Annotated in this window: 64 protein-coding genes, 1 tRNA gene and 1 riboswitch (1 of these 66 only partly in view); of the genes, 32 read left to right on the forward strand and 33 right to left on the reverse strand. The window is 36.6% G+C overall.

Annotated features, from left to right (window positions below):
• Window positions 1–214: 214 nt before the first annotated feature.
• On the forward strand, window positions 215–412 hold the full coding sequence (locus tag ACXYMZ_RS15300; RefSeq protein ID WP_458949277.1) for a DUF4083 family protein: 198 nt from the start codon (window positions 215–217) through the stop codon (window positions 410–412).
• Between the two features lie 75 nt (window positions 413–487).
• Here ACXYMZ_RS15300 and ACXYMZ_RS15305 read toward each other — a convergent pair whose 3' ends face one another.
• Entirely contained in the window at window positions 488–1,327 is an 840-nt protein-coding gene (locus tag ACXYMZ_RS15305; protein ID WP_458949278.1) for a tyrosine-type recombinase/integrase, read from the reverse strand.
• Window positions 1,328–1,594: 267 nt separating this feature from the next.
• Between ACXYMZ_RS15305 and ACXYMZ_RS15310 the strand changes: the two genes are divergently transcribed.
• A complete protein-coding gene (locus ACXYMZ_RS15310) occupies window positions 1,595–1,735 on the forward strand; it encodes a hypothetical protein (RefSeq protein ID WP_458949279.1) in 141 nt (46 codons plus the stop codon).
• Window positions 1,736–1,919: 184 nt separating this feature from the next.
• Here ACXYMZ_RS15310 and ACXYMZ_RS15315 read toward each other — a convergent pair whose 3' ends face one another.
• Window positions 1,920–2,378 carry a DUF2269 domain-containing protein gene (locus ACXYMZ_RS15315; protein ID WP_458949280.1) on the reverse strand — a complete coding sequence of 153 codons (459 nt, stop codon included), beginning with the start codon at window positions 2,376–2,378 and terminating at the stop codon, window positions 1,920–1,922.
• 214 nt (window positions 2,379–2,592) lie between these two features.
• On the opposite strand from ACXYMZ_RS15315, the gene ACXYMZ_RS15320 reads away from it, so the two are divergent.
• Window positions 2,593–3,141 (forward strand): nitroreductase family protein, encoded by a 549-nt coding sequence (locus tag ACXYMZ_RS15320; RefSeq protein ID WP_458949281.1) that lies wholly within the window; start codon window positions 2,593–2,595, stop codon window positions 3,139–3,141.
• A gap of 508 nt (window positions 3,142–3,649) precedes the next feature.
• Here the strand turns inward: ACXYMZ_RS15320 and ACXYMZ_RS15325 are convergent.
• The 5 genes from ACXYMZ_RS15325 to ACXYMZ_RS15345 all read right to left on the reverse strand — a co-directional run bounded on the left by ACXYMZ_RS15325 (window position 3,650) and on the right by ACXYMZ_RS15345 (window position 7,085).
• Window positions 3,650–3,865, reverse strand: a complete 216-nt coding sequence (locus ACXYMZ_RS15325; protein WP_458949282.1) for a hypothetical protein — start codon at window positions 3,863–3,865, stop codon at window positions 3,650–3,652.
• Between the two features lie 67 nt (window positions 3,866–3,932).
• Window positions 3,933–5,168 (reverse strand): hypothetical protein, encoded by a 1,236-nt coding sequence (locus tag ACXYMZ_RS15330; RefSeq protein WP_458949283.1) that lies wholly within the window; start codon window positions 5,166–5,168, stop codon window positions 3,933–3,935.
• Window positions 5,169–5,179: 11 nt separating this feature from the next.
• The gene (locus ACXYMZ_RS15335; RefSeq protein ID WP_458949284.1) at window positions 5,180–6,022 is read right to left on the reverse strand and encodes a hypothetical protein; all 843 of its coding nucleotides are present in this window, start codon (window positions 6,020–6,022) and stop codon (window positions 5,180–5,182) included.
• The gene (locus tag ACXYMZ_RS15340) at window positions 6,019–6,708 is read right to left on the reverse strand and encodes an ABC transporter ATP-binding protein (protein ID WP_458949285.1); all 690 of its coding nucleotides are present in this window, start codon (window positions 6,706–6,708) and stop codon (window positions 6,019–6,021) included. The genes ACXYMZ_RS15335 and ACXYMZ_RS15340 overlap by 4 nt, the downstream gene beginning before the upstream one ends.
• A complete protein-coding gene (locus ACXYMZ_RS15345) occupies window positions 6,705–7,085 on the reverse strand; it encodes a GntR family transcriptional regulator (RefSeq protein WP_458949286.1) in 381 nt (126 codons plus the stop codon). Before ACXYMZ_RS15345 ends, ACXYMZ_RS15340 begins: the two co-directional genes overlap by 4 nt.
• Before the next feature lie 189 nt (window positions 7,086–7,274).
• Between ACXYMZ_RS15345 and ACXYMZ_RS15350 the strand changes: the two genes are divergently transcribed.
• From ACXYMZ_RS15350 to ACXYMZ_RS15380, 7 genes are all read left to right on the forward strand, one after another.
• The gene (locus tag ACXYMZ_RS15350; RefSeq protein ID WP_458949287.1) at window positions 7,275–8,183 is read left to right on the forward strand and encodes an acetamidase/formamidase family protein; all 909 of its coding nucleotides are present in this window, start codon (window positions 7,275–7,277) and stop codon (window positions 8,181–8,183) included.
• Between the two features lie 85 nt (window positions 8,184–8,268).
• A riboswitch (SAM riboswitch) is annotated at window positions 8,269–8,380 on the forward strand.
• 89 nt (window positions 8,381–8,469) lie between these two features.
• Window positions 8,470–9,288 (forward strand): MetQ/NlpA family ABC transporter substrate-binding protein, encoded by an 819-nt coding sequence (locus tag ACXYMZ_RS15355; RefSeq protein WP_458949288.1) that lies wholly within the window; start codon window positions 8,470–8,472, stop codon window positions 9,286–9,288.
• A gap of 198 nt (window positions 9,289–9,486) precedes the next feature.
• Window positions 9,487–10,509 (forward strand): methionine ABC transporter ATP-binding protein, encoded by a 1,023-nt coding sequence (locus ACXYMZ_RS15360; RefSeq protein WP_458949289.1) that lies wholly within the window; start codon window positions 9,487–9,489, stop codon window positions 10,507–10,509.
• Entirely contained in the window at window positions 10,502–11,173 is a 672-nt protein-coding gene (locus tag ACXYMZ_RS15365; protein ID WP_458949374.1) for a methionine ABC transporter permease, read from the forward strand. The genes ACXYMZ_RS15360 and ACXYMZ_RS15365 overlap by 8 nt, the downstream gene beginning before the upstream one ends.
• A 72-nt stretch (window positions 11,174–11,245) precedes the next feature.
• Window positions 11,246–12,010, forward strand: coding sequence for an exodeoxyribonuclease III (locus tag ACXYMZ_RS15370; RefSeq protein WP_458949290.1), 765 nt, complete (start codon window positions 11,246–11,248; stop codon window positions 12,008–12,010).
• 183 nt (window positions 12,011–12,193) lie between these two features.
• Window positions 12,194–12,424, forward strand: coding sequence for a type II toxin-antitoxin system PemI/MazE family antitoxin (gene mazE, locus ACXYMZ_RS15375; protein ID WP_458949291.1), 231 nt, complete (start codon window positions 12,194–12,196; stop codon window positions 12,422–12,424).
• Between the two features lie 54 nt (window positions 12,425–12,478).
• On the forward strand, window positions 12,479–12,637 hold the full coding sequence (locus ACXYMZ_RS15380; protein ID WP_458949375.1) for a type II toxin-antitoxin system PemK/MazF family toxin: 159 nt from the start codon (window positions 12,479–12,481) through the stop codon (window positions 12,635–12,637).
• Window positions 12,638–12,837: 200 nt separating this feature from the next.
• Here the strand turns inward: ACXYMZ_RS15380 and ACXYMZ_RS15385 are convergent, their stop codons facing one another.
• Both ACXYMZ_RS15385 and ACXYMZ_RS15390 read right to left on the reverse strand, forming a co-directional pair.
• On the reverse strand, window positions 12,838–14,868 hold the full coding sequence (locus tag ACXYMZ_RS15385) for a methyl-accepting chemotaxis protein (RefSeq protein ID WP_458949292.1): 2,031 nt from the start codon (window positions 14,866–14,868) through the stop codon (window positions 12,838–12,840).
• A 233-nt stretch (window positions 14,869–15,101) separates the two neighbouring features.
• A complete protein-coding gene (locus tag ACXYMZ_RS15390) occupies window positions 15,102–16,049 on the reverse strand; it encodes an MBL fold metallo-hydrolase (protein WP_458949293.1) in 948 nt (315 codons plus the stop codon).
• A gap of 121 nt (window positions 16,050–16,170) precedes the next feature.
• On the opposite strand from ACXYMZ_RS15390, the gene ACXYMZ_RS15395 reads away from it, so the two are divergent.
• Window positions 16,171–16,782, forward strand: coding sequence for a spore coat protein (locus tag ACXYMZ_RS15395; RefSeq protein WP_458949294.1), 612 nt, complete (start codon window positions 16,171–16,173; stop codon window positions 16,780–16,782).
• A gap of 75 nt (window positions 16,783–16,857) precedes the next feature.
• On the opposite strand, the gene ACXYMZ_RS15400 is transcribed toward ACXYMZ_RS15395, so the two are convergent.
• The 5 genes from ACXYMZ_RS15400 to ACXYMZ_RS15420 form a co-directional block, all read right to left on the reverse strand.
• Entirely contained in the window at window positions 16,858–17,403 is a 546-nt protein-coding gene (locus ACXYMZ_RS15400) for a hypothetical protein (protein WP_458949295.1), read from the reverse strand.
• 47 nt (window positions 17,404–17,450) lie between these two features.
• Window positions 17,451–17,669, reverse strand: a complete 219-nt coding sequence (locus tag ACXYMZ_RS15405; protein ID WP_458949296.1) for a hypothetical protein — start codon at window positions 17,667–17,669, stop codon at window positions 17,451–17,453.
• Window positions 17,662–17,934: an NUDIX domain-containing protein gene (locus ACXYMZ_RS15410; protein ID WP_458949297.1), complete on the reverse strand. Its 273-nt coding sequence runs from the start codon at window positions 17,932–17,934 to the stop codon at window positions 17,662–17,664. The genes ACXYMZ_RS15405 and ACXYMZ_RS15410 overlap by 8 nt, the downstream gene beginning before the upstream one ends.
• Before the next feature lie 35 nt (window positions 17,935–17,969).
• Window positions 17,970–18,533, reverse strand: coding sequence for an ATP-binding protein (locus ACXYMZ_RS15415; protein WP_458949298.1), 564 nt, complete (start codon window positions 18,531–18,533; stop codon window positions 17,970–17,972).
• A 114-nt stretch (window positions 18,534–18,647) separates the two neighbouring features.
• The gene (locus ACXYMZ_RS15420; protein ID WP_458949299.1) at window positions 18,648–19,232 is read right to left on the reverse strand and encodes a GNAT family N-acetyltransferase; all 585 of its coding nucleotides are present in this window, start codon (window positions 19,230–19,232) and stop codon (window positions 18,648–18,650) included.
• Window positions 19,233–19,538: 306 nt separating this feature from the next.
• Between ACXYMZ_RS15420 and ACXYMZ_RS15425 the strand changes: the two genes are divergently transcribed.
• Both ACXYMZ_RS15425 and ACXYMZ_RS15430 read left to right on the forward strand, forming a co-directional pair.
• Window positions 19,539–19,985, forward strand: a complete 447-nt coding sequence (locus ACXYMZ_RS15425) for a YueI family protein (protein ID WP_458949300.1) — start codon at window positions 19,539–19,541, stop codon at window positions 19,983–19,985.
• A gap of 26 nt (window positions 19,986–20,011) precedes the next feature.
• Window positions 20,012–21,151, forward strand: coding sequence for a conserved virulence factor C family protein (locus tag ACXYMZ_RS15430; protein ID WP_458949301.1), 1,140 nt, complete (start codon window positions 20,012–20,014; stop codon window positions 21,149–21,151).
• A 228-nt stretch (window positions 21,152–21,379) separates the two neighbouring features.
• On the opposite strand, the gene ACXYMZ_RS15435 is transcribed toward ACXYMZ_RS15430, so the two are convergent.
• The 5 genes from ACXYMZ_RS15435 to ACXYMZ_RS15455 form a co-directional block, all read right to left on the reverse strand.
• Window positions 21,380–21,523: a hypothetical protein gene (locus ACXYMZ_RS15435; RefSeq protein WP_458949302.1), complete on the reverse strand. Its 144-nt coding sequence runs from the start codon at window positions 21,521–21,523 to the stop codon at window positions 21,380–21,382.
• A gap of 32 nt (window positions 21,524–21,555) precedes the next feature.
• Window positions 21,556–22,371 carry a DUF4097 family beta strand repeat-containing protein gene (locus ACXYMZ_RS15440; protein ID WP_458949303.1) on the reverse strand — a complete coding sequence of 272 codons (816 nt, stop codon included), beginning with the start codon at window positions 22,369–22,371 and terminating at the stop codon, window positions 21,556–21,558.
• Window positions 22,372–22,462: 91 nt separating this feature from the next.
• Window positions 22,463–23,896, reverse strand: a complete 1,434-nt coding sequence (panF, locus tag ACXYMZ_RS15445; RefSeq protein WP_458949304.1) for a sodium/pantothenate symporter — start codon at window positions 23,894–23,896, stop codon at window positions 22,463–22,465.
• On the reverse strand, window positions 23,890–24,168 hold the full coding sequence (locus ACXYMZ_RS15450) for a YhdT family protein (protein WP_458949305.1): 279 nt from the start codon (window positions 24,166–24,168) through the stop codon (window positions 23,890–23,892). The genes panF and ACXYMZ_RS15450 overlap by 7 nt, the downstream gene beginning before the upstream one ends.
• A gap of 139 nt (window positions 24,169–24,307) precedes the next feature.
• The gene (locus ACXYMZ_RS15455; RefSeq protein WP_458949306.1) at window positions 24,308–26,515 is read right to left on the reverse strand and encodes a thermonuclease family protein; all 2,208 of its coding nucleotides are present in this window, start codon (window positions 26,513–26,515) and stop codon (window positions 24,308–24,310) included.
• Between the two features lie 266 nt (window positions 26,516–26,781).
• On the opposite strand from ACXYMZ_RS15455, the gene ACXYMZ_RS15460 reads away from it, so the two are divergent.
• A tRNA-Ala gene (locus ACXYMZ_RS15460) sits at window positions 26,782–26,852 on the forward strand.
• 177 nt (window positions 26,853–27,029) lie between these two features.
• Here ACXYMZ_RS15460 and ACXYMZ_RS15465 read toward each other — a convergent pair.
• On the reverse strand, window positions 27,030–28,223 hold the full coding sequence (locus ACXYMZ_RS15465) for an NAD(P)-dependent alcohol dehydrogenase (protein WP_458949307.1): 1,194 nt from the start codon (window positions 28,221–28,223) through the stop codon (window positions 27,030–27,032).
• A 157-nt stretch (window positions 28,224–28,380) separates the two neighbouring features.
• On the opposite strand from ACXYMZ_RS15465, the gene ACXYMZ_RS15470 reads away from it, so the two are divergent.
• Window positions 28,381–29,064, forward strand: coding sequence for a response regulator transcription factor (locus ACXYMZ_RS15470; protein ID WP_458949308.1), 684 nt, complete (start codon window positions 28,381–28,383; stop codon window positions 29,062–29,064).
• A 650-nt stretch (window positions 29,065–29,714) separates the two neighbouring features.
• Here the strand turns inward: ACXYMZ_RS15470 and ACXYMZ_RS15475 are convergent.
• The 6 genes from ACXYMZ_RS15475 to ACXYMZ_RS15500 all read right to left on the reverse strand — a co-directional run bounded on the left by ACXYMZ_RS15475 (window position 29,715) and on the right by ACXYMZ_RS15500 (window position 32,652).
• Window positions 29,715–29,918 (reverse strand): hypothetical protein, encoded by a 204-nt coding sequence (locus ACXYMZ_RS15475; protein ID WP_458949309.1) that lies wholly within the window; start codon window positions 29,916–29,918, stop codon window positions 29,715–29,717.
• A gap of 9 nt (window positions 29,919–29,927) precedes the next feature.
• The gene (locus ACXYMZ_RS15480) at window positions 29,928–30,449 is read right to left on the reverse strand and encodes a GNAT family N-acetyltransferase (RefSeq protein ID WP_458949310.1); all 522 of its coding nucleotides are present in this window, start codon (window positions 30,447–30,449) and stop codon (window positions 29,928–29,930) included.
• A 67-nt stretch (window positions 30,450–30,516) separates the two neighbouring features.
• Window positions 30,517–30,726 carry a hypothetical protein gene (locus ACXYMZ_RS15485; protein ID WP_458949311.1) on the reverse strand — a complete coding sequence of 70 codons (210 nt, stop codon included), beginning with the start codon at window positions 30,724–30,726 and terminating at the stop codon, window positions 30,517–30,519.
• A 57-nt stretch (window positions 30,727–30,783) separates the two neighbouring features.
• Window positions 30,784–31,233 (reverse strand): hypothetical protein, encoded by a 450-nt coding sequence (locus ACXYMZ_RS15490; protein ID WP_458949312.1) that lies wholly within the window; start codon window positions 31,231–31,233, stop codon window positions 30,784–30,786.
• Between the two features lie 291 nt (window positions 31,234–31,524).
• Window positions 31,525–31,734: a heavy-metal-associated domain-containing protein gene (locus ACXYMZ_RS15495; RefSeq protein WP_458949313.1), complete on the reverse strand. Its 210-nt coding sequence runs from the start codon at window positions 31,732–31,734 to the stop codon at window positions 31,525–31,527.
• Between the two features lie 174 nt (window positions 31,735–31,908).
• Entirely contained in the window at window positions 31,909–32,652 is a 744-nt protein-coding gene (locus ACXYMZ_RS15500) for a MerR family transcriptional regulator (protein WP_458949376.1), read from the reverse strand.
• Between the two features lie 143 nt (window positions 32,653–32,795).
• Between ACXYMZ_RS15500 and ACXYMZ_RS15505 the strand changes: the two genes are divergently transcribed.
• The 3 genes from ACXYMZ_RS15505 to ACXYMZ_RS15515 all read left to right on the forward strand — a co-directional run bounded on the left by ACXYMZ_RS15505 (window position 32,796) and on the right by ACXYMZ_RS15515 (window position 35,261).
• Window positions 32,796–33,341, forward strand: coding sequence for a hypothetical protein (locus tag ACXYMZ_RS15505; protein WP_458949314.1), 546 nt, complete (start codon window positions 32,796–32,798; stop codon window positions 33,339–33,341).
• Window positions 33,342–33,827: 486 nt separating this feature from the next.
• A complete protein-coding gene (locus ACXYMZ_RS15510; protein ID WP_458949315.1) occupies window positions 33,828–34,586 on the forward strand; it encodes a VTC domain-containing protein in 759 nt (252 codons plus the stop codon).
• Window positions 34,587–35,261, forward strand: coding sequence for a DUF4956 domain-containing protein (locus ACXYMZ_RS15515; protein ID WP_458949316.1), 675 nt, complete (start codon window positions 34,587–34,589; stop codon window positions 35,259–35,261).
• Window positions 35,262–35,295: 34 nt separating this feature from the next.
• Here ACXYMZ_RS15515 and ACXYMZ_RS15520 read toward each other — a convergent pair whose 3' ends face one another.
• Window positions 35,296–36,123 carry a squalene/phytoene synthase family protein gene (locus tag ACXYMZ_RS15520; protein ID WP_458949317.1) on the reverse strand — a complete coding sequence of 276 codons (828 nt, stop codon included), beginning with the start codon at window positions 36,121–36,123 and terminating at the stop codon, window positions 35,296–35,298.
• Window positions 36,124–36,407: 284 nt separating this feature from the next.
• Here ACXYMZ_RS15520 and ACXYMZ_RS15525 point away from each other — a divergent pair, with 284 nt between their 5' ends.
• From ACXYMZ_RS15525 to ACXYMZ_RS15535, 3 genes are all read left to right on the forward strand, one after another.
• Window positions 36,408–37,574, forward strand: a complete 1,167-nt coding sequence (locus ACXYMZ_RS15525) for an MFS transporter (protein ID WP_458949318.1) — start codon at window positions 36,408–36,410, stop codon at window positions 37,572–37,574.
• A 173-nt stretch (window positions 37,575–37,747) separates the two neighbouring features.
• Window positions 37,748–38,920 (forward strand): AI-2E family transporter, encoded by a 1,173-nt coding sequence (locus tag ACXYMZ_RS15530; protein ID WP_458949319.1) that lies wholly within the window; start codon window positions 37,748–37,750, stop codon window positions 38,918–38,920.
• 20 nt (window positions 38,921–38,940) lie between these two features.
• Entirely contained in the window at window positions 38,941–39,453 is a 513-nt protein-coding gene (locus tag ACXYMZ_RS15535; protein WP_458949320.1) for a methylated-DNA--[protein]-cysteine S-methyltransferase, read from the forward strand.
• A gap of 23 nt (window positions 39,454–39,476) precedes the next feature.
• Here the strand turns inward: ACXYMZ_RS15535 and ACXYMZ_RS15540 are convergent, their stop codons facing one another.
• Window positions 39,477–39,626 carry a hypothetical protein gene (locus tag ACXYMZ_RS15540; RefSeq protein ID WP_458949321.1) on the reverse strand — a complete coding sequence of 50 codons (150 nt, stop codon included), beginning with the start codon at window positions 39,624–39,626 and terminating at the stop codon, window positions 39,477–39,479.
• A 180-nt stretch (window positions 39,627–39,806) separates the two neighbouring features.
• Here ACXYMZ_RS15540 and ACXYMZ_RS15545 point away from each other — a divergent pair, with 180 nt between their 5' ends.
• From ACXYMZ_RS15545 to ACXYMZ_RS15560, 4 genes are all read left to right on the forward strand, one after another.
• Window positions 39,807–41,108, forward strand: coding sequence for a homoserine dehydrogenase (locus ACXYMZ_RS15545; RefSeq protein WP_458949322.1), 1,302 nt, complete (start codon window positions 39,807–39,809; stop codon window positions 41,106–41,108).
• Window positions 41,105–42,169 (forward strand): threonine synthase, encoded by a 1,065-nt coding sequence (gene thrC, locus ACXYMZ_RS15550; protein WP_458949323.1) that lies wholly within the window; start codon window positions 41,105–41,107, stop codon window positions 42,167–42,169. The genes ACXYMZ_RS15545 and thrC overlap by 4 nt, the downstream gene beginning before the upstream one ends.
• Window positions 42,162–43,049 carry a homoserine kinase gene (gene thrB / locus ACXYMZ_RS15555; protein ID WP_458949324.1) on the forward strand — a complete coding sequence of 296 codons (888 nt, stop codon included), beginning with the start codon at window positions 42,162–42,164 and terminating at the stop codon, window positions 43,047–43,049. The genes thrC and thrB overlap by 8 nt, the downstream gene beginning before the upstream one ends.
• A gap of 224 nt (window positions 43,050–43,273) precedes the next feature.
• On the forward strand, window positions 43,274–44,878 hold the full coding sequence (locus tag ACXYMZ_RS15560; RefSeq protein WP_458949325.1) for an amidohydrolase: 1,605 nt from the start codon (window positions 43,274–43,276) through the stop codon (window positions 44,876–44,878).
• A 134-nt stretch (window positions 44,879–45,012) separates the two neighbouring features.
• Here the strand turns inward: ACXYMZ_RS15560 and ACXYMZ_RS15565 are convergent, their stop codons facing one another.
• The 4 genes from ACXYMZ_RS15565 to ACXYMZ_RS15580 form a co-directional block, all read right to left on the reverse strand.
• Window positions 45,013–45,450: a carboxymuconolactone decarboxylase family protein gene (locus ACXYMZ_RS15565; protein ID WP_458949377.1), complete on the reverse strand. Its 438-nt coding sequence runs from the start codon at window positions 45,448–45,450 to the stop codon at window positions 45,013–45,015.
• Between the two features lie 318 nt (window positions 45,451–45,768).
• Entirely contained in the window at window positions 45,769–46,734 is a 966-nt protein-coding gene (gene argF / locus ACXYMZ_RS15570; protein WP_458949326.1) for an ornithine carbamoyltransferase, read from the reverse strand.
• Window positions 46,735–46,941: 207 nt separating this feature from the next.
• Window positions 46,942–47,247, reverse strand: a complete 306-nt coding sequence (locus tag ACXYMZ_RS15575) for a hypothetical protein (protein ID WP_458949327.1) — start codon at window positions 47,245–47,247, stop codon at window positions 46,942–46,944.
• 136 nt (window positions 47,248–47,383) lie between these two features.
• On the reverse strand, window positions 47,384–48,580 hold the full coding sequence (locus tag ACXYMZ_RS15580) for a class I SAM-dependent rRNA methyltransferase (RefSeq protein WP_458949328.1): 1,197 nt from the start codon (window positions 48,578–48,580) through the stop codon (window positions 47,384–47,386).
• A 243-nt stretch (window positions 48,581–48,823) separates the two neighbouring features.
• On the opposite strand from ACXYMZ_RS15580, the gene ACXYMZ_RS15585 reads away from it, so the two are divergent.
• The 3 genes from ACXYMZ_RS15585 to ACXYMZ_RS15595 all read left to right on the forward strand — a co-directional run bounded on the left by ACXYMZ_RS15585 (window position 48,824) and on the right by ACXYMZ_RS15595 (window position 51,088).
• Window positions 48,824–50,185 (forward strand): FAD-dependent oxidoreductase, encoded by a 1,362-nt coding sequence (locus tag ACXYMZ_RS15585; protein ID WP_458949329.1) that lies wholly within the window; start codon window positions 48,824–48,826, stop codon window positions 50,183–50,185.
• Between the two features lie 362 nt (window positions 50,186–50,547).
• Window positions 50,548–50,745: a DivIVA domain-containing protein gene (locus tag ACXYMZ_RS15590; RefSeq protein ID WP_458949330.1), complete on the forward strand. Its 198-nt coding sequence runs from the start codon at window positions 50,548–50,550 to the stop codon at window positions 50,743–50,745.
• Between the two features lie 157 nt (window positions 50,746–50,902).
• Window positions 50,903–51,088 carry a hypothetical protein gene (locus tag ACXYMZ_RS15595; RefSeq protein ID WP_458949331.1) on the forward strand — a complete coding sequence of 62 codons (186 nt, stop codon included), beginning with the start codon at window positions 50,903–50,905 and terminating at the stop codon, window positions 51,086–51,088.
• A gap of 137 nt (window positions 51,089–51,225) precedes the next feature.
• On the opposite strand, the gene ACXYMZ_RS15600 is transcribed toward ACXYMZ_RS15595, so the two are convergent.
• Complete coding sequence (locus ACXYMZ_RS15600; RefSeq protein WP_458949332.1) at window positions 51,226–52,062, reverse strand: MurR/RpiR family transcriptional regulator; 837 nt, start codon at window positions 52,060–52,062, stop codon at window positions 51,226–51,228.
• A 181-nt stretch (window positions 52,063–52,243) separates the two neighbouring features.
• Here ACXYMZ_RS15600 and ACXYMZ_RS15605 point away from each other — a divergent pair, with 181 nt between their 5' ends.
• The 4 genes in view from ACXYMZ_RS15605 to ACXYMZ_RS15620 are tightly spaced (at most 27 nt apart) and all read left to right on the forward strand, a layout consistent with a single transcriptional unit that may run on beyond the window.
• A complete protein-coding gene (locus ACXYMZ_RS15605; RefSeq protein ID WP_458949333.1) occupies window positions 52,244–53,125 on the forward strand; it encodes a cell division protein FtsQ in 882 nt (293 codons plus the stop codon).
• The gene (locus ACXYMZ_RS15610) at window positions 53,113–54,831 is read left to right on the forward strand and encodes an ABC transporter ATP-binding protein (protein WP_458949334.1); all 1,719 of its coding nucleotides are present in this window, start codon (window positions 53,113–53,115) and stop codon (window positions 54,829–54,831) included. The genes ACXYMZ_RS15605 and ACXYMZ_RS15610 overlap by 13 nt, the downstream gene beginning before the upstream one ends.
• On the forward strand, window positions 54,815–55,642 hold the full coding sequence (locus tag ACXYMZ_RS15615) for an energy-coupling factor transporter transmembrane component T family protein (protein WP_458949335.1): 828 nt from the start codon (window positions 54,815–54,817) through the stop codon (window positions 55,640–55,642). Before ACXYMZ_RS15610 ends, ACXYMZ_RS15615 begins: the two co-directional genes overlap by 17 nt.
• Before the next feature lie 27 nt (window positions 55,643–55,669).
• Window positions 55,670–56,316 carry the 5' portion of a PHP domain-containing protein gene (locus ACXYMZ_RS15620; protein ID WP_458949336.1) on the forward strand. It continues 106 nt past the right edge of the window, so 647 of the gene's 753 nt are visible here — the first part of the coding sequence; it begins with the start codon at window positions 55,670–55,672; its stop codon lies beyond the right edge, outside the window.

The raw sequence follows: 56,316 nt of genomic DNA on the forward strand, positions 1-56,316 counted from the left end.
AAACTTTTTTCAATCCCTGGAAGATAACACACTGGAATCAATTGAATACGGAATGGAACCAATACAAGACGAATGTTTATCGAAAAAAACAGTAAGTATTCTTCAACAAACGGGTGCAATAGTAGAACAAGGAGTTGTCGGTACGGCAAGTCCTATTGTGTTATAGAGGCATATTTGTTAAATAAAGTAATTCTATTGAAAGGTGGTTTTAAAGATGGGATTTGACGCTGTTTACCTAATTATTATTTCTGGACTCATTATATTATTTGTATTATCTTTTACACTTTTTATTAGAAGAATGCTTATAAATTCTTCAATTAAAAACACAGGGTCTAATGAAATTGAAAAAAAGTTCGATACGATAATTGAACAAAACAATAAAATTATATCCCTGTTGGAAAAGAAAGGTTAAGCATTGAACTTTTCAACTATCGGGTGTAATTATTAAACAAGAGCAGTACCAAAAACTGGTGCTGCTCTTCCTTTTTTAAAAATATTTCCTATAGAACTCTTGTCTCAACTTCCCACTAAGTTGGGCATAGATTTTTGTTGTTTCACTTTTCTCATGTCCTAAGAGGCTTTGGATCACTTCGATTGGAGCACCATTATTTAAAAGTTGTGTTGCATAACTGTGCCTTAGCTGATGCGGATGGATTGTCTTATTAATGCCCGCGCGTTTCGATATACGTTTGATGACATACCTCATTTGGGCAATGCTCATTCGGTGTGGTGCTCTTTCAGTTACAAAGATAGCAGGATCTCTATCTCTTCTAGTATCCAAGTATTTCTTTAGCCAAATATCACAGCGGATATTAAAGTAAACTTCCCTTTCTTTATCTCCTTTTCCACGGATGATTATTGACTGGCCTCCCCATTTGATATCATCTCTATCCAATAAAACAATTTCTCCGATCCGACACCCCGTTGAAAACATAAATTCAAATAAAGCCTTTTCCATCGGTGATATGCAAGCATCCCTAAGATATTCTATTTCTCTTTCAGTTAAGAATTTCGGAATACGCTTCCCTAGCTTTGGTTCCTTTATTTTCCTAGCAGGATTTATATCTATTATCCCTTCTTCATGCGCCCAGCGATATAGCGACTTTAAAAATCGAATGCGGTGTGATAGACTCGATGGCTTCAGATTATCGCTTGATGCAGCTAAATAACTTTTCAAACACTTTGTTGTAACATTTTGGATTTCGATATTTCCAATCGAATCAATCAATAATTGAACTTGAGTTTGATAAGCCGTCAATGTGTGTTCTGAATAACCTTCAATTTTCTTATCCGCGACATAAGCATTGAAAGCATGAGATAGTAACATAACATCCCCTCCCAAATTAGTGTTTAACTACTTCATTCCCATTTCGGAGGATATTAAATAAAATACAAAAGGCCAATTCCTGTTTAGTTGATGCTTTATCATCGAAAAATCCTGGCCCTATTATTCAAGTTTTCTCAAATTAAGTGGCGAACGCTAGTTCTTGTATTTGTGTTTAAATCATGGTAAAGTTTATTTACAGCTGAAGTTTTATGGGTGGGTGGTTGTCACTAAACCCTTTCTTTTTCGTAAAGAAGGGAGGTGAAAACCATGGATATTTTCTTGGAGTTTGTAAAAGAAGTTTTTAAAGGGATTGTACGTGCAATTAGTGCGTATCTATTCCAAAAAACCTTTTTAGACAAAGAGAAAACCACCCGTCGCCGTAGAAAGCAGGGTGGTTCTCGAAACTAATAACCTTTGACAACCATCACCTGTTCGGCTAAGGCTGTAAAGAGAGAAGTTAGCGCTTCTCTCTGTTAGTATCTATATACATTTTACATGAAAAATATGCAAATATCAATATTTTAAAATAGGATCACTCCCCCAGTGAAATAATGCTTTAACTTGATGAGGAACTGACCAAATCTTAATTATTTTAAAACGGTTTAAGTATCATTAATGTGATGATCGTCAAAAAGATGATATTGATTAAATGCTCGTATCGAAATAATTTCTTTGATTCAATATGATAATGCTCTGGAATTTCTTCTCCCTCTATCTCAGCAAAAGATTGCTTCAGCGGTTTTGAAATCGGGCTTAATATAAGCGGCCCCATTGCTAAGGCGATCAAGTAAAGAATTAAGCTTGCGATATACCAAACCTGTGTGAATAGATAGGTGTTCAAAAATCCCATCAAGAGACCTGTTACTAATAATAATATCCCGCCAACCATCGTAAATATATGTAAAGAATTTCGCACTTTAAAAGAATGTTTTACTTCGGTCATGTTTTGAGGATTTGATCCTGTAACAACTATAGTCATCACTAGACCAGGCCCCATACCAAGTATAGCTGAAAATATATGAATAAATACGAGTAGTTCATAGAAAGACAAATCGCTTCCCTCCTCATTTACAGTTTACCATATAATCATTCTAATACATTCTATGAAAAGTTCAGTGATATAACTCACAATCTTTAAAAATTTTATGATGAAACCGTATACTTGCTTTTACCCAACTCTTCTACTAGAATTTAATGCAGTCTAACGTTTGCTATCGTTGCTTTAAGAACAACTATTATATAAAGAGAAACAGGGGAGAATGATGATGGAGAAATCTTATTTGGCTTCAATTATTCGCGAGCGGAGAGCAATAAAAAAGGGCTATAATAATAAATCAGTCAGCGAGGAAACTGTTCGTGAACTTCTACAAGATGCATTATGGGCACCTACGCACGCCATGCGTCAGCCTTGGAGGTTCATTTTTGTTGATAAACAGAATCTACCTAGCTTTGCTAAGAAAATAGCTGCAACATATCCTGAAGAAAGACAAGAAAACCGGGAAAATTATTTAAACGAACCAAATGCAATTCTGGTTGCTGTCATGGAAGTACCAGACCTACCAAAACAATACGATGAAAACTTCGGGGCAATCTCTGCGATGCTACAGAATTTTTGGTTGCTATCTTGGGAGAAACAGCTTGGAGTTGTCTGGAAAACAAATCCTCATATCTATGACGAAAAAGTAAAAGAAATTTTAGATGTAAAAGAAAATGAAAAAATCGTTGGCTTCATCCATATGGGCTACTTTGACGAAGCACCAGAACCGAAAGAAAGAATCCCATTAGAAAATAAATTTACTCGTTTTGAAGGATAAAAGCAAAAGTGGAAGCGCCCGTTCAGCAACGTACAAACTGGAGCGCTTCGTAATAAGATAAAGGAAACACGACGAACGAAGAGAGTCGATGTTGACTTATCGTAATGGAGAAGCGTGAAGTTTGATAGTTGCTGGGCGCTGGAACTGGACGTGGATAACCTCTTATAAAAATTATCCATAAGATACTAAATCTATAATTTTATAGTTAATAAATGATACCTCCCAGCCAATACGGGAGGTATCACTTATTTTATGCCTCTTCTTTTCTTCGCTTCTTCATAATCTTCTTTAGAAAACTCGCCCTTCTCCTACCGTTCCTTCATAATTTCAAGAGAGTCACAGGCACTAGTATTCGACTTTCCCTCTCGAAATCTGAGAAAAATAATTAGAAGTACTGTAAGAACAGCAACAGTCAAAATGACACGTATAATTAACTCTACTGGCAAGAAAATCCCTCCATTAATATAGTCGTTCGTTGGAAGAATAACCTTATATTGGGCTTCCTAACTTAATCATCGTCAGAAGAATTCCCTCTATATTTCTTCTCACTCTGTGAGTCATCTTGTGTATGATGCTTATTCTTTTCGCCTTCTTGTTCTATTTTTAGATCTTCTATAGGGATATCATCGACAAATTGCTGTTCACGAAAGTCATCAAGCTTTGTGCGGTCTTCTTCATTCCACTTTGTGCGTTCTTTGCTTTTGTTTTTATCCTTCTCATTCATCGTCTATCACCTCTTGGCTTTTTATTTACTGTTTCCTTTTATCAAGCGTAATAAACGTTTTCTGAATTTATTTTATAGCTACACGATAAAATTCAATGTCATACACATATATTTCTTTCGCAGCATTTTTTATCTTTATCTCACCTTCGTAGATAACCTCATGTGTAACAATATCTAATATCGTTAAATATCGTGAACGTATTCCATTCCCTTTTGAAGTGCTGATAACTGCCACCTTTTGATTGTCTATCGGATGAATACTACTAAGTTCTTGATTCAAGTCTTCATTATATGAAATAGTATCTGATGATGATTCTCCACTTGCCATATTGTATTTTCTAATCATCATTTCCCCTTCTGCAAAGTGAGTTCGATAAATCATTTCATCATGAATCATTGTAGTAGCAGTTGCATGCCATTCCTCTAAAGCATGATTTGAATCTGTGAACCACTCTTCAGGTACATTTATTTTTTCTATCTCACCCGTTTCAACTTGATAAGAAAATAATTCTATACCTGCCGTCTGAGCATAATATCCTTCTTCATCCCACTCAGATATTGTTTTTTCAATCACTAGATAAGGTTTTTTCATAAAATCATACGCGTCATTAATTATTCTAAAATCCACTAGATCATCGCTTTCAAATAAAGCTTCTTGACTGGCTACTACTTTGTTATTTCGATCGACTTTAAAAATACTTAGTGATTCTTGACCTTGATATTGTATATTCGAAAAGATGTGAATTTCGTCATCAACTAATTCCACAGTTTCTATCGAGAGAAAATCATAGGCTGTTTCGTCAGCCAAATCGATTTTAAATGATTGTACATCCTTCGTTGATTTATCTAAAATTGAAATATCGAAGTAAAAGCCTCTATTCGTTCGACTTTGCGAAAATGGTCCGACATATGCGACTTCGGTATCATTTTCATGAAATAGTTCGAGATTATCTTTTCCTCTCATGAACCCTTTGTAATCTTTTCTCAGTTGTTCCATTTTAGAAGGTGAATAATATGCTCCTGTCATTCGCTCGAAATAACCACTTTCACTTTGATAGTGTGTTCCTTCACTACTTAATTTAAAGCTATCATAGCCAGTCCCATAATAAATTTCATTTTGACCACTAGATTCATAAAAATTTCCGTAGATTTCAATATCATCGTGAATTCCTTCAGTATCTACATTAGCTTTAAGGTCTAGTTCTACTTGTACTCCTTTTGCTATGGCGGTTTGGATATAATAAGCTCCAAAGGTTAAGAGAATTACAATAGCTAAGACGAGTAATTTCCAATAGTGTCTCACGTTCATCCCTCCTATACGGTTACTTTCTTATTTATTAAATGTTTACTAATCATAATCGCAGATGCTGTAATGATGGCCCATAAAACCACCTTAACTATAAAAAATTCAATTGGGTACAAATAGTTTTTCTGTGTCCAGATGATAATAAATTCAGGTAAAAATAATAGAAGAACTACTAGTATTGAATAAATAATTCCAATCCCTAGTCCTTTTAATCGGTAACTTCTTTCAAAAAGGATTGCAGTAAATAAAACAAATACAGCCGTAAAACCAACCGCATAATTAATTAAAAACTCTATGAATGTCGGAGGTATAATTAATCCTAGATACATGTTACTGTACGTGCCATACATGGCTTCCATTATTGATTGATCCATTCTTAGATTGGCAGGAACGATCCATTTAATAATGTTGATTGCTGCTAAAAATAAAATAATTTGTAAGGCTACTAATCCTAGTACCATTAGAAAAATGGCTGTAGCTTTAGAGAAGAATATATTCATTCTTGCTGTCGGTAGCATTAGTAAACGATAAATAAAAGTATTTTTGCCAAACCAATCTCTATACCAAATAAAGAGACAATAGATAAGTAAAGTAGCGGCTGAAAACATGACTGGCAAGACATACCATTCCGAGCCCAATAGCCTCGACAAGCCCATCATGCCACTATACTCCATAAACTGTGAAACACTCTCTCCTCGCAAATACACCGCGTTATTATACTCATTCATATAATTATTGGATAGGATAACCGCACCGGCGATCTGAGAGATAATTGTTACTCCTACAAGAACGATATATATTTTTATAAATCTACTAAGTTCAAAATTCACTAACTTAAAATAGTTCTTCATCCGCGGTAGACCTCCCTCATCACATCGACTACTGATTTCCCTTCCACCTCGCGCATTTCTTCTGTGTTAAATTCTTTAAAGACAATACCATCATCAATTAACACAACTTTATCGATGAGATGTTCAATATCATTTATTTCATGAGTTGTAATGATAACGCCACGGTCTTCAACTAAATGGCTTGTGAAAACATCTGCTATTTGCTCACGACTAAATATATCAATCCCAGAAAATGGTTCATCCATTAATAAATAATCTACATCTAATGCCAAGCCCAATAGTAAATTTGCTTTAGCGACATTTCCTTTAGATAAACTTGAGATTCTATCTTCCTTTTTCAACTTAAAAAAATGCAGGAGTTCTTCTGCTCTTTTGTCATTCCAACTCGTGTAATAGTCTTTCATAAAATCAATTGCTTCACTAATTTTCATTTGCGGTAACATCGTTATTGCATCAGGAATAAAAGTTATTTTTTCATATGATTCCTTTGATATTTTTTTACCATCTATTAAAATTTCACCACTAGTCATTGGTGTCAGGTTCATAATTCCATTTAGAATGGTTGTTTTACCAACTCCGTTTATACCGATTAGACAGGTTATTTCCCCACGTTCTGCAGTAAAAGAAACACCCTGAAGCACTTTTTTTCTGCCAAAACTTTTTGTGATATTTTTTACTTCGATCATTTCTGTGCTCCTTTCTCGCTTTCGTATTTTTCTTTGATTAATTCAATGATTTCGTCCACTGGCATATTAATTGGTTTAACCGCTGTTATAAAAGAATGGACAGCCTCTTCAATTAGTTGAGTGCGGAGATTATTTAACACCTTCTCATCCTTCGTGATTCTGCTCGGATTGTTGCCCTCAGTAATAATCAAATTTGCCTCCTCCATTTCCTTATATGCTCTTTGAGCGGTATTTGGATTAATTTTCAACAGACTTGCGAGTTCTCTTCTCGTGGGAATTTCCTCTCCAGCTGCATATTCTCCACTTATTATCTTCTCTTTAAAGTGTTGAACGACTTGAATATAAACGGGGTCTCTTTTATTAAAAGTAATTTTCATACGGTCCTCCTAACGCTCTAAAATAGCATTTCTTGTATTAAGCGTTTAATACATCAACTTTCTTGTATTATATGCTTAATACAAGAAAGAAGTCAATAAGTATTTAATCTATTTCTAAGCGAACTCTCAAAATATTTGATAAAGTATAGATATACATTCAGATAGCTATAATAATTGGAGGGAAGAATATTGGAAAAAGTAGATCGCGAATCAGGTATTATTTATGAATTCAATAAGACGAATCCACACACAAAAGTTGTTGAAGCTGGTACAACACTTGAAATCGAAACGTATGACTGTTTTGAAGACCAAATTCAATCGGAAGATACAGTGATTGATCGAATTGATTGGAATAAAATTAATCCTGCGACAGGGCCAATTTTCGTCGAAGGTGCTAAACCAGGTGATATTTTAAAAGTCAAAATCGAAAAGATTGATATTAGAAATCAAGGTGTAATGGCAGTCGTCCCTGAATTAGGAATTATGGGTCATGTGATCGATAAGATGGAAGCTAAAATCATGCAAATCAAAGACGATAAAGTAATTTTTAATGGCATTGAAGCTCCGATAAATAAAATGATTGGTGTCATTGGTGTCGCTCCAGAAGGTGAAGGCGTAAACTGCGGAACTCCTGGTGCACATGGTGGGAATATGGATACGAAATTAGTTGATGAAGGCGCAACACTGTACTTCCCCGTAGCAGTTGATGGTGCACTATTTGCTCTTGGAGATTTACATGCTGCGATGGGTGACGGTGAAGTAAGTGGTTCAGGAGTGGAAGTTGCGGGAAATGTTGTTGTTACTTTAGATGTTATTAAAGGTGAAAAAATTGAGCATCCGATGCTAGAGAACGATGAAGTTTTTACTCAAATTGCATCTGCTGAGGATTTAGAAACAGCGGCGAAACTCGCAGGAACATTAATGATTGAAAGACTTGTGGAGAAAACAGGAAAGCCGATAAGCGAGGTAACCATGCTAATGAGTATGCTTGCTCAATTAGAAGTTGGACAAGTTGTGAATCCTTGGAAGACGGCGAGACTTTCTGTACCGAAGTGGTTGTTGCGTGACTTGGGTGTTGAATTAATAGAAAATAAATAGTTTTTAAGTTTTCTAGTTGACAGTTAGCAAATAAGCAGATATAGTGATATTTAAATTTATTTTCCATAAAACTTAATAATAACGGAACTTATCAAGAGCGACCGAGGGATTAGGCCCAATGACGTCCGGCAACCTCCAGTATTATACTGGGAAGGTGCCAATTCCTACAGAATGATTCTAATTCTGAAAGATAAGCAAAATATTTTATTTCGCGATGTCTTTCAATTTGAATTGAAAGGCATTTTTTTATGGAAAATATAAAAAAACAAAAAGGGAGTCATACAAAATGAGAAAGAGCTTACTATTTTTAACATCAATTATATTTGTACTAATTTTAGCAGCATGTGGAAGTGGAGATGCAGCTGAGGAAAACTCGGCACTTAGCGAAGAGAAGTTAAAGATTGGTGTGACAGCTGGGCCACATGAAGAAGTATTCAATATTGTAAAAGAAAATGCAGCAAAAGATGGTCTAGAAATTGAACTTGTTGTATTTACAGATTATATTATTCCAAATACTACCCTAGCAGAAGGCGAACTTGATGCAAACAGCTATCAGCATAAGCCATTTATGGATCAATTTAACGCAGACCACGACACAAACCTAGCAGCGGCATTCCCAACAATCATGAGTTTAATTGGTGTTTATTCAGAAACTATCACAGATATTCAAGATACACCTGACGGGGCGAAAATTGGAATTCCTAATGACCCGACAAACGGAGCAAGAGGTCTGATTATCTTTGAAGAAGCTGGTCTAATTGAGTTAGACACTGATTCTAAAGAAACAGCAACACCTCTTGATATTTCGAAAAACGAGAAGAATTTAGAGTTTATTGAATTAGATGCAGCACAGATTCCAAAAATGTTAGATGAAGTTGACTTAGCAGTAATCAACGGTAACTTTGCAACATCTAATGGATTAAATCCAGCAGAAGATTCTATCTTTACAGAATCAACGAACTCACCCTACGTTAACCAATTGGTTATCCGTGAAGAGAACTTGAATGATCCAGTAATTGAAAAACTTAAAAAAGCATATTACTCCGATGAAGTGAAAGATTATATTAACGAGACTTATCCAGGGACATATGAGGCTAGTTGGTAAAAACAAAAGTGAAAGCGCCCGATTAGCGACGTACAAACTGGAGCTTTCTGTAATGAAATAAAGGAAACACGGTGAGGGACGAACCGATGTTGACTTATTGATTGGAAGAAAGCGAAGTTTGATAGTCGCTGGGCGCTGGAACTAGACGATAACAAAAGTGAAAGCGCCCGGTTAGCAGATTTGAAAGGAAGAGATGGAATGATTGTTTTAGAAAATATATCGAAATCGTTTAACACAAAGAATGGCGTTGTGGAGGCCGTAAAGAATGTAGATTTACAAGTGAAGCAAGGTGAAATTCATGGTGTCATTGGTTATAGTGGTGCCGGAAAAAGTACTTTGATTCGCTGTGTTAACCTTCTGGAGCGCCCTTCTGAAGGTAAAGTTTTTATAGACGGTGAAGATATGACATCTTTTCCTTTACCAAAACTGCGAGAAGCAAGACAGAATATCGGGATGATTTTCCAAGGTTTTAATCTATTAAAGACAGCAACAGTTTACGATAATATTGCGATTCCTTTAAAGTTACTTGGACTAAGCAAAAGTGAAGTTAAAGAGCGAGTTGTTAAGTATCTAGATATTGTTGGACTTGCCGACCGTCATCATTCCTACCCAGCTCAATTATCTGGCGGACAAAAACAGCGTGTTGCGATTGCTCGTGCATTAGCACAAGAGCCGACTGTTCTTTTAAGTGATGAAGCAACTAGCGCATTGGACCCGGAAACAACCGATTCTATTTTAGATTTACTTTTGAAAATCAATCAAGAATTCGGGATTACGATTTTACTAATCACACATGAAATGAATGTCATCCAAAAGATTTGTGACTATGTATATGTCATGGAGGACGGGAATGTCATTGAGCATGGTTCAACGATTGATCTGTTTACGAACCCACAACATGAAACAACAAATAAATTTTTAAACACTATTTCGCAACGCAAACTGTCTTCAAGCTTAATTGATCAACTGAATGTATCTGGTAAAGTTGCTCGTTTAACTTTTGTTGGCGAAGCTGCTGGAGAACCATTACTTGCTGAAGCAACAGAACATTTTAATGTAAAACCTAATATACTTTCAGCGAATATTATCGAATTAAAAAATGGTATCGTTGGTATTCTTGTTATTCATTTTGATGGCAAGTTGGAAGATAGTCTCGCTGCAATAGAGTTTCTAAAGGAAAAAGGCGTTGGAGTAGAGGAGTTGGGAATTGAGCATGAATAATCTCTCTGAATTTACAAGTAAGTGGCTGCCACTCATAAATAAAGCACTCATAGAAACTTTCCAAATGACGATTATTTCACTGTTTTTCGCAATCATCTTAGGGGTTTCGATTGGAATCGTCCTCGTTATCACGCGTCCAGGACATTCTTTTGAAAATAAATGGGTCTATAACATTCTTAATATATTCGTAAATATTATTCGTTCGATTCCCTTTATTATTCTTTTATTCTTTATCCTGCCGTTCACAAAATTCATCGCAGGTACTGTCATCGGTGTAAAAGGTGTGATTGTTCCACTCGTGATTTATACAGCGCCTTATATTGCTAGATTAATAGAATCTGCATTGCTTGAGGTCTCCCCTGGTGTTGTTGAAGCTTATACCGCAATGGGAATAAAGCGTCGTTCGATTATCTGGAACGTCTTATTACGAGAAGCAAGACCTTCGATTATTCTTGGATTAACAATTGCGACCGTGAGTTTGATTGGAGCTACAGCAATGGCAGGTCTTGTCGGGGCTGGCGGACTTGGTGACCTTGCCTATCGTTATGGTCATATTTCTTATGAGGTAGAAGTCATGTACATAACTGTCTTCATCCTTGTTGTCATCGTCCAAGCTGTCCAGATGCTCGGAAACTATTTATCAGCTAGATTGAAAAGAGATTAACACTTACTATATCTACTCTTCTTTAGTACTATAAGAAGAGTAGATTTTTTAATTAAAGGAGTTTTATATAAAATGAAAGTAGTTTCTTGGAACGTAAATGGAATTCGTGCTTGTGTACGTAAAGGTTTTATGGATTATTTTAATGAAGTAGATGCAGATATTTTCTGTATTCAAGAATCAAAATGTCAGGAAGGCCAAATAGATTTAGAGCTTGATGGCTATTACCAGTATTGGAATTACGCTGAACGAAAAGGTTATTCTGGTACTGCCGTTTTCACAAAAAAAGAACCATTATCTGTACACTATGGTGTTGGCGATGAAGAAACAGAAGCTGAAGGCAGAATTATCACACTCGAGTATGAGGACTTTTATCTTGTGAATGTATACACTCCAAATGCCAAGCGAGATTTAACTCGATTAGAGGAGCGGTTGGAATGGGAAGATAAGATGTATAACTACCTAAAAGAACTGGATAAGAAAAAACCATTGATTTACTGTGGAGACCTTAACGTTGCTCACCATGAGATTGATATTCGCAACTATAAAACCAATTACGGAAACTCTGGGTTTACAGTGGAAGAACGAAGTAAGATGACACGACTGCTTGATGATGGATTTGTGGATACACTACGCCACTTCCACCCAGAAACAGAGGGAATATATACGTGGTGGTCTTATATGGCTAAAGTTCGTGAGCGTAATATTGGTTGGAGGATTGATTACTTAATTGTTTCGGAGAGAATCAAAGATGCACTCCTTCAGTCCGTTGCACATCCTGATGTAATGGGTAGTGATCATTGTCCAGTGATGTTGGAGATGGATGAGACTGCATTATAAAAAAATGTAAAATAAACTGTTTTAAAAAAGAGTCAGTCCAAAATTTAAACACTTCGGGGACTGACCTTTTTTATGGTCAATCTACCGTCCATTAAATATCAGTACTGGAGAAAAATTAGTAATTCCGCCCATTATAAACGGTAGTAATTACATGTTACAATAAAGAATATAAGGAGGAATAAAATGTCTTCAATAAGAGCAAGAAAGCAAGGAAATTCAGTCATGATTACTATTCCTAGTGCTTTAGGTGTTAAGGAAGGCGATGAATTTTATTTCGTAAAAAAAGATAATGGCGCAATTACACTCATTCCAAAAGTAGAAGATCATTTCGCAGATGTAAAGAGTGGTGAGTACTACTTACCCGAATTTGACGTTGGTTATGCCCCGAGTAAAGGAGAATTAGATGGATTATAGATCAAAAAAAGAGAAATTGTATTCATCAACTTTGACCCTTCTAAAGGATATGAAATAAATAAAAGACGTCCTGCACTTATTATGAGTAGAAATGAATATAATATAAGCACGAATATAGTTATCCTATGTCCAATAACAAAAACTGATAAAATCGTCCTTTCTTGGTACCAATTGTTACAAATAACTTGCCCTCCGAATTTTCTAGCAAGGTAAATACAAATCAAGTATATTCTTTAGATTATACCGAAAGAGCTAAAAGAAATATTAAATTTGTTGAAAGCATAGAAGAAGAACAGTTTTATAGAATTGTTCAGAAGTTCATGCATAATTTTGCTTTTGGACTTTAAATAAAAAAACGGTTTTGAACATGTACATTTCCCCATGCTCAAAACCGTTTTTGTATGTTTGCTAACCTATAATTTAAATCGTCCAACGAGTTCATTTAATTCGCTTGCTAACCCTGACAAATGCTCCGAACTCGCATTAACTTCCTCCATTGATCCACTTACTTCCTCTGCAGATGCAGCGGTTTCTTCTACTCCTGCTGCTGCTTCTTCTGAAACGGAAGCAATTTCATCAATAGAACCATTCATTTCTTGACTACCTGCTGCAATTTCAGAAAGGCTTTCGGATACAACAGTAATATTATTTACCATTTCCGAGATTGCTTCGCTGATTTCATTAAACATCTTACCAGTTGTTTCTATTTGCTTCGTTCCTTGCTCTACTTCTGTGGAACCTTCTTCAAGTGAATGCGCTACTTGATTGGATTCGTTTTGAATGTTTGTAACAATGTTAGTAATATCATTTACAGAATGTCCAACTTGTTCTGCAAGTTTACCTACTTCATTTGCCACAACAGCAAATCCTTTTCCATGTTCCCCAGCTCTTGCTGCTTCAATCGATGCATTTAGTGCTAGTAAGTTTGTTTGATCAGCAACATCACGAATCACAGATACTAATTTTGAAATTTCTTGTGATTGTTGATCAAGACTTTGCATCTTCGTTTCTGCATCTTTCACAATCTGATTTATTCGCTTCATTTGATTTGTAGAGGTTTCCATAAGCTGACTACCTTCATTCGTCATCTCGATAACTCTCGTTGAGTTCGACTGGATTTGTTCCCCATTTTCGTTCGCATGATTCACCTTCGTTGTAAAGGTACCCATGATTGAAGCTAAATCACTTGCGCTACTCGCTTGCGTTTCAGAACCATGAGCAAGTTCACCCATTGTAGTTGCAATTTGCTCTGTACCAATAGTCACTTCACTCGCTGCATGTGTTAATGCATCACTGTGACTTGAAACAGTTCCTGATACTGTAGTTATTTGATTCAATAAATCACGCATGTTTTTGTTCATGTCGTTCGTAGCATTAGCTAGTGCACCAATTTCATCTTGCTTCTTCGGCTTAATTGGTTCTTGACTCAAATCTCCACTAGCAATAACCTGCATTCTTTCCATTACAGTTTTTATTCGTCCTGTAAGTTTATTGGTGACAATAATTGAAATTGCAATGGCTGAGAATAACGCAATAGCCCACGTAATAATAATTGGGACCATTACAGCTCTCGCCTTTTCTTCATATTCCTCAACTAAAACAGTACCACCAAGGTACCAACCAGTCGTATCATTCTGTGCAAAAGCCATAATTTGGTCTTGACCATTGAGTTTATACTCCAGCAATCCTTGATCTCCTTGTTGCGTTAAAATCTGATAATACTCTTTCTCCGACTCATCCTGTCCAACTAGTTCTTCATTGGGATGCGCGATAATAGTTCCAGTGTCATCGATGATAACTCCAAATCCTGTCTCGCCTATTTCTAGCTGTTCCATCATATCAATTAATGTTCCAACTAAAATGTCAGCTCCAATAACACCACTCAAGCGACTCCCATTATAATAAGCGACCGATGCAGTGATAACAACTTCACCTGTACTCTCATCTATGTATGGCCTTGACCAAGTAATGGTATCTGATGCGGTTGCGTTTTGGTACCACTCTCTATCTCTCGGTTCAAAATCAGGACTTAAATCAACGACTGGATAAATAATTACCTCACCCGTCGAATCGATTGCCGAATAAATACTCGTTATCATATCATTTGTTTCTTGGGTTTCCTGATAATAATCCAGTAAATCGTCTCTTGTTTCAGGTTCATAATCCAAGACGATATCACTTGTTAAAAAACGTTCTAAATGGCTGCTAATATTTTCGAAAAACATATCGAACGTATCATTCATACCATCCATTTGACTCTCTACGTTCAACGAGAGTTCATCAACCGTATTATTCACACTGGATTGATAACTTACAAATGCTACAGCCCCAATGGAAATAACAAGTAGAAGTAAAAAAGGGATTAGTATTTCGTTTCTAATGGATTTCCTCGTGGTTGTTCTCTTACCTTGTTTTTTTAATTTTGTTTTCTTTTCTTTCTGCAATTGCCCCTTCTCCTTCTATCAAATATTTCATCCAATCTATAATAAGTTAGGATAATTAAAAATTTACATGCCTCTCATATTTATCGGCTGTATTTTAACAATTTCAATCATTTGTGTTCAAAAAAAGCTACATATATTCAAACAAACATTTGATTATATGTAGCTTTTTCCTGTTAAAGGAAACTATTTGATTTTTAGTCAAGAAAAAGTTGTTTACAGAATGGCACGTCAAATTATTGTTTTATCTTTTGAAAGTAATCCATTATACCAAGTGCAGATACCTGAATATCTAAGTTTAGAATAATATAAATTTCATGGTCTTCTGGGATGCCCGCAATTCTTAGGAATCCTTTAAGACGTCTCATAATTCGGCTTGCGATTTCATTATAATCGCCACCCGCTTCTACAACTTCTTCTGCAATATCCATATAAATATCTAACCATTTCATCGCTTGCTTCAATGCTTCCTCTGGATTCTCTGACATTCCATAGTGTCCAAAATAAATACGATCGACACGTTTCTCAAAGACACGTTGAATCGTTGCATGCATATCATTTGGATTAAAATGATTTGGGGACGTGCTTGGTAAATATAACTCTACTCCCGACCTTAACAAATGCTCATAACGGATTCCAACAGCATCTCCTGTGAAAATTCCATTACTTTTAGAGTCGTAAACACTGAAATGATGCTTGGCATGTCCTGGTGTATCCCAAAATTCAAGCACACAGTCTGGGCCAATTTCTAATGTATCTCCCTCTCCTTTTGTAATGACGCGGTCTTCAGGGACAGGGATAATTGGGTCATATATATCCGAAAAACTTTCTCCATAAATTGCTCGTGCTCCAGCTGCAAGCCTACTTGGGTCGATTAAATGACGAGCACCACGCGGGTGTACGATTAATTTAGCATTCGGACATTGTTGCAAGAGCAACCCCGCTCCACCAGCATGGTCTAAATGAACATGCGTTACAATAATGTATTTCACTTCTTCCATTGTGAAGCCTATTGTTTCTAAACCTTTTTTAATATATTTTACAGATGGACTTGGACCTACTTCAATCAAAGTCAATTCAGGTTCATTGATTACATAAATGCCTGTCCGACTTGGAATTTCCATATCAAATCCATCAATTAGAGAAATGCGTTCATCAAATGAGACTGGTTGTTTTTCATTCATTATCTTTTCTCCCCTCTTCCAATATATTTATCATACCAAATTCAAGGTTGATTTAAAATGAATGTATAAAGAATCAGCATTTGCAAAAGCTAATATAGAATAAAATTAGGAGGTTTTGTCATTGGAAAATCAGCAACAGCAAAATTATACGGAATCATCACAAATGCCCGATCAAATGAGCCACGGAGGGCATGAGCTTTTTGATGCGCATGAGGCAATTGGGGGATTGGTCGGTGCCTTAGAACATAGTGTGATGTATGAGCAATATGTTCAAGATCCAGAATTAAAACAAATTATGACAACACAAAAGAATTACTTATCAACACTATACAATACAGTCGTCGAAACGCTGAAGACTGGGCAAGAACCTGCTGTAAAAACGAAAGACTACAACATGGCTACTAACAATAATACTATTTACGGGATGCAGCCAACACAACCAAAGAAGCCTGCTCAATCCGTTAATGAAATCAATGATGCCTCTATTTCTGATTTTCTTATGGGTCATGTAAAAGCATGTGCTTCACACTTTACTGTAACAGCACTTGAAACATCGAACCCAGTGTTGCGAAGAGTTTTTGCTGACAGTGTACCAAACTTAATAGAAATTGCTTTCGAACTTTATCTTTACCAAAATAAACATCATTATTACCAAGTACCACAGTTAAAAGAAGCAGATATGCAAATTTATAAAAATAGCTTTGCACCAATTCAGCCACAAATGCCTCATTAAGCACTTGAATCGATTACAAAAAAAGAGCTTCCAGCTGTATTGGAAGCTCTTTTTTTATTATATTTTTGCTTTGAATTATTTCCATATACCCATATACTTATTATGGTATTTTTTGTCTTCTACCGTATCAATCAACTCTAAAGCGGTCTGCTTGATTTCTTCTTCACCAAAATGGACATATAACTTTTTCATATTCTCTAGAATATCATTACGAATTAACGTGTAGTTTTTTTCATCGGTTCCATTTTTAAATCGTTCAACCATATATTCCATAACCATTTCTTTTTGCTCTGTTCCAGCTTTTCCTACTTTCCAGATGGATTGAAGACTATGTCGCGCTGTTACAAACTTCTCATCTTTGGTTACTTCCCACAGCCTAGGAAAGTCTTTCATTATTCGTTTTTCTGGATCACTTTTTGCTAGACTCGCTAAATATTGTGTTGCACGTGAGCGCTGATGATTATCTTTATGCGTTAAGTCCTCTAATAAATCGTCCCATACTTCATAAGCCCAATCAACTTCTTTTTCCGTTATTTCTAAGATATATTGATAAGCTTCATAGCGTTCGTCTTTATCCCCTGATTTTGACTTTTCAAATGCCATTTTAACTTGATTATCCATTTTTTCACTCCTAATTTAAGGTTGGTATATTGGTACACGATTATCGATTATATATGTCTTTTAGATTTTAATTCAAATTGTGGTTTTGTAACATAATCCATATATTGAACACTACCATTATAATCTAAATATGCTTGATAGCGTGTAACTAATGCAGGGGCTATAACCAAACTTAAGACATCAGCTTTATTAACCCAACGACTATCCGATGTTTCAACCGATGTTGCCAATTCTCCACCGATTGGTTCACATACAAAATCAAACATAACTTGTCGGAACTATTTTCACTCCACTATGACCTTCATATGTCGCTGTATTAGAAAAGACACCTACCAAATGAGATACTTGAACATCAATGCCGCTTTCTTCTTTAACTTCCATAATAACCCCATCTATCAAATTTTCACCGACCTCTATTTGTCCACCTGGAAACACCCAATGACCCTCTCTACGTGTTTTTACCAATAATATTTCCCCATCATTATTTTCAACAAAGCCACCTGCTGCTACGATATGTACTGGTATTTGCATTGTAAATTCCTCCTAGGCAATATACTTCTTCTCAATCATAAACTTTTTGAAATTTGAACAATTTCCTTGATGACAGAATCACTCGTCTCATTATCTTTAATTACAAATAAATGATCTGCTTCGCCTTCTGTCGGTTCCACAATATCTTTCGATTCTGATTCAGCTTGTTGTCTTAAAAGTACTTCTTCAAAGCTAGAAGCAAATCTGAAAATATTTGTACTTCGTTGACTTTGAAGCACTCTTTCTCTTAAAACACTGTCTGGAATATCAAAATAAACTAAAATTCTTACAAACTTTTCCTTATTAAATAGCCCTTCAAGTAAGTTCAATCGATTTTTTCGACTTCGATTAGAATTACAAATAATTAGATGTAAGTCCGTATTTTCAATCGCATAATCTACAATGAGCCTTGATAACGAGGTCTTCAGTGTATTTGGTCCTTGTTTTGGCTGCAATTTTTCATAATAAGTATTAATGAACGCAGCTTGGTTATCTTGATCCATCACTAAAGCGTTATCTAGCTTATGCTCTAGTGCTTTAGCAAAGGTAGACTTTCCAGCATGTGTCTTACCCACTGTAATAATCACTAATCTTTTCATCATGTCCTCCGAAATTTATTTAATTCTATGTAATTTAGCGAATCTGCTCTTTGTATACCTTCGACAAAAAATCTGTTTCTCCTCTTTGAAGAAACGAAGCAATGTCATTAGTAATTACAATAGCCTTTTTATATAGCAACTACATTCGTGAACCCTATTGTACTTAGCTTTCACGGCGTCCTTTTCATCTCCAATATAATGAACAAAACCTTGAATCATCTTAAAATTTGGTTTGTTTATTCTTACTATATCTTCAAGCTCTTCGCCTTCAAGGTATACATGTAAATAAGAGTATATTTTCGTAAATCCATTCTTCTCATACCACTCATTTACCCATTTATCATCCCTTGTCCAGGCTTCAAGGTAATTTAAGCCTTTATCTTTCGCTGCTTTCTCAGCTTCTGCTAATAATTTAGCCCCTATGCCTTTTCTTTGATAATCAGGATGTGTTGCAATATGCCAAATCATTCCGCCTAGACCTTCACCTTGTGTACAAACCGTTCTTTCAGTTTTTTCATATTCAATATCCAGTAAACCTACAACTAGACCTCTCTCAACTGCCACCAATTCAATAGCTGGATTATCGTATAGTTCTTTTCTGTTTAATACATTATCAAAATAAGCAGTGTCTAAAAACGAGAGAGTTCTACAGCGTACCCAGTCAATTTCATCGTTAGAATTGTAGTTTCTGATTTCCATTTTTATCCTCCTGGTTATATCTTTTTCGAGTTGTTAGAGTGTCTCTTCCAATTTTGTCAGGGAAGCATTGATTAAACACCTTAAACTATAGTGAATACTCATATACACTTCCATAGAAAATTATGAATTTTATTTACTCTATATTATTACCTGTTGAAATAATAAAAGCAACGGCGCATTATTTTCTACATCTAAAACAAACTACTAACATTGATTTCTATTTTAGAGCTTAAAACAGTTGGTATTGTTGACTTATACCCTTGTTTACCGTACATTTGAAGAAACGACGATAAAGGATGGATCATAATGAGTAAGAAAAGTGTTGATGACTACTTAACAGATGGTATATATGGTGTTCGACTGCCAAAAGAAGAAGAACGCCGCCGTTTTCTCGGTACTTTAGAGGAGAGAATTGTAATCGCTCTAACAACTGGACAAGTTGTAACAGATTCCGGACTAAAAAAACTTGAAGAAGCAATGCAATCGCATCCGAAAGCAAGGCTTATCATTAATGGACATGTATCCTATCGTTTTTTAAAAGAAGAAAAAGAACTCGCTGCAAAATATAATATTCCTTATACGACAATTACGAATGAGGAATTCAAAACAGATATCGGCGCAGTCTTAACCTATGATCATGCAATTAATATGGAAAATATTTTTGTTGAGCTTGAACCTGAACCTGCAGAAGAACCTTCAAAAGAAGAAAATGACTCTGGTTTCATTTCTAAGTTAAAGAAATGGTTCAGTTAGGGATTTTGTATTAAAGGGGGATTACTATGAAAATTACATCGATCGAACCAACTCCCAGCCCACACTCGATGAAAATTAATGTAAATGAAGAGTTGCCTGCTGGTGAGAATTATAATTATAAAGCGAGCGATGACATAACAAGTGCACCTCAGTATGTTCGTGATCTTTTTCAAATTGAAGGAGTTAAAAATATTTATCGAGTCACAGATTTTATTGCACTTGCTCGCAGTCCAAAAGTCGATTGGGAGGAAATCTTACCACAGGTTAGGGATACTTTAGGTACAGAAGGTGAAATTGCTGCGTTAGAAATAGCTGATCAGAAAACAGAAACTACTAATTTTGGCGTTATTAATGTTTTTATTCAATTTTTCCGCGGGATTCCAATTCAAGTAAAGCTTGAAGAAGGCGATGAAGAAAAGAGATTTGGTTTACCACCTATTTTTCAGGATGCCATTATGAAAGCATCTGAAGTCTCAAACACTTTTATCTTTGACCGCAAATGGGTGGAACAGGATCCACGTTATGGAAATAGTGATGAGATCGGTGAGGAAGTCGTTGAAGAATTAACGGCGGCTTATGATGAAGAACGACTTGACCAATTAGTATCTCTAGCACTAGAAGAACGTGACGCTTCCGAGCTTGATCGAAAAATTGATGAGGATATTCCATTAGAAGTATTAGACCATCCTGACTGGAAAGAACGCTATGCTGTGTTAGATCGGATTATTGAGCCTAATCTTAATCATTTAGCTCTTTTGAATAAAGCGCTGGATGATGAGAAGGCTTCAGTTCGTAGACTTGCAACTGCTTATCTCGGCATGATTGAGGAACCTGAGGTACTTCCATCACTTTATAAAGCGTTGAAGGATAAAGCTGTTAACGTGCGCAGAACTGCTGGAGATTGCTTATCTGACCTTGGTTTCAAAGAAGCAATGCCTGAAATGATAAAAACATTAGATGATTCAAGTCGAATTGTTCGCTGGCGTGGGGCAATGTTTCTATATGAAGTCGGAGATGAGTCAGCAATACCTGCTTTAGAAGCTAAACTTGATGAGCCAGAATTCGAAGTGCGTATGCAAATCAATATGGCGCTTGAGCGTATTAAAGGCGGCAAAGAAGCGATGGGATCTGTCTGGCATCAGATGACGCAGGCGATGAAGAAGTAATTTTAGATAGAATTTAGAGGTGTGGAATTTTTTTTGGAGGTTGAATTGTGAACTTCGGGATATTCTGTGACAGCTTCGGGATATTGTATGGCGACTTCGGGATTTTCTGTGACAACTTCGGCGTAAATTGTGTCCACTTCGGGATTCAGCCAGAAACCACCAAAAAAAAGTAGCAAACCAAATTAAATTCCTGGCTTGCTACTTTTTAATTTACTTATAAGCTAGAATTTAGAGTGGTGAATTGTGAACTTCAGCATAATGTGTGGCGGCTTCAGCATATATTGTTTCCACTTCAGCATTTTCTGTGACGACTTCAGCATAAGTTTTGTCCACTTCAGCATTCAGCGATAAACCACCCCAAAAAAGTAGCAAACCAGATAAAATTCCTGGTTTGCTACTTTTTTCTACTCATTCCCCATCAAATAAATCGATCCTACACCTGATTTAAATTCATGATTATACGTTCCTTCACCGAGTATAATCGAAAGTTTATTCGACTTTTGGGTGCCGCCTTGTTGATTTGGTAAATCGGAAACAATATTACCAAGCCCAACGTTTGCACGAATCGTTGCATTCAATTCTTCTAAATTCATAAAATCAACATGCACATTTCCTGCTCCAGATTTCATTTCTAAATCTTGATTACCAGCAACCTGAAAGCGTACGTTGCCCGCTCCTGATTTAGCGACAATCTTCCCACTGCAAGATTTTCCATTCACACTCCCTGCACCAGTATCAACCTCTAAGCGATTGCTGTCTATATTCTCTACAAAGATATTTCCAGCTCCAGTTCTTAATTCGATATCTTTTCCATGGAAGTTTGTGGCATCAATATTGCCCGCTCCAGTTTTCATAAGCATCGTTTCGAAAATAAGATTCTTTGCCTTAATATTTCCTGTTGCAGATTTGATCTTGTAATGCTCGGCGAAATCTTCCGGTAAGCGAATTTCTAGCTTCGCATATTCGCCACTACGTATATTTAGAATTCTTTTCTTTTGCGGGATTTCCGCCTCAACAACCAAGCGATCATTCACCAAGCTCATTTGAAGCTCTGGACCTTTTTCAAATGTTTCTAATGTAATGTCGACCTGTGCTTTATCATGAATAATAAATTCAATATTTACGATATCGGAGTGTATTTCAAATTCTTTTATCTGAGAAACTTTTACTGTATTTTCTTGGATGACAGGTTCCTTCTTATTTTTAAATAGATTAACCATGCTCTCACCTCTTAGGATTTATTTTCTAACTCTTAGTTTAAGTAAAAACCCGTTTCTAAGATACATCCTGATGGTTGAAACATTCTCAGACTTAAGGCTGAATTTTATTTTTTGTCATAAGACTTAGGCTCACATAACCGATAAATGAAAGCACAACAGCAGTTACAACCGAATGCATGCCAAAGGGCTGCGGGTAAAAGTTTTCAAAGATAATATAGCTACTAACCCCAATAATAATAGATGCTAGTGCACCGTATTTATTTCCGTTTTTCCAATATAAGCCAAGAACAATTGGCCAGATAAACGTCGCTTCTAACCCACCCATTGAAAAGAGATTTAGCCAAATAATTAAATCTGGCGGCTGCAAGGAAAGGAAAATAACAATAATGCCAAGAATTGCAGTGATCCACATACTTAATGAGCGTATTTTTTTCTCTGGTGCTTTTGGTTCTATGTAATTTAAATATACGTCTTTTACAATTGTTGAGCTTACAAGTAGTAGCAAAGAATTTACAGTAGTCATTATTGCTGCCATTGGTGCTGCAAGAACGATTCCCGTTAACCAACCAGGTAGAACTTCTTGTGCAACGAGTGGCATGACCGTGTCCCCTACTTCAATTCCTGGAAGAACTGGACGTGAAAGCGCACCAATTAAGTGCATATTCAGCATGATAAAACCGACCACAATTGTACTTATGATAATCCCACGGTGCATGGATCTTGAGTTTTTATATGACATTGTACGAATAGCAATTTGTGGTAAAGCGACAACTCCGACACCAACAAGCACCCAGAAGGATGAAACATATGCTGGAGTAAGCGTACCTTCTGCTCCAAATGGAGTTATCAGATTAGGATTTTCAGCTGCCATATTAGAAATGATATTCGGTACACCTCCACCAGCAACAATAACAGCCACTAGTAAAACCAATGTACCCGTCACCATGATGATTCCTTGAATAGCATCAGTTAGTGCAATTGATCGAAAACCACCAATAATTACATAAATTAAAACCGAAACAGAAAAAATCAATAAAGATGCTAGATATGGAAGTCCTGTTAAGGATTCAATCAAGCGTCCCCCACCAATCCACTGGGCAGACATTGCTGAAAAAAGAAAGATTAATATACTTAATGATGACAAAATCACTACCCATTTGGATTGATAACGCTCTTTTAAAAAGTCGACAATCGTAACTGCTTTATATCTACGAGTCACAATAGCGAATTTTTTTCCTAAAACCATTAATACAAAATAACCTGTAACTAACTGCGACATCGACAAAAGTACCCAGCCAAGCCCTTGATTATAAGCTGCTCCAGGCCCACTTAGAAAACTACTCGCACTTCCATAAGTCGTAACCATTGTCATTGCGAGAACGAATCCGCCAAGACTTCTTCCACCGAGAAAGTATTCTTGAAGGAAGCTATTCGTCGAACGTACATATTTACTTGCCCATATCCCAACCCCACTAATGAGGACTAAGAATATTAATAATGGAATAATCGCTTCCCAATTTACCATTCATCGCTCTCCTCATCTTCAATTGGTACTTCAACAAAGAATTTCTTTATTACAAAAATCACAAGTACTACCATCACGACAAATCCCAAGACACAACTATAGAAAAACCATGCAGGGAAGCCAAAAACATAAGAGTACTCCGATGGATCTTTGCTACCTAACCCATAGGCAAAGCCATACCACCAGAAAAAATTAAAAAGTGCCAACCCTACACCAATCAAAGCTTCACGATTGGCTATTTTATTTACATCGTATTTATCTAACGATTCCAAGAGAACCCTCCTCGTGAAAAAATCTATGTTTATATTCTATCGGAGTATCTCCCTTAAGTGAAGTACTAGATTTAATCTTATAAATTTTTTGCATAAAAATAGACCCAGCCTTTTAAAGCTGGATCTATCATTTTACAACCTACTTGTTTTTCACTTTTTTACTAAAACTTACTTTAAGCACCTTATCCTTCACGTCATTCATTTCAATAGTTACTTTATCAACACCATCTGTAACTGTAAGGGTTGCATTTTTGTCTTTTAAAATATCAACTTGTTTTTTATTTAATAGAAGATCACGAGGTTTCTTTTCATTGAAAATATTGATTAGTACATGATCTCCATCATTTACAACATCTAATTGTTTTGTATGAATGGTTGCTGTTCCATTATTTTTCTTTGGTTCGATTACCACATAATTCGGTTCCTCTGGTTCTTCCGGATCTTCAGGATCCACCACTGTTCCTTCAGGGACGAAACCGTAAGACTCTGCTTCTTCAGCACTAACAAAGAATATACGTTTTTCAACTGGAACTGTTGCCCATGCATTTGGTTCCACATATTCCATCGTGTCAGAGTTACCTACATAACGCAGGAAGCCTTTTTGATCATCGTTTGCTCGGAATGCGAATGGTAGTTCAAGCAATGGATTTTCTGGATTCCAAATCCCTAAGCCTTGATCTTTCGCTGTCTTTACTGCTTCTTGGTAGAGTGGGTATGCTTCTTCATCAAAAGGTGCAATGAAGTAAGATGTTGCTAATCCATCTTTTACCATTTGCAAGTTAATATTCATCCCATCTGCCGCACGGATTACTTCTGCTAAAACTCTACCATAATCATCTGTCGGTTGATCACCAATCTTTAGATAAATTTTGTCGCCTGGCTGAATCAATGATGTAATATGATCTGTTGCTAAATCACCAAAATATTTCTGATTCGCATTAATTTCTGCTCTTTCAGGTGCTTTATTTTTTGCTGTATACGTTTCTGCTGTATCCATATTTAAGAAGCGAATACGAGTTTCTCCAAATACAGGATCTTGGATACGGATAGTATCACCGTCTGTAATCGTAGCCACTGTTGCTTCATAATAACCAGCTGAAGATGGAGGTGCGGCTTGTTCTTCACTTTTTACAATGTCCGACTGTTCAGTAGGAATGAGCTGGTACGTATTATATTGACTAACAATCGCCGTTAGATCATACCAGTAACCTGCTTCAACCTGTGTAATATCTAAAGCATTTTCCATTACTCGAAGCGTGGTCCCATTAAAGTCCTCGTCGATAACTGAAACGTTATAACCACCGCCTGCTAGACTGTCAGGAACTCTGTTAATATATCCTTGTAATTGAACAAGCTGTCCTTCAAAGCCTTCTGCAATTGCTGGATTTTGTAAATCCTCTAATGTAATTTGTTTCGGCTCTGGTAATGTTTGATTCTCTGCAATAATTTCAACAGATACCGGTACTACTTCTTTCAAGCCATTATATGTTGCAAGTTCACCGGTAACAATAACTTTATCTCCCTTAACGACATCAGGAAGATTCCCTTGTGTATATGCAAATAAGTTAATACCTGCTGTTTCATCTTGAATGTATGTTGAGAACTGTGCACCATTACTGATAGCACGGTTGTCTGCTGTTACAACACCTTCTACTTGAACAATTGTCCCATCAGGAAGATTTCGTGCTTCTTCAAGTGAATATTCACCTGCTCCCGGGTCTCCTGGTTCACCTGGCTCTTCAGGTGGGTCCACTGGAGTAACACCGTCCATTGTATGGCTTCCTAGGTATGCAAAAGTATTTGAAGCATATGCGTCCCATTCATTCGTATTATAAATCGTTGATGGTGAAGTAACTCCTGGTACACGAACGAGTGTAACATCTACTCCAAAGTTCTCACGGACACCGATTTCACCAACAACATCAATCACTTCATTATTTTTATTTAAAGAAATAGCATCATCGCCATTAAAATTAATGACAGCATTATTCGTTACATCAGCTTTTGCAAGAATTGCATCATCAGCACTTGCATGAGCGAGTATGAAAACTTCACCATGTTCTAATGTTCCAGATAATGTAAGTGTTTGTGAAGCTGTTGCCGCTCCATTAGAGTAAAGAGCCACTTGATAGTCTGACAAATCTACCGTACTGCTTGTCCCATTATAAATTTCAATCGCTTTATTGAACGAACTACCTTCCACATATTCCGAAATAAATAAGTCGTCAGCGACATTTTCACCGTTTTCAGCAGAAGCTATCGTTGCGAAAGCCCCTGTGAAATTCATAAATACTACAGCTAAAATAAGTAAGAGATTAAAAACTTTAAGCGTTAATGATTTTTTCATTCTCTTCCTCCACATTTTTTTATTCCCTCGAATTCAAGGGTCAATTACAATATTACATATAGTAGATTAAATTGGTATTAACTTTTCGTAAATTTAAACAATTAACAGAACTTTACACCTAGATAAGGAGTAAAAGGGTTATTTTGTCCTTCCTCTCCCTTTTTGAAACAGTACGAAAGTTGGATGTTTAAGTTTAGCTCCTTAAATATACTTTGCTTGATTTACTTACTTTTTAATCATATAATCAAATATGCATTATAAATTTAGGGGCCATAGTATAATGGGATTACATTTGCATGGCATGCAAAATATCGGAGTTCGATTCTCCGTGGCTCCATACAAAAATAAACAAATCAAAAAAAGACACAAAATCTTAATGGTTTTGGTCTTTTTTATTATATATTCAAATACATCTTGAGGACATTATCGTTGAATTAAAATAAAGTAATGAACTACCCTTACCAAGTAGGCAAAGGATAGTTCATTTTAAACTTTTGCAACGATTGTTGTAACGTTAATTCTTATACTCAATCGGTTCATCTTTTCGGTATTCTTCATCAATAATCAAGATAGGCTTGATGGAAACACCTTTACTGGAATCTGCAGATGCTTCATTGATTTCTTCAAATTTGTAGTAGTCGTTTAGTTTATCGAATGGGAATTTTCCTTGTTTATGGTATTCCACAATCTTCGGAACAGCAATTTGTGGAACAACATCCCCCATGCTGACACCAATAATTTTACGGTTACCCATTACTAATTCCATATACGTACTGAACTCTACTAAATTCGGAGTTACAGCTAATGGAACACTCACCCCACGTTTTGATAGAACTTCGATAGAGGATTTGATAACTTGTGATACACCTGTCGTATCAATAGAATAGTTAACACCTTTTCCACCTGTAATTTCTTTCATACGTTCTTCAAGATTTTCTGTTTTACTATTAATTGTATGCGTAGCACCTAGCTCTTTTGCTAATTCTAAGCGTGAATCATGGATATCAACTGCAACTACAGTATGGCAACCTTCAACTACTGCTGTCATTAATGCGGAAAGACCCACTGTACCTGTACCAAATACTGCAATCGATGAGCCAGTCTCTGGTTTTAGTGCATTCGCTACTGTACCATAACCTGTCATTAACCCACATCCAAGTGGTGCTACTTTACGTAAGTCGACATCTGAATCCACTTTAATCACATTATTTTCACCAGTAATTGTGTAAGTTGAGAAAGAACTTTGTTTCAAGAAGTTAGAAACTGGCGTACCATCTTCTCTATAAAATGTATGTGATCCATCATGACGTTCTCCACCGCCCATGTTTAATTCAACAAAGTCATCACATGCTGATGGGTAGCCCGTACGACAGCTGTCACATGCTCCACAATAATCATAAGCTAAAACGACTTGGTCATCTACTTCTAATCCTTTAACAGCGCTACCAACCTGTTCAACAATTCCAGCCCCTTCATGGCCAAGAACGATTGGCATTGGAACAGCCAACCCGCCTCCTAGACGCATTCCTTCATCTGATTGACAAATTCCGCTCGCAACCATTTTCACAAGAACTTCCGTTGCATGCAGTTCACCAAGCTTAAGTTCCTCCATTTGATAATCTTCATTCACACCATTAATGACAGCTGCTTTCGTCGTCAACTGACATTCCCCTGAAACTACATTTGCTACTTCTTCTTTTGTTTTCATTTAAATTCCTCCTTAAATTTTAAAACTTAAATTGGATATGTGTTTTTTTAACTAAACCGTTTTGTTAAGCGCTTTCATTACCAATGTTAAACTATTTTTAATGGTTATTATATTCCTAATGTTGTATGCTTGTACTACCACAAAAGGAGTAGATAATATGTTAGGTATACCTACTTTTGAAGAGCAATTTGCAAAATTGGATGATTTAGAGACACATGAGGAAAGATTAATTAAAGTTTTGGAAATATATCTGAAGAACTTTCCGGTAAGTAACGTTTATCTTTGTAGATACTCTCCGATTGGTTTTTTAGGAGAAGGTGTCATTGCTCTAGAAGATAATGAATTACGATATATTCATAATGAACGCTATGATGTTAGAACAGTGCCAGCTATAATGATAGCCATCAAGGAAAAAAAGGCAGTTTTTGTTGGAAGAGAAGAATTATTCAAGATCACTTCTAGCAACTATATTCTAAATAAAAATTTGAGTGGATTTTTGGTGTCTCCTATTTTACAAAGGGGAAATGTGATTGCTTTTCTTTACACTTATGTTTTTGAAAATATAGAAGTAAAAGAAGAACTACTCGAAGCAATTGCTCAATTTGGCAAGCAAGTCGGGAACCGAATCAATGAAACGTACGCAGAACAAAAATTGCTAAGTAAACGTGAATTTGAAGTAATGAAACAAATTGCAGATGGCTGCTCCACTAAGGAAATAGCGACAAATCTTTCACTAAGTGAATTAACAATAAAGCAATATGTAAAACTTGCGAGAGAAAAGTTAGGCGCATCCAATCGAGCACATGCAGTAGCGAATATGTATCGGCTGGGGATTTTATAGGGGCTGGCGTAATAAAGAGAAACAATCGTGGGGTTTTTTTATTTATTTCCATTAAATTTAATTCGTTATTTTAAAGAATTCATGCTATACTAGTCTAGCGATGAGCTGATTTGTGTAAGACGAGGAACAAGGTATTGATGTGAATGTGAACCACATCGTTCACTCGCCACAAATTTCGTGAACGCCTATATTTATATAGGCGTTTTTTATTTGGATTTTTTTAAAGAATTGTTTTTCTAATTGGAGGTTTTTGGTTTGAAGAACAAGATCACAAACTATATAATACTATTTAAATAATCGAAAGTATTAGGTCTATAAATAGGAGATTAATCATGCAGATTGTTTATGTTATTATTTCCTCCATATTAGCAGTACTTAGTATTCTTCCTTGGATCACTCTAAACACATCTATAGATTTTCTGGAAATCATTACGTTCGGACTAACGGGCTGCGCTGTTTTCCTGCCATCCCTTTATGCATTGCTTAGTTTACTTATCGCACTCCTGCTGAAAAAAAGTGGAATAAAGTTATTTCTAATGATTAGCAGTTCTCTATTTTTTATTTTTAATTTAGTTATGGCTTTGGTTGGGATATTCGGCTTTCAGAATCCTTAAGATGATAAAGCTACCTGTCTTTTACAAAGTTGTAAACTAACCCTCTTTAGATTTTATTGCAAGGTAATGTAGTGGTCCGCCAAATATTAAGCCTGCAAGAGCGATTCCAACAAAAACGGGTAAGTAGGAAAGTAATTCAATACGATTACCTAATGAAAAGTCTATAATCATACGTATAAGTGTTACAATAACCGGAGCAGCAATCGACCAAAATAATATTATCTTAACGTTTTTTCGCAAGACCTCACCTCATAAATTTGAAGTATTGTATTCCAACCTATATTGAATCAATTGATTTTCTCTTCCTAAATAAGTCTCGGTACCTTTTCTACTTACTTCCTTAAATCTAAGCTTTTCAAGCATTCTTTGTGAACGTAAATTATCTTCATGCGTTTCTGCCGTGAATAACGTGATCCCAAAGTTTTCATTGCCATACTTCATTGTGTGGAGCATCGCAGTAAATCCCAGACCTCTCCCCCACATCGTGCTATCACCGATAGCAATTCCTAATTCTGCTGTACTTTCTTTTATAGCTGCTAAGTCTGCGTAACCAATCATTTTCTCATGATGCTCAATCCCCAACCGGATAAAATCTTTCGCATCCTGCCGAACACAGTGTAGCCACCACTCGTAAAGTTCCTCTTCACTTCTATTTATTTCCCACTCATTCGCCATACAGAACTTTTCATCTTTGCTCCAAACGTGCACATATTCAAAATCACCTTCTGTAATTGGTCTAATCTTTATGGAATGTGAATGTAATTCTTTCATGCCATTCTCCCTGTCCCCTTTACTCTTTTGCAACCATCAATATGATAAAAATAAATAGTAAACCAGATTACCCGTATTTTTTAGTGTATTTAACAAGCCCAAATAAAATAGCTATGATAAGAATCAGTGAAAAGCCTGTAGCCAAGATCTTGTTTTCACCAAATAAAGAAGCTAACAGAACATCATAAGTTGGAACTCCTAATGCATAAAGTAATGGTAAAACTAATAGGCTTGTTGCTATACCAGCAATAAATACAAGCACATACTTTTTATTCATCTAACTCCCTCCTTATAAAATGAATACCTTTTATCTACTTTGCTAAACTTCTATATTCTATGACTCTATTTTTAAGAATTCGATCGGAACATCTTTATGCAATTTAAGGCTTAAATTTTTAAATCGACTTATTTGCTCGCTGTCTGAGATTTGATATTCAGCATGATGAATTTTTGCAGAATACATACTGAAGTCTTTATCGCTTTCGTTTACCCAGAATTCTATTTTCAAGGATTCATTATCGTCCTCGAAATGAACAGTCAGCTGACCATCTTCTAACGCATATGTCCCTTTCTTAAAATTAATAGAATCGGTATCCACTTTTCCATTCGAAAAAGCTAAAGTCATAATAGAATCATAGCGATTAGGGTTATCGAAATTCTCTTGTGAAATTGGACTTGGAATATATGCAATATCAAAAGTTTGGCCAGATAATTCGTCATCGTCATTACAAGCTGCAAGCATTAGGACAAATAAAAGTATCGGAAAAATAATAAGCTTTTTCATGATTACTTCCCCTTTCTATCGGAATACATAATATTTAGTTATCTTTACATACGAATGAATTTGGAAAAAGTTTCAATTTGTTCTAGGGATTTTGTTGTAAATTTATATTAATTCTGCGCTTAGATACTTATCTCTAATCTAATCCCATTTATCAAGCATAATAATGGCCCCAGCTAAAAAGATTATAAACTGAGGCATTATAAATTTTATCTGGCTACTTTCTATAGTAAATTGTACCATTAAAAATAAGCATAGCACCCTTTCTTTAAGGCGCTATGCTTATAATTCTCACTATTTTATTACTTCATAACCTAATTTCTCGATCGTTTCTTTTAGATCATCTTTTGTTACTTCGGATTCATTGATTGATGCTTTTACTTTACTTGAGTTGAAAAGCACTCTCGCTTCTTCTACTCCCGACATCTTTTTCACCGCAGTTTCTATCTTTTTAATACAAGACGGACATGTAAGGGGCTCTAATTGTAATTGAATATTAGTCATTAAAATCCTCTCCTTTGTTGTTCTACCTCTATTATATAGGGTGAATACTTTTAAATCTTTGACCTAGGTCAATTATTATATTAATAAAGTGTGGTGCTTTTTCTTACTAACTATAGTGTAAGCTATTTTCGATTTTCCGTAATTGACGGAGGTCAAGATTTAGGAGAAATTCTATTAATTTAGTCGTTCTGCATAAATACGCATTGCATCTCGCATAAATTCTGCAAGTCCATCCCCGAATTGGTCAATATTTTTTGTGAATCGCTCATCACTCACATACATTTCCCCTAGATTTTTAAATGCCTCTGGCGAATAGCTTCCTACCTTTTGAAGGAATGTATACCAGTCGTGGATATACTGCTGTGCAATGTCTGAGTCTGGTTTCTCATGGCGAACATTCGCTAGCCTTTCATAAATTGTATTGACTTCTTTTTCCATGTCTTTTACTTCTAGATTTGATTTACTGTTAATTTTGGCATTCGACTGATCGACCGCCTTGTCACCCCAGCGTTCTCTTGCTTCTGCCTCATATGGATTTTTACTAAAATCAAAGCCTTTAAATTTATCTTGATTTGTCATTTCAATCTTTCCTTTCATATTTAAAATAGTCTTGTCAATTGTCTCGATTAATTGCTCAAGTTGTATTTTCTTTTGTGTTAGCATTTTCCGCTGTAATTTTAAAGCTTCCGTTTTATCGAAGGTCGGATCCTGAATAATCTCTTTTATTTTTTTCAACGGAAAACCAAGCTCACGGAAAAATAGTATTTGTTGTAGCTCTTGAAGATTTTCTTGTGAGTACATGCGATAACCTGATGCTGTTATATCGTCGGGGGTGAGTAATCCTATTTCGTCATAATGATGTAGTGTGCGCACACTAATCCCCACTAGGTCAGCTACTTCCTTTATCTTCATGCTAATCCCTCCTCACTTTTTAATATAATCTATAACGTAACGTGAGAGTCAATACTTTTTTAGAATAGCCCATTCTTTCTAAATTCAATCCCCTTCTAGACATTTTCACCATATAGTGAAGGGAATAGTTTGATAGGAGGCTAGTATTTATGAATCACTATCCATATGATGAAGAAGATAGACAGTTTAATTTGCCAGGGTATTTATTAGGGCAGATGTTCGGCGGTGGTCAACAAGCCCCGCCATTTGGACCACCTAGTTTTCCAGGGGGGCCAGGCGGCGGGTTTCCTGGTGGTGGAGGCTTTCCTGGAGGGCCCGGAGGAGGTTTCCCTGGGGGTGGCGGATTTCCTGGAGGAACACTGGGTGGAGGTTTCCCTGGGGGTGGCGGATTTCCTGGTGGAACACCGGGTGGAGGTGGATTCCCAGGTCAACAGCAAGGGCAAGGTGGACCACCAACTTCACCACCACCTGGATTCACTCCGCAGCAAGCACAATTCCAAACTTTCGCAGTTGATCCCGGAGCAATTCGCGGCTGTCTTTTCCGTTTTACGTATGTATGGCTAAGACGTGATGCATTCTGGTTTTACCCTGTATTCGTAGGCCGCAATTCAATTGCAGGCTACCGCTGGAGAAGAAATCGGTGGGTTTATTTTGGAATTGACTTAGAGCAGATTCAATCATTTCAGTGTTATTGATTGGTGTCAGCATACCTTAGGTGGTGTGCTGATTTTTTTGTTTTAGTGGTTGAGAATGGTAGTTTGAGCTGCGAATCCTGAAGTTGTCACAATTTACCCCGAAGTCGTCACAGAATATCCCGAAGTGGACACAATTTCCACCGAAGTTGTCACACAATATCCCGAAGTTCACAATTGGGGGCAGCGTAGCTTTTGCTACAGACTGATTCTCGCACTATTATTTGGTAAATAATGTTAATTTATGCTCAAATGCTGAAGTTCACAGTGAAGTCGCTGATGTTCACATGGAAGTTACCTAATGTTCAAAATTAAGTCGCCGATGTTCACATAGTTCCCGCCCAAGTTCACAATTGCCTCCCCTCCACAAAACCCAAAATCCCACCACACATTAACACATCTTTACCAAACTCTAACCATTTTCTAATCTATCTCACATCACACTCTTACTCTCGCAGTCTAAGATAAGTAATCAAGGAGGGGTTAGGGATGGCAATAGAAATTTTTAGAAGAAAAGAACAAAAATACTTAATTACACTGGAACAATACAATGCACTTATACAGAGAATTGCTCCTTATATGAGACCTGACAAGTTTGGGGATGAGGGCAGGTACACGGTGACTAGTCTTTACTTTGAAAGCGCAGATAATAAGATTTATTACGAGACTAAGAACAAGCTGAGGTACAGGCAAAAGCTCCGACTACGTGTCTATAATGATGCTGATTTAAACAGTACTGCTTTTTTTGAAGTAAAACAAAAGCATAAGAAAGTTGTTAATAAGCGGAGGATGCTAATCCCGCTTTCGGAAGCCTACAGGTATTTACATGAAATGGATGAAGATCTCACAAAATATGAAACTTCAAACCAACAAGTACTTAGAGAAATTGATTACTTTCGTAAACTATATCAGTTAGAACCTGGAATGGTTGTAAGCTACGACAGACATGCTTTACATGGCATCAAGGATAAAGAACTGCGAATGACTTTCGATTTTAATTTACGATGTAGAAATGATGATTTGCAGGTAGAAAACGGACCTTATGGTGACTTATTTATTGATGAAAATTTAGTTGTACTTGAGGTGAAGGTAAATGATAGTGTGCCTTTATGGCTCACACGGATTCTGCAAGAGTTAAATTGTGAGCAGCGCAGTGCGTCAAAGTATTGCACAAGCACGGAACTTTTAAATAATATGGCCCCACCAGTTGGGACTGCATTAGAAAACGTAACAATAGGAGGAATATAAATGGATATATTTAATCAAATTTTCGGTTCGGGTGGAACGGACGGGTCGCTAGTTCTTACCTTAACAGCAATGACATTAGCATCTGTCTTGAGTATTTTTATTACGTTAGTTTATCAATTTACTTTTACAGGTGAACGCTATTCGCAGAACTTTGTCCATACAATTATTATAATGAGCGTGGTCGTATCTGTGGTTATGAATGTGGTTAGCGGGAATGCAGGTGTGGCGTTTGGTTTATTTGCAGTATTTTCCTTAATCCGTTTTCGTAGTGCTGTGACGGACGCGAAGGATATAGCTTATATTTTCTTTGGACTTTCGGTTGGGATGACATGTGGTTTGTATCAATTTGAATTAGCGATTATATTGACTTTCTTTGCGAGCATTTTATTTTATCTACTTTATAAATTTGAATATGGAAAAGGCAAAGATACGCAGATTCTAAAGGTAACTGTTCCAGAAAACTTAAATCATGAGAATTTACTTGATGATGTTTTTGAAGCGTTTACGATTTCTAACCATTTACGACAAGTAGAAACGACAAATCTAGGAACGATGATTATGTACACGTACGCGATTCGGACAAAAATGGAGACCAAGGATAAAGTTTTACTTGATCGCATAAGAGAAAAAAATGCGAATTTAAAAGTCTCCTTAACATATATGCAAAACGAATAAAAATAGGGTGAGGCCAAATTATGGCGCTCACCCATTATTTTGTTTCATTTAAAATTTCATCCACAGTTTCTTCTACTTCTACTCTAGTCATTTTCTCTTGACCTGCATTCATTGCACGTAATGTCTTCTTCGCTAAAGCTAGAGGTATTTTACAGAAAAGAATTATATTTTTCGTTTTTAAGTCTTTCATATATTGATCTGCTTTATCAAGATTCCCCCAAGCATAATCAAACATATCTTCTCGAGTCCAACCATCTGGAAGGAAACGAACACCACGCTCGGCATCTTCATCTTGATTCCTTAGCATATTCACAGCTTGAAGGCCACGTCCATAGCCCAAAGCTAATTCATAATCTGTTTCAGTACCATCATACCATCGCCAAATATCAGATAGCATGACACCAACTAACCCAGCAACATAATAGGTGTATTCATCAAGATCTTCCTTTGTTTGTACGACGAACTCTTTTTCTACCCATTTCGCCATACCTTCAGCCATTTCACTCGTTGATTCCATTACTTTAGCTACAATATCATCAGGACAAATTTCCACCCAGTCTGCGAGTCTAAGTGTTACTTCAGGTAAATCATCATGATATGGCTCTGTTAGGGCTTCATATGCGGTTCTATCAAATTTATTCGCTTTCAATAGTTCACTCGTTGCTTCCAGTAATTTAATTTTACTTTCTGCAGGCATTGTTTCATGATCTTCAATTTCATCAATTGCACGCATGCATAAATAAGCAGCACCTACTGTTTTCCGAAGTGTTGGTTTTAATAATTTTATTGGTATATAAAAAGTTCTGCTCGTAAGCTTTAAAATATGCATTGCTTCTTTTTGTAAATTCGCTTCCGTACTCAAATTATTTCCTCCTTCAAAACTGAAGTAATACAAGTATAACAAAAATGTGCCGTTATTTCTTGTTTATTGTTAACTTTGCTTTTGAATGAGCTTTTCCTATGCTCTACCTTGTAAATTCATGGAAATGCAATTAAGATGGTATTTGTACTTTAATTAGATTGTTCAAAAGGAGGATAAAAAGGACCTAGAATTTCGAGGCGGAAAAGCGAGCATTCGTGCGAGATTCGAAGCGTCATTTTTACCGGACTTTTGAACTTACATCTAAATGTGAAAGGTGTAACATCATGGATAAACGAGTGTACTTTTTAATGACCGTTTCCTTTGTTGTAGGAATGGTTGAGTTAATTATTGGGGGAATTTTAGATCTGATAGCGATTGATTTAGGTGTAAGCATAGGGCTTGCTGGAATGTTAATTACCATTTTTTCATTAACATTCGGGATTTCAGCGCCAATTCTTCTCGTTCTCACAGCAAAAATGGAACGAAAAAAGCTAACAACAATCGCGCTTTTTGTGTTTTTATTCGGGAATATTCTTGCTGTAATCAGTCCGACATACAGCATTCTATTTATAGGAAGAATTATTTCTGCGGCGAGTGGATCAATATTAATTATTCTTTGTATTGTGATGGCTGCAAATATTGTTGAACCCAGGTATCGTGGAAGAGCGATAGGTATTGTAAGTATGGGGGTTAGTGGTTCGCTTGTGTTAGGGGTCCCAATTGGCTTAAGCCTAGGAAACTTCTTTGGATGGCGTGCTCCTTTTCTTATGATTGTCATTCTAACGGTTATTAGTATGATTGGTGTCCATTTCTTTATGGAGCGAGTCCCACCAAGGCCAGTTAGCTCAATAAAAGAACAATTCCAATCACTGAAAGATAAAAAAATCTTATTCGCGCATTTGACTGTCTTCGCTCTTTTATCTGGTCATGCCGTGCTTTATGCTTACTTAACTCCTTATGTAAAAATAACGATGGGATTAGGTGAAAATAGCATCAGCTTGATCTACCTTGTTTTTGGTATTGCTGCCGTTAGTGGCGGTGCAATTGGAGGAACGATGGCTGATAAGTTTGGGGTGCAGCGTGTTTCTTTAACTGTAATCATTACTTTTATGATTGCGATATTCTTATTACCGCAAACGACTACAATACTTCCATTATTTATTCTTGCATTGGTAGTATGGGGCGTCATGAGTTGGGCGATAAGTCCACCCTTACAGAGTTATCTCATGGATAATGCTCCCGAGACAGCTGATATGCAAGTAAGTATTTATAACTCTGCACTTCATTTTGGGATTGCTTTCGGATCGTTCATCGGAGGAATCGTTGTCGATCAAGCATCAATTGAATGGAACCCATACGTCGGAGGCATACTCGTTGTAATTGCTTTAGGAACAATGCTTATCTCTCTCAAGCAAAAAAGCAATGCTCCCGAGAAATCATTGACGAATTAAAACTCAACAAAAATCAAACATCTATTTGCTATCTTTTATAAACTTAGCATGTAGATGTTTTTTTAACGATAAGAAATCTAGTAAACCATTGTAATTCTTTATAGAAGTAACTTATAATATGTCTAATAGAAAATAGAACATTTTAAAATAGAATCTGATTAAAGGGGTAGAAAATGAAGCAGACAAGTAGATTCATTCAATTTCTAGGAGGAAAAAATTTATTCTTTCTTTTTGCATTATTAGCACTTATCGGGATAACTATTTTAGTTTATACAAAAATTGATTTCGTTTTTCATCCATTTATCGTTATTTTCTCAACTGTCGCACCACCATTAATTCTAGCCTTTATCGCGTTTTATCTTTTAAATCCAATAGTAAACATTTTAGAAAAAATTCGTATTCCGCGACTCTGGGGAATTATCATTCTAATTCTTGCTATTGGTGGGATCATCACAGGTATCGTACTTCTCACTGCACCACTTATTCAGCAGCAGGTACAAGATCTAATTACGACTTTCCCAAATTACTTAGGAGAGCTTGGTGCTAGCTTTACGACTTGGTTACAAAATTCATTCCTCGCACCGTATTATGACGATGCTTATAATTGGGTAATGGATAACTTCGGAGATATACCAAGTGTGATTGGTGGTTATTTACTAGATGCGATCCAAAGTGTTCAAAACGTTGCATCAACTGTTACAAATGTAGTAATAACGATTGTAACTTTCCCAATTATTCTATTCTTCCTATTAAAAGATGGAAATAGATTTAAAGAATACTTTTTTAAATTATTGCCGCCAGGATTTAGAAAAGATGTTAATCAAATCATTCATAATATGGATACACAAGTTGGTTCATATATCCAAGGTCAAATTATAGTTGCATCTTGTATCGGGTTGCTGCTGTATATCGGTTACTTAATTATTGGCATGGATTATGCGATTACACTTGCAATAGTCGCAGCAATTACAAGTGTTGTTCCGTATTTAGGGCCAATGATTGCAATTGCACCAGCTCTGATTATCGCTGTTGTAGACTCACCATTTATGTTAATTAAAATGATTATTGTATGGATTGTTGTCCAATTCTTAGAGGGTAACTTTGTTTCACCAAATATTATGGGACGAACAATGAAAATACATCCACTAACAATTATTATAGTCTTACTAGTAGCAGGGAATCTCTTTGGCATTGTTGGAGTAATTCTCGGAATTCCGGGCTATGCGATTGTGAAAGTTCTTGTCCAATATATCTATAGTAAATTTAAACGAAGATATAATGAGCACTTCGGTGAGGAACATGGATTTTATCCCGTTATTAAAGATGAGAGTGAAGAGAAAAACTAATTTAGTTGGAGGGTTTCATGATGAATTCTGAAGTAAAGAAAATATATTATGGAACACTTACAATTGATCAAGAGACAATGTTTCTTGCTGCAACGGAAAAGGGTTTAGTCTGGGCAGGAAGTTTTCATGAAGGCCTTGACGACATGAAAACCTGGCTCTCTAAAAAACTTTCAACGGTTACCTTTGAGGAAAACCTTAGTTTTATCGAACCATATAAAAATCAATTTATAGAATACTTTCATGGGGAACGTGATACTTTTGACTTCCCCTTGGATTTATATGGTACGCCATTTCAACTTTCCGTTTGGGATGCTTTGCAAAAGATCCCATATGGTAAAACAGCTACCTATTCTGCAATTGCCGACAGAATTGGAAACCCCAAAAGTATTCGTGCTGTCGGTACAGCGATTGGAAGAAATCCCATTCTAATCGCAGTCCCTTGTCATCGTGTAATTAATAAAGATGGTAGACTTGGTGGATTTCGAGGCGGAATTCCATTAAAAAGTCGATTACTTCAAATTGAAAAGCAGTGAAATCCAACTCTCGGATTCACTGCTTATTTTCTTTTACGAAAAAGGAATACTACCACGAGACCACAGCCCAATCCTAAAACACCGAAAAAGTGAACCTGTTCAAGCAATAATCCCAAAATAATTCCAGTAATTAAGAATACGAAAAATAAGAAACCGACTATTTCATTTTTCAAGATTATCCCCCTTTATATTAGAATATTGCCCAAAAATACATTTGTGTCTGTTATTTACCAAAAGAAAGCGCTTTAATTAAAATTTTCTGACAGCCTTTGTTGATATCCTATTCTATTCGTGTTTAAATGAGTTAAATATAAAAAAAAAATTGCATTATAGTGCAACGATGAGGTGATTATGTGGAGAAGAAAATTTCAATCGGTTTATTAGGGCTAGGTGTCGTTGGTTCAGGTGTAATAAATATTATTAATAATCACCAAGAAAAACTTGCACATCAGCTAGGAACATCAGTAGAAGTAAAACGTATTCTTGTACGTGATATCGAAAAAGCGCGTGACATTAATGGATCTGAGGATATCCTTACGTTGAATGCAGATGATATTTTAAACGATCCTGAGATAGATGTTGTCGTTGAAGTTATTGGTGGCATCGACCAAGCAAAAGCATATATTTTAAAAGCGTTTGCGGCAAAGAAACACGTGATCACTGCAAACAAAGATTTAGTTGCTCTACACGGGCCTGAGTTACATGCGGCTGCTGAGAAGAACAACTGTGATTTTTATTATGAAGCAAGTGTTGCAGGTGGAATTCCAATCATAAGAGGGATTAAAGATGGACTTTCTTCAGACCGCATCACTAGAATTATCGGAATTGTCAATGGAACGACAAATTACATACTAACGAAAATGGATGAAGATGGTATGAGCTATGAAGCAGCTTTAGCAGAGGCACAGGAACTTGGCTTTGCGGAAGCCGATCCTACTGCAGATGTTGAAGGACTTGATGCAGCTAGAAAAATGGCCATCCTTGGAAGACTTGCTTTCTCAACACCAGTCGACTTAGATGATGTACAGGTAACGGGGATTTCGAATGTTTCATCAGAAGATATCAAGAATGGAAATGACCTAGGATATACGATGAAACTCGTTGGCTATGCTGACTTTTCGAATCAAAAACTAGAAATTCATGTCCTACCAACATTCATTTCTAACAATCACCCGCTGGCATCTGTAAAAAATGAGTATAATGCAGTGTATGTTTATGGAAAAGCTGTTGGTGAAACAATGTTCTATGGCCCTGGAGCTGGTAGCCTTCCAACAGCAACAGCGATTGTTTCTGATTTGGTTGCTACGATTAAAAATATTCGCCTTGGTGTAACTGGCGAGCAATATGTGAGCAATCGATTTGCAAAAAGCTTAAAACCAGCTAGTGAAAGATTTTCACAATATTATATGCGTTTGAAGGTAAAAGATGAAGCTGGTGTTTTCTCTGAGTTAACCAAACTCTTTCATAAATATGAGATTAGCCTTAAGCGAATCGTTCAACACCCAATTGAGAAAAACAAATCTGCGGAGATTATTTTCATTACGCATCACACAACGGAAGAACATTTTACAAACCTTATAGAGAAATTAGGAAAACTTCCGATCGTGCATGAGATTTCTAGTTACTATCGTGTTGAAGGAGATGGAGAAGAATGAGCTGGCAAGGATTAATTCATCGTTACAAAGATTATTTACCAGTCACTAATGAAACACCAAACTTAAGTTTACACGAAGGTAACACACCGCTTATTCATTTTCCTAATTTGTCCAAGGAACTAGGCATTGAACTCTATGGAAAAATTGAAGGTGCAAATCCTACTGGTTCTTTTAAAGACCGTGGAATGGTCATGGCGATTGCAAAAGCAAAAGAAGCTGGAAGCAAGTCTGTTATCTGTGCTTCCACAGGGAATACTTCGGCTGCTGCAGCTGCATATGCGGCAAGAGCTGGACTTCGTGCAATTATCGTTATTCCAAAAGGAAAAGTGGCACTTGGTAAATTAGCGCAAGCTGTCATTTATGGTGCGGAAATAATTGAAATCGATGGGAATTTTGATGAGGCGTTAGCTATGGTTCGTGAAATTAGCGAAACCACTCCAGTGACACTGGTAAACTCTGTGAATCCTCATCGAATTGAAGGGCAAAAAACAGCCGCGTTTGAAATTGTTGATGCACTTGGACAGGCTCCAGATGTTTTAGCAATTCCTGTTGGTAATGCCGGAAACATTAGTGCTTACTGGATCGGCTTCAAAGAATATCATGCTGAAAAACAAACAGGACTACCGAAGATGTTTGGTTTTGAAGCTGAAGGTGCAGCAGCTATCACTCGTGGAGAGCCAATTGCAAATCCAGAAACAGTTGCAACTGCTATTCGTATTGGTGATCCTGCAAGTTGGAAGCTCGCGACATCAGCTCGTGACGAATCAGAAGGAATGATTACATCTGTGACGGATGAAGAAATTCTTGATGCCTTTAAATTACTCCCTAAAATGGAAGGGATTTTTGCTGAACCAGGTTCAAACGCTTCGATTGCTGGGGTTATCCAACAATGTCGTGCAGGTAATATTCCAAAAGGGAGTAAAGTCGTTGCAGTTTTAACTGGTAACGGATTAAAGGATCCAGAAACTGTACAAGCAAATCAGGATATTGAGCCTGTTTCTTTACCGAATGATGCAAGTGTAATTAAAAAATATATCGAAGAGTTGACTGCCAATGAGTAGTTTTAAAATAACTGTCCCAGCGAGCTCGGGGAACGTTGGCCCTGGCTTTGATTCAATGGGACTCGCTTTAAATTTATACTTAACATTAGAAGTGACCCCACAGGAAAATTGGGAATTCATTTCCCCATCCACTTCTAGTGATTTACCTTTTGAAGAGCATTTTATTTATCAGATTGCCAAGCGTACTTCTGATAAATACGAAGTAGATTTACCCCCTTGTCGTGTGGTAGAAACGAGTAGTATTCCTTTAGCTCGTGGACTTGGTAGTAGTGCCTCGGCAATTGTTGCTGGAATTGAGATTGCCAACCAGCTTGGTCAGCTAAATTTATCAGCTGAACAGAAATTAGCTTTTGCAACCGAAATTGAAGGGCATCCTGATAATGTTGCTCCTAGTTTATTTGGTGGCCTAGTTATTTCCACGTTGATTGATAATGAAATCGACGTCCTGAAGGTTGATTCACTAGATCTTTCGTTTATTGCGTTTATACCAACGATCGAATTAAAAACAACCGACTCGAGAAGTGTTTTGCCAAAGCATTATGCGAATGCTGAAGCTGCACTTGCTAGTGGAATTAGCAATTTGACAACTGCAGCTCTATTATCTGGTGACTACAAACTCGCTGGTAAAATGATGGAAAAGGATCGTTTTCATGAGCCTTATAGAAAATCTTTTATACCAAACTATGATTTAATAAAAACAGAAGCTCGAAAAGCCGGCGCATATGGTACAACTCTTAGTGGAGCTGGCCCGACAATGCTATCCTTTGTTAACCCAGATGATAGTGCTAGAATTGCTGAACATTTTAAAGCGTTGTTACCAGAATATCGAGTGGAAATTTTTGAAATGGATCGTGAAGGATTAAAGGTTGAAGAAATCTAAGCCCTATGAAAATTTGAAAAGCTGATATTATAAGTAAACAATGAAACGCTCAGAAACCTGAGCGTTTTTCTTTTAAACAAATATAATTTGAATGCTACCAACTCATCGGTATTAACCTTTCCCAACCATCACTTCTTCCTTTATAATAAAACTAGACTCGTAAGATGAGATTGATAACATAAGCTATAAACCACAGTTCAGGAAATTTTCACGGAGGGATGAAGATGAGAAAGATATTTGTAAATGGTCGCATATACACATTTAATTCTATTCAACCAACCGTACAATCAGTAGTGACCGAAAATGGTTTTTTTATTGATATGGGAGATACGGATCAAATGCTCTCTTTATGGAAAACATCCGACACGGAAATTATTGACCTCGAGGGAAAATCCGCATCACCAGGGCTTACGGACAGTCACCTGCACCTATCCATGGTTGCTGACAGTTTTGTAAACCTTGACCTTACTGGCGTTCGTTCGAAGCAAGGGATGCTTGATAAAATTAGTGAAAAAGCTAAAACCCTTGCACCTGGCGAATGGCTTACTGGTGGTAACTGGGATGAAAATCTGTTTACAGACGGCACCATTCCAAGCATTCAAGAACTAGATGATGTAGCACCGGATCATCCGCTCCTGCTACATCGTATTTGCCGGCATGCTTCGGTCACAAATTCGAATGCTCTACGCGTAAGTCAATATCATGCTGACATGCATGTGCCAGATGGTGGGACGATTGTTCTGGATGAAACGACGAAAGAGCCGACTGGACTTTTGCTTGAATCAGCATCAGGAATTGTTTCACAACATATTCCTGCACGTTCTTACGATAAGTGGATAGATGCGATGCGACAGGCGATTCAATATGCGCTCAGCCAAGGATTGACCAGTGTACATACGAATGATCCACTTTTCCTTGGTGGCCTCCAACAGACCTATCAAATCTATGACCAGCTGCTTCATGGAGAAGCACTCGGCCTCCGGGCAAATCTATTAATCAACCATGAGTTTATTGATGACCTTAAAGAGAATAGGATGTTTGCTGGCCTCGGGAGTAATACCTTGAAAATCGGTGCTATCAAACTGTTTGCTGATGGTGCTTTTGGTAGAAGAACAGCACTTTTATCCGAACCTTACAGTGACGATCCTGGGAACGTTGGGGATGCAATGTTTGATAAAGAAGGACTGACAGATATTGTGCGCCGTGCAAGAGAACTACATTTCCCTGTGGCTATTCATGCGATTGGGGACCAGGCGCTGGAGACCGTGTTGGACGTACTCGACCAATTCCCAAGCGTGGCACTAAGAGATCGGATTATCCATGTTCCGTATGTACCCGAACGACTTCTTAGCAGGCTTAAAAGTCCTTCACGTATTGCCGATATCCAACCGCGATTTTTAGCAAGTGATTTTCCTTGGGTCCAGGACCGACTTGGTGAAAAGCGAGTTAATCAGTCCTATGCTTGGAAAACCTTGCTCGATGCAGGCATCATTTGTGCTGGAGGATCCGACGCACCAGTGGAACCAGTTAGCCCACTTCTCGGTATCCATGCAGCTATAACTAGAAAAACGCCTGGCGACGATCATACAGTGTACAATCCAAAAGAGATACTGACCGTAACTGAAGCTTTCAAACTCTTCACAGAATACGCTGCCTATGCAACAAACGAAGAAACAATCAAAGGCACGATTGCAAGAGGAAAACTTGCAGACATGACTGTATACAGTACGAATCCATTCGAGTTCGAAGACCCAGACCAACTCCTCACCCTCAAGATAGATAAAACGATTATCGGTGGAGAAGTGAAGTGGGATTCTGATCGAAATTAGTAAATATACACGATATGAAAAACTCACAGACTTTACATTCCAAGTCTGTGAGTTTCATTTATTAAAATGTAACTATACTGCTGCAAAAAAGTGCGATTTTTTTATGTTCAATTTCATTTAAAATTAGTAGTCTGTTATTTTACTGTATTCCCCATGGAAATCCCTATTCTGTTCCACATATTAATTTGATTTATTATCATAATTAAGTCTACAAATTCTTTTTCATCGTAGTGTTCTCTTACGCGTTGATAAAGTTCATCATTGACCCCTTTTTCCGCAATAAGTGTCACATTTTCTGCTAATTCAAATGCCAATTTTTCTTTTAGACTGTATATATTTGCTTCATCCCAGGTTTCCAATTGATCAATCTGCTCATCTGTTACTTTTAATTTCCTTGCTGCCTTTGTATGCATATCCAAACAATATAGACAACCATTAATTTGCGATACTCGAATCTTGATTAATTCCCTCAAATTTTTATCAATTGATGTTTTTCGAGTGTATTTCTCCAATTCCATAACTTTTTCTAATGCTTTTGGTGCCACTTTGAAATAATTTATTCTATTTTCCATATTCATTAATCCTGCTCCTCTTACAATGCCTTTGCTAATAAGTTTACTCATTTAAATTCCTCTTTTCTTTTTAGTTGCCATTTTGAAAAGGATGATTCGAATAGTTAAATTGGTTGTGTGTTTTATAAGAATCTGTCATCTACTTATCTCGAGCCCTCATTTTCAATATCGCTGTACTTTAAGTATATTAACTTTCATCTCATAAAAACATCTCATAAATTTATGCGTAACTTTTGATTTATATGCTATTGAAAAACAAAAATGGAGACTCCAATTCATCACTGAATTATGTCTCCAAATAGATTCATCTAACTTATATTAGCTCATTAACGCTGTCATCAATGCTTTCTGAGCATGAAGACGGTTTTCTGCTTGTTGGAAAACTACCGAGTGTTTTCCTTCTAATACTTCTTCCGTAACCTCTTCCCCACGGTGTGCTGGCAAACAATGCATAAAGGTCACATCAGACTTCGCTTTAGATAGAAGCGCTTCATTTACTTGATAATCAGCAAATATATTTTTACGCTCTTCCTGCTCGGCCTCTTGCCCCATGCTTGCCCAAACATCTGTATAAATAATATCAGCATTCTCTACAGCTTTAATAGGATCTGTCGTTACAGAGATTGTTGCGCCATGCTTGGCTGCAAGTTCTTTTGTTGTTTCTGTTACCTCTTCATTAGGAAAATATCCTTCAGGTGCGGCTACAGAAAAGTCCATTCCCATTTGTGCCGCAGCAATCATTAATGAATGCGTCATATTATTTCCATCGCCTAGATAAGCTATTTTTTTACCCTTTAAAGTTCCCTTGACTTCTTGTATGGTTTGTAAATCAGCGATTGCCTGACAAGGATGATGTAAATCCGTTAATCCATTAATCACTGGAACACTCGCATAAGCAGCAAATTCTTCTAGGATTTCATGACCAAATGTTCGAATCATTACGCCATCTAGGTATCCGGATAAAACTCTTGCCGTATCAGAAATTGTTTCCCCACGACTAAGCTGAATATCCTTTGAACTTAAGAATATTGCTTGCCCTCCAAGTTGTGCCATTCCAGCTTCAAAAGACACCCGTGTTCTAGTAGAGGATTTTTCAAAGATCATTCCAAGTACTTTTCCTTTCATAGGTTCAAAAGGAATCCCTTGTTGCTTTTGTTTTTTTATAAAATGAGCAAGCTCTAATAAGTAGTTTATTTGTTCAGGTGTATACTCCAAAAGTGTTAATAAGTCTTTCCCTTTTAATTCATTTGTTTTAAATTTCATTTTCCAAACCGGCGCAGCCATAAGTTAATTCCCCCAAAGTTATAGTGTTTGTATTATTATGCAATATAATTAATAAATATGCAAGACTTTTTATGAACAAAAAATCCATAATTTTATTGTTTGTTAATTATCGTTAAATAACTATTCCTTTTACTGGGTTTATTAAACATGTTTATTGGCTGCAAGTCAGGTTGAGAATGAACAAATTAGATGATGCTTTCTATGCTTTTAACACAGTGTTTCTTCAGCTTCTAAAAACTCCCCATTTTGATCATCGATTTTAAATGAACCAAATTCACAATGTTCGTCGACTTCCCATTTGATGATATACTCTCCCTTGTTGTTCGTAATAGACTTAATTTTTATATCATCTTCATTTTTCATACGATCTTCCGTAAGATACTGGAGTACAAGCGATTCAGCTTCTGATTCTGTAACTTTAGGTTCTGGATTCCCGCAGGCAGCTAATAAAATTTCAATGAAAAATACATAAATAAACCTAGTTTTTATATTTTTTCTTTCAGGTACACGCATTATCTCATCCCCCTTTGCTTATCTACTGATTAGTCGTGATTAGACCTATGATGTTTCAAATTCTCTGTGTTTTTATTTTAAAGGAGAAAAAAGCATAGAAAGAACGATAGGTCCTTCAATGCTTTTTGCGTTTCTCTTAAATTAGTTTTTTAATAAATAACACTTTCAAGTAGTTACCTTCTTTATATTTCTTACCTACTGCAAAGTCCTCTGGCAGTGAATAGGTCTCTAGAATTTGATAATTACTGTTTGCATTCTTAAAACCTTGATCAATGAGCTTTTTGAATTTATCCATTCCAAATGTTGCAGTATTCGTTGATGCGACAATTACTCCATTCTTCGCTGTAATTGCAAGGGTTTCTTCGATAAGCCATGGATAATCTTTTGCCGTACTGAAATTTCTTTTCTTAGAACGAGCAAAACTTGGTGGATCTAAGATAACAAGGTCAAAAAGAAATTCCTTTCGCTTTGCATATCTGAAATAATCAAACACATCCATCACTACAATATCCTGAGAAGCACTATCAATTTCATTTACTCCAAACTGCTCCTCCGTGAGAGGTCTACTACGTTTGGCTAAATCAACACTCGTCGTATGACTAGCTCCTCCAAGTTTTGCAGCAACGGAAAAAGCACCTGTATAAGAGAAAGTATTTAACACTTTTTTCCCTTTAGCATATTTATCGCGAATGGCTTTTCGTACATTCCTCTGGTCAAGAAAAATTCCAACCATCGCTCCATCATTCAAATCAACTGCAAAATTCATTCCATTTTCTTTAATAATTAATGGGAAATCAGCTCTCTCACCTTTAACAAAATCATCATCTTCCACATATTGTCCTTTTGTTGCAAAACGTTTTTTCTCATAAATTGCTTTATAATCTAATAGCTCTTCGATTGCAGAAAGAATCTTTTCCCGAAACGTATAAATGCCAACGCTATACCAACTAATTAAGTAATAATCGGCAAAATAATCTATAGTTAGGCCACCAATGCCGTCCCCTTCTCCATTAAAAATACGAAACCCTGTCGTTTCTGTATCTTCATAAAGGGATTTACGCTTTTCAACTGCAGCTTGAATTTTTCGTTTGAAATATGCCTGATTTATCTTTTCATTTTGGTCCCAACTCAACACCCAGCCGATTCCTTTATTTTGAAGCCCGTAATATCCTGTAGCTAGGTACTTCCCTTGAGGATCTACTAATTCTAACAATGCACCCTCTTCTTTTAAAGCATAGTCATTTTCAATGGCGTCACGATTTATTAATGGAAATTTATTTTGATAAGCTTTTAATTTCTTTTGGTTTATTTTTAAAGTAATTACATCTTGCATTTGAATCATCCATTCTACATTTTATTGAGTATTGGTTTCGCTTGTTGGAATTGTGAACTTCAGCTGAAAATATGTGAACTTCGGATAGTAACTTGTGAACTTCAAGTGGTCACCCAGTGAACTTCGGCGACATCCCTGTGAACTTCAGCATTTCACAACTTCTACACTATCGTAACAAAGAATGCTCTATTTGTTTAATTTCAAGCGATATCGGCAATAGATTCTATAGAAAGGACGGATGAAATGAAGATTTTTGATTATATTATAATTGGTTTCGGGAAAGGTGGAAAAACATTAGCAAAGGATTTAGCACAACAAGGAAAAAGCGTTGCGATGATAGAAGAATCTAATAAAATGTATGGAGGTACATGCATTAATATTGCTTGCATCCCTACAAAATATCTTATCCACCAAGCACAAGAAAAAAGTGAAAACGAGGATGCCTCAGATTTTTATAAACAAGCAATTGAGAATAAAAATAATGTTACTGCGAAGCTTAGAGAGGCTAATTATAAAAACCTCGAAGATGAAGAAGCAGTTACAATTTATACAGCGAAAGCATCTTTTCTTTCTGACAAACACATTCAATTAAAATCTGCGACGGAGACAATGGAGCTTGCGGCAAGACACTTTATTATTAATACAGGTTCGAAGCCTGTCATTCCACCGATTAAAGGCATAGAAGAATCGCAGAATATATATACATCAACAGAGTTACAGGAAGTAACAGAATTACCAGAGGAACTTATTATCGCCGGTGGCGGCTATATTGGACTTGAATTCGCAAGTCTATATGAGGCCCTCGGATCGAAAGTTACAATCATTGATAGCTCGGATGAATTTATGAAAAATGAAGATCGTGATATCGCCGAATCAGTGAAGAAAACATTTATCGAACGTAATATTAAAATTATCCCTGATAGTAAGGTAACTGCTGTGGCTGATAAGTCAAAAGGTATTCATATTACTTACGAAAATAGCAGCGGACAAAAAAATGAGATAACTGGTTCTGCATTACTGCTCGCTACTGGACGGAAGCCAAATACAGGGGATCTTGACTTGGATAAGGCTGGGATCAAACTCGATGACAAGGGCGCAATCGTAGTGGATGCAAATTTAAAAACAAGTGTGGAGCATATATGGGCAGTTGGTGATGTTAATGGAGGACCGCAATTTACGTATATTTCACTTGATGATTATCGCATTTTACGTGACCAAATTTTTGGTGAAGGAACATATACTTTGGATTCACGAAAAAATGTTCCCTATTCCGTTTTCATTGAGCCTCCCCTTTCTCATGTTGGACTAAATGAAAAAACAGCAAAAGAGGAAAATATTGATTATCAAGTAGTGACAATGCCTGCAGCAGCAATTCCGAGAACTAAAATTAACAAACAGCCTACAGGTTTACTAAAAGCGTTAATCGACCCTAGCACGAAAGAAATTCTCGGTTGTACACTATTTTGTGCCGCTTCAAGTGAAATGATTAATATTGTACGTGTAGCAATCGAAGCAAAACTGCCCTACACCTTCCTTCGTGACAATATCTTCACCCACCCGACAATGAGTGAGGGTTTAAATGATTTGTTTAAGAAATTTGATTAATGACGAAAAGGACTGAGAGTGGCTTACTGTACGGTGCATGTGAAATTCTATTTTTCTTCTAGGCTATATTAAAGCTTACTGTTGATATTTCATCCAATAAGAAATAAGAAGTTTAAATTGAGCTTCGGAAATATACGGAGACTCCAGCGGGAAGAGAGGCATGGGTGAGATCCCGCAGTACGCGAAGCGTGCGAGGAAGCTCACCAGCCGCCCGCGGAAAGCGTAGTATATTTCCGAAGCGGGTTTCCCCTCAAAACAAAATTGAACTTTAACAACGCTTTCTTCTAAATAGTGGAACACAATTGAAAAAGGGTATACCATAGTAATAAATTATATAGTGAAGCTTTTTAAGGGGTGAGATAGTGAGTAAAGATCCATTTAATTTTTCTTTGGAAAGTGTCATGGAAGTGCGATTCAGACAGTCATTCCGAGGTTATAACCAAGATGATGTAGAAGAATTTATAGACAGCGTTGCACAAGATTATGCGGCTTATAATAGAGAAATCGAACGTTTGAATCTTGAAATAGATGAGTTGAAAAAGGGTTATGGATATAAATAAGATTAGTAGTTTCGCACTGTAACTACAGTGCTTTTTTTATGGGGTTTTATTGTAAAAAATGAAAGATAAGGTATTCTGATTATTTATGTTAGAATAAATATACATCTAGTGACAGGGCAGATTTATGAATTTGAGCAAGCAAAAGGGGGGATTTATAATGTTTCTTTTAGCATCTCTGAGTGGATTCAGATTTGGAGATATGATGGTATCTCTCATTTTTTTATTTATTTTTGTTGCAATCATTGTAGGAGTAATAGTATTTATACTAAAAAACAGTAAAAATAAGCAGTTGGATAGAATTGAAGAGAAATTAGATCGGTTACTTTTGGATAAGGATAAATAACTTCACGTAAAAAAGCTCATATTAAAATCCGAGCTTTTTTTGTTTTATATAGGTTAGATAGCAAGGGATATCAATGACAATTTACCATAAGTACTGATCCCCCCATCATTCCACCTCTACTTTTAAATACAGTAACATCAATTCGGGACGATATCTCCATATTTACTCCTTAACTCACTCAGCTTTTCTAGGCCACCTAACGATTTTTCTTCCAACTTCTGCCCAACTAACATGACAAGTGTCTCGACAACAGTCATCGGTGCCACCATCGAATGGAACTCCCAAGTATCCCCACGATCAGCATATAACACATAATCTGCAAGTTCATTCATATCGGCAATAAGCTGGTCTGTAAACAATATCGTTTTAATCCCAAGTTCATTTGCATAATCAAGAATTGCTTTTGATTCTGGTAAAAGCTTTACAAATTGAAAAATTACAATTACATCATCTGGCTGAAAATGAATCATGGATTCAAAAATTTCATGACCACTTTTTGCTATCTTTTCTACAGTAATACCAAATCGTTTTAAACGGTGTCTTAGTAAACTTCCTAATCCCTCGGAAGAAGATGGTGCGTGAATAAATACCTTTCTAGCCTCCATAATTTTAGAGACAGATGCATTTAAATCTTTTCGACTCAAATGAGAATGTGTTTGGAATAAGTATCCATAATGCTGTTCAATTACACGGTCAAATAAATCATCACTACCAATATCAAGCATAAAGTTTTTTAGTTTATTCTCTGGTGTTGTCTCGATTCGCTTTTTTACATGATTTTTAAAATCTTTAATATTACGAAACCCCATTAATACCCAGAACCTAGACACAGTCGCTGTGCTCACTCCTGCTTCCATTGCAATATCTCCGATGGACATATAGGCAATCTTAAATCCTTTTCTCTCAACAATTTCTAAAACCTGTTGATGTTTTGCTGATAACTGAGATTTATCGATATCGAATTGAAAAGCCAATTTAACAACCTCCCTCATTACTAACTTCATTATACGTCTTAATTTCTACTATGAATGTAAATTTATTTTCATATTTTAAGTTTTCTTACTTTAATTCACACCCTCTTTACAGAGTACTAACACTCTATTAATGATGAAGGATTATGATGAAGATACTACCAAATAAGAGGGGGAAATACTTATGTCCAACAATTTAGTTAGTAAAAGGGAGTATACACAATCCCAGAAAATGATGATTTTCATTCTGGCAATGTCGCTTAATGGTCTTGCAAGTTTATTTACAGAATTACTTCCAGAGTTTGAAATCGGCCCTGTTGATTTATCTATTTCGTATATGGCATTTGTTCCTATGATTCTTGTTATACTGTTTCATCCGCTCTATGCTGCACTTGGAGCATCACTCGGTGCAATAATCTTTGGAGATTTATTACTTGGAGATTTTGGTGGGCTAGGTGAACTTGAAGGTTTTCTTCAAATAACATTAGCATTCTATATTGGTGGTCTACTTGTAAGAGACCCGACGAACCGGAAGCAAATTGGAATCGCGGTGCTAGTTGCAGTAGCTATTGATCAGATTTTAGGAGCTATTGTTGATATTGGAAAAGTATGGTTTGGAGTGGAAGAATTAGAAGCTGTTACAGGTTTACCTGAAAGTATTCTAGCAATTGAAGCATTCGATTTCGTTAATAATATGATTATTTCTGGCGTACTCTTTGGTTTAATCCCAATCCTTTATTTATTGCCGAAGTTATACGGAAAAATCGAACCTCTTATGGGAATGAACCCACGTGATAAAAATGAAAAAGCCTCCATAACTGAATTTATTTCAGCACGACTAGTTATTATCGCTATTTTCCTTAGTTTTGTCGGACTGGTTGCTGAGTTTATGGCGACGATGGATATTAACTTTGCCGTGTGGGAACCGGAATTCCTAGAACAATTCGGTGATGGATTTATCTGGTTACCGATATCTGCTGCAGCAATTATTGCTTTCCTTGTAATTTTCTTTGCTGTGAAATTATCCCAAAAAAATAAAAAGGATCGAAACAAATGGTCAGCTTAAATCAACCTATTATTGAAGTGAAAGACGTGTACTATCAGTATCCAGGTGCAAAGGAGCCAGTCCTTAATGGTGCTAATTTAACGATTAGAAAAGGCGACTTTCTGGCGATTATTGGTGGTAATGGAAGTGGGAAGTCAACAATTTGTAAGACAATGAATGGCCTTATCCCCCATTATTTCTCCGGTGACTATGGTGGAGAAGTAATCGTAGAGGGCAGACCTGTGACAGAGCAACCCGTCGCAACATTAAGTCATCATGTTGGCTACGTTTATCAAGACTTTCAAAATCAATTAATGAAATTAACAGTCCTTGAAGATGTCGCTTTTGCCCCGCTAAACTTCGGTTACCCCGATCATCAGGAGAAGGCATTAGCAGCATTGGAACTCATTGGAATTGCACATTTAAAAGATAAAACAATCTGGGAATTAAGTGGAGGAGAAAAACATTTAACAGCACTTGCTGGAGCCTTAGCTCTGAACCCAGAAGTGCTTATCATTGATGAACCAGTTGCACAGCTTGATCCGCAACATGCCACAGATATTTATGAGAAACTAAAATATCTTAATGAAGAGCTAGGTAAAACAATTATCACGATTGAGCATCATACAGAGTTTATTGCGAATTATTGTAAGCAAGTTGCACTTATAGAAAATGGAAAAGTGAAATGGCATGAGGATGTTAGAAGAGGATTATTAAATATTTCTGAACTACAAGAAGCGCAAATTTATCCTCCTCAAGTAACTCAAGCGGCAATGTTATTAAATGATTTTAAAACAACTGAGGAACTACCGATTACGGTCGAGGAAGCCATCGATTATTTTAAGGGCTATTATTTTTATCCTGATCCGAATCAATATAAACCTAACCTGCGTACAACGAATTCAGCAATCCTATCCGTTCGAGATATCAAACACGAGGTGAAGCTTCTAAATAAGGAACGGAGAACAGTGCTGGATGTCGATGAAATGATGTTATACGAAGGAGATCGCGTCGCAGTCGTCGGAAATAATGGCGCTGGAAAGACAACGTTAATGAAAAGTCTCGCTGGGATTATTAAACCAAATCAAGGTGAGATTACAGTTGATGGAGTAAATGTGTTAAAAACTCCAGTCGAAAAGCTCTCAAGCTATATCTCTTATATTTATCAGAACCCAGAAGAAATGTTTATCCAAGATACGATTCAAAATGATATTACTTTCTATGGTGATGAGCGGAAAATCAAACAGGAAGAGATATACAATCATATCGCGAAGTCTTTGAATATGGAACACTTGCTACCACTGGATGGAAGACTCTTAAGTGGTGGACAGCAGAGAAGATCTTCTGTTGCGATTGGGCTAGCGATGATGCCAACTGTTATGATGCTTGACGAACCAACAGCTAGTCTAGATATTGGTAACCGCAAACATTTAATAGATATCCTCCATTCCATTCGCGACAGGGTAAAAACGGTCATGATTGCAACACATGACATGCAGCTTGTCGCAGAATGGGCAACAAGAGTAATCGTTATGGAACAAGGAAAAATAATTTTTGATGGAACACCAAAGTCTTTATTTGATCGTGTAGACGTTTGGAAAAATGCAGGACTTAAATTACCACAGATTGCGGAACTCAGTCTTGCTTTAAACATTCAATCTGCATTATCTGTTAACGAGTTTGTTGGACGGATCAAGGAGGAGCATGTCGATGGATCTAACGGCTAAAGTGAAAGACGTGCTCAATGTAGAAACAATAAAACTTGAGTTAATCAAAACAGCTTTCGGAAAACCAGATGTTTATTTTGCAAAAATCGATGCACGGGTACTCATCTTTTGGTACCTCATTGTTAGTCTCTTACCCTGGTTCACTTTTAACAATACAATTCTAATAACCATTATTGTATATACAGCATTTCTCGCTGTTATATCTAGAGTAAGTCCTCTCATCCTGACTTTACTCGGTATTGGAATTGTAACCGAGCTATTTACTATATTTGTCGTCACATGGTTTTTTGGTGGCGGGTCACTTGATGCTGTCATGCCACTCCTTACCTTATCAATGAAAATTTTTATCATGTCGATTGCGAGCGTCTCCGTATTTGCAAGTATGAGCCCAGAGAAATTGAGTGACGGTCTTTTGAGCTTAGGTTTGCCAGCACAATTTAGCTTTGCTGTCTCTTATGCATTTCGGATGCTACCAATTCTATTAGATGAATACCAACAAATCTTCCAATCTTACCGATTACGTGGAAAAACACCAGAGAATCACGGTTTTCTCAAATGGCGGATTGTTTACTATTATATTAAAGTCATCGTCAAGTCTTTCTATCCATTAATGCTAAACGTAGCTAAACGGACAAGGCTTACAGTTGAAGCGCTTGAAGTACGAGGTTTTTCGTATTCTTTGCATAATAAAGAAGCAAAAAAACAAAAACTTTCTTACCTAAAGCTTAGAAAAAAAGAATATGTTTTTATTATTTCACAACTAGCGATCCTTCTAGTTATTTTATGGTTCGGATCGACCTATCCATCCTAAGGAAAAATTAAATGAGGAGCTGTTTACATGCATATTGACTTTCACACCCATGCTAATTTATCTAAAAAAATAACCGTTTCACTAGAAGGTTTTAAAGAGAAAATACAAAATGCAAAAACAAGTGGGCTTGATGCTGTTGCAATTACCGAGCATTTCAACTCCACGAATATCATCGAATTATATGAAATGCTTCAGAATGAATTTGCCTATGAAGAAGAGTACTATCTAGTCGAAGGGGTAAAAGTATTCTGTGGGTTAGAAGTGGATGTATTAGAAAATGGCCACTTTCTCCTTATTGGTGCTCGTGAGGATATCTTAACGATAGCACGCCTATTGCTTCCATTTCACGAGGAAGAAAATTTCATTCCAGTTAAGGACTTGATTTCCCTTATTGAAGGTTTTAATTTATTGAAAATTGGTGCCCATCCATTACGTGAATCGACTCCTTGGGTGCATCATGATACTGGTGTATTAAAGCAATTTGATGCATTTGATTTGAATGGGAAAGATCTATTCACGTATGGTCCAGAAATTGAGGATAGAGTACGTGCCTTTGCGACTAACTACGAAATCCCTATTGTCGGTGGGAGTGATACCCACCACTATTTACAATATGGTGCGATAGTGAATGATTTCCCGGAATGCCAGACAATCGATGACTTACGAGAAGCAAT

The sequence above is a fragment of the Oceanobacillus sp. CAU 1775 genome, from assembly GCF_054482815.1.

Coding starts and splice junctions, on each gene's coding strand:
- ACXYMZ_RS15300 (WP_458949277.1), top strand. CDS start 215: ATGGGATTTGACGCTGTTTACCTAATTATTATTTCTGGACTCATTATA.
- ACXYMZ_RS15305 (WP_458949278.1), bottom strand. CDS start 1,327: ATGTTACTATCTCATGCTTTCAATGCTTATGTCGCGGATAAGAAAATT.
- ACXYMZ_RS15310 (WP_458949279.1), top strand. CDS start 1,595: ATGGATATTTTCTTGGAGTTTGTAAAAGAAGTTTTTAAAGGGATTGTA.
- ACXYMZ_RS15320 (WP_458949281.1), top strand. CDS start 2,593: ATGGAGAAATCTTATTTGGCTTCAATTATTCGCGAGCGGAGAGCAATA.
- ACXYMZ_RS15325 (WP_458949282.1), bottom strand. CDS start 3,865: ATGAATGAGAAGGATAAAAACAAAAGCAAAGAACGCACAAAGTGGAAT.
- ACXYMZ_RS15335 (WP_458949284.1), bottom strand. CDS start 6,022: ATGAAGAACTATTTTAAGTTAGTGAATTTTGAACTTAGTAGATTTATA.
- ACXYMZ_RS15340 (WP_458949285.1), bottom strand. CDS start 6,708: ATGATCGAAGTAAAAAATATCACAAAAAGTTTTGGCAGAAAAAAAGTG.
- ACXYMZ_RS15345 (WP_458949286.1), bottom strand. CDS start 7,085: ATGAAAATTACTTTTAATAAAAGAGACCCCGTTTATATTCAAGTCGTT.
- ACXYMZ_RS15355 (WP_458949288.1), top strand. CDS start 8,470: ATGAGAAAGAGCTTACTATTTTTAACATCAATTATATTTGTACTAATT.
- ACXYMZ_RS15360 (WP_458949289.1), top strand. CDS start 9,487: ATGATTGTTTTAGAAAATATATCGAAATCGTTTAACACAAAGAATGGC.
- ACXYMZ_RS15365 (WP_458949374.1), top strand. CDS start 10,502: ATGAATAATCTCTCTGAATTTACAAGTAAGTGGCTGCCACTCATAAAT.
- ACXYMZ_RS15370 (WP_458949290.1), top strand. CDS start 11,246: ATGAAAGTAGTTTCTTGGAACGTAAATGGAATTCGTGCTTGTGTACGT.
- mazE (WP_458949291.1), top strand. CDS start 12,194: ATGTCTTCAATAAGAGCAAGAAAGCAAGGAAATTCAGTCATGATTACT.
- ACXYMZ_RS15390 (WP_458949293.1), bottom strand. CDS start 16,049: ATGAATGAAAAACAACCAGTCTCATTTGATGAACGCATTTCTCTAATT.
- ACXYMZ_RS15400 (WP_458949295.1), bottom strand. CDS start 17,403: ATGGATAATCAAGTTAAAATGGCATTTGAAAAGTCAAAATCAGGGGAT.
- ACXYMZ_RS15405 (WP_458949296.1), bottom strand. CDS start 17,669: ATGTTTGATTTTGTATGTGAACCAATCGGTGGAGAATTGGCAACATCG.
- ACXYMZ_RS15410 (WP_458949297.1), bottom strand. CDS start 17,934: ATGCAAATACCAGTACATATCGTAGCAGCAGGTGGCTTTGTTGAAAAT.
- ACXYMZ_RS15415 (WP_458949298.1), bottom strand. CDS start 18,533: ATGAAAAGATTAGTGATTATTACAGTGGGTAAGACACATGCTGGAAAG.
- ACXYMZ_RS15420 (WP_458949299.1), bottom strand. CDS start 19,232: ATGGAAATCAGAAACTACAATTCTAACGATGAAATTGACTGGGTACGC.
- ACXYMZ_RS15425 (WP_458949300.1), top strand. CDS start 19,539: ATGAGTAAGAAAAGTGTTGATGACTACTTAACAGATGGTATATATGGT.
- ACXYMZ_RS15430 (WP_458949301.1), top strand. CDS start 20,012: ATGAAAATTACATCGATCGAACCAACTCCCAGCCCACACTCGATGAAA.
- ACXYMZ_RS15440 (WP_458949303.1), bottom strand. CDS start 22,371: ATGGTTAATCTATTTAAAAATAAGAAGGAACCTGTCATCCAAGAAAAT.
- panF (WP_458949304.1), bottom strand. CDS start 23,896: ATGGTAAATTGGGAAGCGATTATTCCATTATTAATATTCTTAGTCCTC.
- ACXYMZ_RS15455 (WP_458949306.1), bottom strand. CDS start 26,515: ATGAAAAAATCATTAACGCTTAAAGTTTTTAATCTCTTACTTATTTTA.
- ACXYMZ_RS15465 (WP_458949307.1), bottom strand. CDS start 28,223: ATGAAAACAAAAGAAGAAGTAGCAAATGTAGTTTCAGGGGAATGTCAG.
- ACXYMZ_RS15470 (WP_458949308.1), top strand. CDS start 28,381: ATGTTAGGTATACCTACTTTTGAAGAGCAATTTGCAAAATTGGATGAT.
- ACXYMZ_RS15480 (WP_458949310.1), bottom strand. CDS start 30,449: ATGAAAGAATTACATTCACATTCCATAAAGATTAGACCAATTACAGAA.
- ACXYMZ_RS15485 (WP_458949311.1), bottom strand. CDS start 30,726: ATGAATAAAAAGTATGTGCTTGTATTTATTGCTGGTATAGCAACAAGC.
- ACXYMZ_RS15490 (WP_458949312.1), bottom strand. CDS start 31,233: ATGAAAAAGCTTATTATTTTTCCGATACTTTTATTTGTCCTAATGCTT.
- ACXYMZ_RS15495 (WP_458949313.1), bottom strand. CDS start 31,734: ATGACTAATATTCAATTACAATTAGAGCCCCTTACATGTCCGTCTTGT.
- ACXYMZ_RS15505 (WP_458949314.1), top strand. CDS start 32,796: ATGAATCACTATCCATATGATGAAGAAGATAGACAGTTTAATTTGCCA.
- ACXYMZ_RS15510 (WP_458949315.1), top strand. CDS start 33,828: ATGGCAATAGAAATTTTTAGAAGAAAAGAACAAAAATACTTAATTACA.
- ACXYMZ_RS15515 (WP_458949316.1), top strand. CDS start 34,587: ATGGATATATTTAATCAAATTTTCGGTTCGGGTGGAACGGACGGGTCG.
- ACXYMZ_RS15525 (WP_458949318.1), top strand. CDS start 36,408: ATGGATAAACGAGTGTACTTTTTAATGACCGTTTCCTTTGTTGTAGGA.
- ACXYMZ_RS15530 (WP_458949319.1), top strand. CDS start 37,748: ATGAAGCAGACAAGTAGATTCATTCAATTTCTAGGAGGAAAAAATTTA.
- ACXYMZ_RS15535 (WP_458949320.1), top strand. CDS start 38,941: ATGAATTCTGAAGTAAAGAAAATATATTATGGAACACTTACAATTGAT.
- thrC (WP_458949323.1), top strand. CDS start 41,105: ATGAGCTGGCAAGGATTAATTCATCGTTACAAAGATTATTTACCAGTC.
- thrB (WP_458949324.1), top strand. CDS start 42,162: ATGAGTAGTTTTAAAATAACTGTCCCAGCGAGCTCGGGGAACGTTGGC.
- ACXYMZ_RS15560 (WP_458949325.1), top strand. CDS start 43,274: ATGAGAAAGATATTTGTAAATGGTCGCATATACACATTTAATTCTATT.
- ACXYMZ_RS15565 (WP_458949377.1), bottom strand. CDS start 45,450: ATGGAAAATAGAATAAATTATTTCAAAGTGGCACCAAAAGCATTAGAA.
- argF (WP_458949326.1), bottom strand. CDS start 46,734: ATGGCTGCGCCGGTTTGGAAAATGAAATTTAAAACAAATGAATTAAAA.
- ACXYMZ_RS15575 (WP_458949327.1), bottom strand. CDS start 47,247: ATGCGTGTACCTGAAAGAAAAAATATAAAAACTAGGTTTATTTATGTA.
- ACXYMZ_RS15580 (WP_458949328.1), bottom strand. CDS start 48,580: ATGCAAGATGTAATTACTTTAAAAATAAACCAAAAGAAATTAAAAGCT.
- ACXYMZ_RS15585 (WP_458949329.1), top strand. CDS start 48,824: ATGAAGATTTTTGATTATATTATAATTGGTTTCGGGAAAGGTGGAAAA.
- ACXYMZ_RS15595 (WP_458949331.1), top strand. CDS start 50,903: ATGTTTCTTTTAGCATCTCTGAGTGGATTCAGATTTGGAGATATGATG.
- ACXYMZ_RS15605 (WP_458949333.1), top strand. CDS start 52,244: ATGTCCAACAATTTAGTTAGTAAAAGGGAGTATACACAATCCCAGAAA.
- ACXYMZ_RS15610 (WP_458949334.1), top strand. CDS start 53,113: ATGGTCAGCTTAAATCAACCTATTATTGAAGTGAAAGACGTGTACTAT.
- ACXYMZ_RS15615 (WP_458949335.1), top strand. CDS start 54,815: ATGGATCTAACGGCTAAAGTGAAAGACGTGCTCAATGTAGAAACAATA.